The sequence below is a fragment of the Nocardioides aequoreus genome (assembly GCF_000720335.1).
In the GTDB taxonomy this organism is placed as follows: domain Bacteria; phylum Actinomycetota; class Actinomycetes; order Propionibacteriales; family Nocardioidaceae; genus Marmoricola; species Marmoricola aequoreus.
Window position 1 is genome coordinate 114,158 of sequence record NZ_JOJN01000005.1, and the last position, 55,222, is coordinate 169,379.

The following is a 55,222-nucleotide window of genomic DNA, read 5'->3' on the forward strand; positions in this document are numbered from 1 at the left end:
CGGTGGGGATCTCCACGCTGGGGTCCCAGAACTTCACGCCCATGATCGGCTCGACGGTCTCGAGGGAGACGTCGAGGTGCTCCAGCGTCTTGGCCTCGTGGGTGGCGCCCCAGATGTTGGCGTCGGTCGAGTAGGCCTTCTCCTGGCTGTCGCGGTAGGGCAGGTCGTGCTCGACGAGCCACTGGCTCATCTCCGCCCGGCCACCGAGCTCGGTGACGAAGTCGGCGTCGAGCCACGGCTTGTAGATCCGCAGCTCGGGGTTGGCCATGAGACCGTAGCGGTAGAACCGCTCGATGTCGTTGCCCTTGAAGGTCGAGCCGTCGCCCCAGATGTCGACGCCGTCCTCGTGCATCGCGCGCACCAGCATGGTGCCGGTGACGGCGCGGCCGAGCGGCGTGGTGTTGAAGTAGGCGCGACCACCGGAGCGGATGTGGAAGGCACCGCAGGCGATCGCGGCGAGCCCCTCCTCGACCAGCTGGGTGCGGCAGTCGACGGCGCGGGCGATCTCGGCGCCGTAGAGCAGCGCGCGGTCGGGCACGCCGCTGATGTCGGGCTCGTCGTACTGCCCGATGTCGGCGGTGTAGGTGCACGGGATGGCGCCGCGGTCGCGCATCCAGGCGACCGCGACGGAGGTGTCGAGGCCGCCGGAGAAGGCGATGCCGACCTTCTCGCCGACGGGCAGGGAGGTGAGGACCTTGCTCACGAGTGGTGCTCCTTGAGGTGCGTGGGGGAATTCAGTGGGGCAGGGGGCGGACCTGGCCGGAGGCGCCGGCGGCGGCGCCGTGGGCCAGGTCCACGAGTCGTCGTGCCACGCCCTCGCCACCGTCGGGGTCGCGGGCGATCACCAGCACGGTGTCGTCGCCCGCGATGCAGCCGAGCACCCCGGCCAGCTCGGCCTTGTCCATCGCGGAGGCGAGCAGCTGGGCGGCGCCCGGCGGCGTGCGCAGCACGACGAGGTTGCCGTTGGCCTCGGCCGAGACCAGCAGCTCCTCGCACCACCGGGCGAGCCGGTGCTCGCTGGCCGCCGTCTCGCGGGGCGGGGCCGGGGCACGGTCGCCGCCCTCGGCCGGGACGGCGTACACCAGCGCGCCGGAGGGGGCGCGCACCTTCACCGCGTCGAGCTCGACCAGGTCGCGCGAGAGCGTGGCCTGCGTGACCACGAAGCCGTTGTCGGCCAGCAGCTCGGCGAGCTCGGCCTGCGAGCGCACCTCCTGGGTCTCGAGCAGGTGCACCACCAGCTGCTGCCGGGCGCTCTTGGTGTGCGGGATCTGGGCCTGGCTCACGTGGGCTCCCCGAGCACGCCGGGGTCGAGCAGGGCGGCGAGCACGGCCTTCTGCACGTGCCGCCTGTTCTCCGCCTCGTCCCAGACCACGCTGCGCGGGCCGTCGAGCACCTCGGCGGTGATCTCCTTGCCGCGGTACGCCGGCAGGCAGTGCAGCACGAGGGCGTCGTCGGCGCCGCGCTCGAGCATCGCCTGGTCGAGTCGCCACGCGCCGAAGACCTCGGCCCGCGCCTCGGCCTCGGCCTCGCGGCCCATGGAGATCCAGGTGTCGGTGACGAGCACGTCGGCGCCCGCGGCGGCCTCGGCCGGGTCGTCGACGGAGATCGCCGACCCGCCCGTGGTGCCGGCGATCTCGACCGCTCGCGCGAGCATCGCCGGGTCGGGCCGGTAGCCCTCGGGGCCACTGACCCGCACGTGCATCCCGGCGGTCGCCCCGGCGAGCAGCAGGCTGTGGGCCATGTTGCTCGCGGCGTCGCCCAGGAAGGTGAGCGTCTGGCCCGGCAGGGGGCCGCGGTGCTCGCGCACGGTGAGCAGGTCGGCCAGCGCCTGGCAGGGGTGCAGCTCGTCGGTCAGCGCGTTGACCACCGGCACCCCGGCGTACGCCGCCATCTCCTCCAGGCTGCTCTGCGCGAAGGTGCGCCACACGATGGCCGCCGACTGGCGACCGAGCACGCGCGCGGTGTCGGCGACCGACTCCCGCACGCCGATGCCGGCGAGGGCGCCGTCGACGGTCATCGGGAAGCCGCCGAGCTCGGCGACCCCGGCGGCGAAGGAGGCCTGGGTGCGCAGCGTCGGCTTGTCGAAGACCAGCGCGACCACCTGCGGTCCGGCGAGCGAGGCCAGCGCGAAGGGCTCGGCCTTGAGCCGCAGCGCCAGGTCGAGCACGGCGGCCTGCTCCTGCGGGCTCAGGTCGTCGTCGCGCAGGAAGTGCCGCGCCGTCACGACGACGCCTCCGGCAGCTGCTCGGCGTACGCCGCGTCGAGGATGCCGGGCCACGCCGCGAGGAAGGCGTCGGCCTGCTCGCGGGTGAGCACCAGGGGCGGCGCGAGCCGGATCCGGTCGGGCGTGGGCGGGTTGACGATGAAGCCGGCGTCGAAGGCGTGCTGGTAGACCTGCGGTGCCCGGGGCTCGGTCAGGGTGAGCCCGACCAGCAGGCCGCTCCCCCGGACCTCGACGACCCGGTCGTCGGCGAGCAGCCCCTCGCGCAGGTGCGCGCCGAGCCCGGCCGCGTGCGCCAGCAGGCCGTCGCGCTCGATGGTCTCGATCACCGCGAGGGCGGCCCGCGCCGAGACCGGGTTGCCGCCGAAGGTGGTGCCGTGGTTACCGGGCCCGAAGGTGTCGGCGGCCTCGCCCAGGGCGATCAGCGCGCCGATCGGGATGCCCCCGGCCAGCCCCTTGGCGACGGTGACGAGGTCGGGCACGATGCCGCTCGAGGCGTGCGCGAACCACGCACCCGAGCGCCCCATCCCGGTCTGTACCTCGTCGAGCCACAGCAGCGCACCGTGCTCGGTGGTGACCTGCCGCACCGCGCGCAGGTAGTCGTCACCGGCGGGGTTGACCCCCGCCTCGCCCTGCAGCGGCTCGAGCACGACCGCGGCGGTGCGGTCGGTGACGGCTTCTCGCAGGGCGGCCTCGTCGCCGTACGGCACGAAGGTGACGTCGCCGGGCAGCGGCTCGAAGGGCTCGCGGTAGGCGGCCTTGCTGGTCAGCGCCAGCGCGCCCATGGTGCGGCCGTGGAAGCCCTCCTCCATCGCCACGACGTGGGTGCGCCCGGTCAGCCGGGTGAGCTTGAAGGCCGCCTCGTTGGCCTCGGCCCCGGAGTTGGCGAAGAACACCTTGCCGAAGGAGGAGGGGCGCGGGGTCTCGACAGGCTCGACCGAGGAGTGCAGCAGGTCGAGCAGCTTCTCCGCGAGCGCGACCTGCGGCTCGGTGGTGAAGAAGTTGGAGACGTGGCCCAGCGTGCGGAGCTGGTCGGTCACGGCGTCCACCAGCGCGGGGTGGGCGTGGCCGAGGGCGTTGACGGCGATGCCGCCGAGGAGGTCGACGTACGACGAGCCCTGGTCGTCCCAGACCACCGCGCCCTCGCCGCGCACCAGGGCCAGGCGCGGCGGGCCGAAGGTGTTCATCATCGACGCCGCGTAGCGCTCCTGCAGCTCGCTCATGCCGTGCCCTCCCCGTCCTCGTCGCCGTCGGTGTAGGCCTTGCGCAGCTTGGTCTCGACGCCGGGCAGGACCTGGGTGCCGACGCCCTCGGCGGTGAAGAGCTCGACGAGCACGGAGTGCGGCACCCGGCCGTCGACGACCGTGGCGCGCGGCACGCCGCCCGCGACCGCCTGGTGGCAGGCGGCCATCTTCGGCACCATCCCCGAGGCCAGCGAGGGCATCAGCTCCTCCAGCGCCTCGGGGCTGATCTCCTGGATCACGTCGTCGCTGTCCGGCCAGTCGCGGTAGAGCCCCTCGACGTCGGTGAGCACCAGCAGCTTCTGCGCCTGCAGCGCCACGGCGAGCGCGGCGGCCGCGGTGTCGGCGTTGACGTTGTGCACCACGCCCGACGCGTCGGGGGCGACCGAGGAGATCACCGGCACGCGGCCGGCCTCGATGAGGTCGAGCACGGCCTCGGGACGCACCTGCTCGACCTCGCCGACGAGACCGAGGTCGACCTCCTCGCCGTCGACGACCGTGCCGGTGGCCTTGGCGGTGAAGAGCCCGGCGTCCTCGCCGGAGAGCCCGACGGCGATGTGGCCGTGCTGGTTGATGAGCCCGACCAGCTCGCGCTGCACCTGGCCGACCAGCACCATCCGGACGACGTCCATCGCCTCGGGCGTGGTGACGCGCAGCCCGCCGCGGAACTCCGACTCGATGCCGAGCTTGTCGAGCATGCGGGAGATCTGCGGGCCGCCCCCGTGCACCACGACCGGCTTGAAGCCGGCGTACCGCAGGAAGGCGATGTCCTCGGCGAAGGCGGCCTTCAACGACTCGTCGGTCATGGCGTTGCCGCCGTACTTCACCACCACGACCTTGCCGTGGTAGTCCTTCAGCCACGGCAGGGCGCCGGCGAGGATGCGGGCCGGCCGGTGGGAGTACGGGCGCTTGTTGGTCACGTCGTCACCGCTCATGAGGAGTACGCGCTGTTCTCGTGCACGTAGGCGTGGGTCAGGTCGTTGGTCCAGATCGTCGCCTCGTGGGGACCGGACTTCAGGTCGACGGTGACCGTCACCTCGCGCCCGGTGAGGTCGACGAGGTCGCGGCTCTCCGCCGGCGTCGACGAGCGACAGACCCACACGTCGTTCATCGCCACGTCGAGGTCGAGCGGGTCGAAGGCGGCGGACGTGGTGCCGAGGCTGGCCAGCACCCGGCCCCAGTTGGGGTCCTTGCCGAAGATCGCGGTCTTGAAGAGCGCGCTGCGGGCGATGCTGCGCCCGGCCTCCAGTGCGTCGGCCTCGGAGGCCGCGCCCCGCACCGTGATGTGCACGTCGTGCTCGGCGCCCTCCGCGTCGCGCAGCAGCTGCAGGGCGAGGTCGACGCAGGCCTCGGTGAGCGCCTCGGCCAGGGCGTCGACGCCGGGCTCCACGCCGCTCGCCCCGCTCGCCTGCAGGGTGACGGTGTCGTTGGTCGACATGCAGCCGTCGGCGTCGAGCCGGTCGAAGCTCTGCGCGGTCGCCCGGCGCAGCGCCTCGTCGAGCTCGGCTGGGCTCGCGACCGCGTCGGTGGTCAGGAAGACGAGCATGGTGGCGAGCTGCGGCGCGAGCATGCCCGCGCCCTTGGCCATGCCGCCGATCGACCAGCCGTCGCGCTCGACCACGACCTGCTTGGCGACCGAGTCGGTGGTCATGATGGCGTGCGCCGCGTCGTCTCCCCCGTGCTCGCTGAGCTGCGGCACCAGGGCGTCGACGCCGTCGAGCAGCGTCTGGCGGTCGTTGAGCAGTCCGATCAGCCCGGTCGAGCACACCAGCACGTCGCCCGCGCCGATGCCGAGGCCCGAGGCGACCTGCTCGGCGGTGGCGTGCGTGACCTGGAAGCCCTCGCTGCCGGTGTAGCAGTTCGCGCCGCCGGAGTTGACGACCACCGCGCGCACGGTGCCGTCCTTGACGACCTCCTTGCTCCAGATCACCGGGTTGGCCAGGCAGCGGTTGGAGGTGAAGACGGCCGCCGCGGCGAAGCGGGGACCCTGGTTGACCAGGAGGGCCATGTCCTTGCGGTCCTCGCCCTTGATGCCGGCGGCCAGGCCGGCCGCGACGAAGCCTGCGGGGTGCGTGACGCTCATCGGCTGCCCTCCACGGGGGTGGCGACCTCGACGGTGTGCCCCGCGCCGGTCCAGGCGGCGGTGGCGGCCTCGGCCGACTCGCGCGCCACCAGGATCCAGTCGGTGTCGAAGGTCGAGATGGTGAAGACGGGGATGCCCGCCTCGGCCAGCGGTGCCAGGAGCGTGGCGAGCACGCCCACGAGCGCGTGGTCGAGCGGCCCGCGCACCTGGAAGGCCGTGAAGGGGCCGGCCTGCTTGGCCTTGGTCGGCACGCTGCGCTTGGCGCAGACCAGGCTGGTCTCGGTGGCCGTCGCGGTGATGCTGAAGAGCGACGACGACTCCGCCCACGACGGGATCTCGGCGCCCGGGCCCAGCCGCACCACGGCGACCTGCTCGGGGAAGACCTCGAGCGTGAAGGGCCCGCTCACGGGGCCACTCACTGGCCCACTCACGGGGCCAGCCCGACGCTGGTGAGACCGGTGGTCTCGGGGAGGCCGAGGGCGAGGTTCATGCACTGCACCGCGGCGCCGCCGGTGCCCTTGGCCAGGTTGTCGACCACGCCGACCGCGACCAGGCGGCGCACCGACTCGTCGAGGGTGACCTGCACGTGCACGCTGTTGGAGCCCAGCACGCTCTTGGTCGTCGGCCACTGGTCCTCGGGCAGCAGGTGCACGAAGGGCTCGTCGGCGTAGGCCGCGTCGTACGCCGCGCGCAGGTCGGCGGCGCTCACGCCCTCGCGCACGCTGGCGCTCGCGGTGGCCAGGATGCCGCGCGGCATCGGCACCAGCATCGGGGTGAAGCTGACGCGGACCTCCTCGTCGGTCAGCGTCGAGAGGTTCTGCACGATCTCGGGGGTGTGGCGGTGGCCGCCGCCCACGCCGTACGCCGAGGCGGTGCCCATCACCTCGCTCCCGAGCAGGTGCGGCTTGGGGGCCTTGCCGGCACCACTGGTGCCGGAGGCGGCGACGACCACCAGGTCGTCGGCCTCGACCAGGCCGGCCGCGACCGCCGGGGCGAGGGTGAGGGTGGAGACGGTCGGGTAGCAGCCGGGAACGGCCACCCGTCGGCTGCCGCGGAGCTGCTCGCGCTGGCCCGGCAGCTCGGGGAGCCCGTAGGGCCAGGACCCGGCGTGCTCGGAGCCGTAGAAGCGCTCCCAGGTCGCGGGGTCGGTGAGCCGGAAGTCGGCGCCGCAGTCGACCACGACGGTGTCCTCGCCCAGCTCGGCGGCGACCGGACCCGACTGCCCGTGCGGCAGGCCGAGGAAGACGACGTCGTGCCCGGCCAGCGTCTGAGGGGTCGTCTCCTCCAGCACCCGGTCGGCGAGCGGCACCAGGTGTGGCTGCAGCGCACCCAGGCGCTGACCGGCGTTGGACCCACCGGTCAGCGCCCCGATCTCGACCTCGGGATGGGCTAGGAGCAGGCGCAGGACCTCTCCCCCGGCATACCCGGATGCTCCGGCTACGGCGACCTTGACGCGTGACATGTGCATGACCATACAGGCTCATGCATATGTGCGCGCGGCGGACGTCGGGTCAGACCCGCATCTCGCCGAGGTCGTCCCAGTGGTCGCCCTCCATCAGCACGTTGCGCACCTTCGGGGTCGCCTGGAGGTACTGCGGCAGGTCGGCCTGGGCCTGCTTGAAGTGCTCGGAGGTCACGTGCGCCTCGGCGGCGTCGTCCTTGAAGGCCTCGATGAGGACGTACTCGTGCGGGTCCTCCACGCTGCGGGACCAGTCGAAGAAGAGGTTGCCGGGCTCGGCACGGGTGGCCTCGGTGAAGTCACGGCTGAGCTCGATCCAGTCCTCGGCGTGCTCCGGCTTCACCTTCCACTTCACGCAGATGAAGATCATGTCGCGCTCACTCCTTCGTGGTGCTGGTCGTGGGACGTGTGGTCCGACCCTGCCAGAGCGCCACGAGGGCCACCACGCGGGTTGTCGCGGGGTGAGAGAGCCAGGCTCGCCGCTACCGGCGCGACCACCCGGCTCCTACAGTGTGACCGTGGTCACCACCGTCTCCGAGCGCGGCAGCGGCGACGGCGTGGAGCACGGGTCGCGGCCGGGGTCGGTGCACCGGACCCTCGACATCCTCGAGGTCGTCGCGGCCAAGGGTGGCGCGTCGGCCAAGGAGATCGCCGACACCACCGGCCTGCCGCTGCCGACGGTCTACCGGCTCGCCCGCGAGCTGCTCGACAGCGACTACCTCGTGCACATCCGCGAGGAGCGACGCTTCGAGCTGGGCTGGAAGCTCCACCAGCTCGGGGTCTCGCTCCACCAGCAGATCGGGGTGTCGCGCGAGGTGCGTGCCGAGGTGACCGCGCTGCACGACCAGCTCGGGCTGGCGGCGTACTTCGCGGTGCACCGGGGTCACCAGATCGCGGTCGTCTTCACCGCCGACTCCCCCGACCACCCGCGGCTGCGGCCCCTGGAGTTCGGCTTCCACGAGGCGGCCCACGCCACCGCGCTCGGCAAGATCATGCTCGCCAACATGGACGCCGACCAGCGCGCGCTCCACCTCGACCCGGAGCCGATGCCGCGCTTCGGGCCGGGCACCCTGACCCGCCACGCCGACCTCGACGCCCAGCTCGAGGTCGTCGCCGACCGCGGGCTGGCCTGGGAGCACGGCGAGTTCCAGGCCGGCGCCACCTGCGTCGCCGCCGCGGTGCGCGGCGGCAACGGCGTGCTGCTGGGGTCGGTCGCCGTCTCCGGGCCGGACGGACGGATGGACTGCGGCGTGGCCGAGACCGAGGCCGCCCTGCGCACGACCGCGTCGCGGGTCAGCCGCTTCTACCGCTCCGGCCACACCCGCTGACGCTCCCGCACCACCCCGCCCTCACGCGGCCGTGCCGCGCCGCATCTCCCGCAGCGTGCCCACGAGGCCCACACCCTCCGGCCGCCGGACCACGTGCGCCACGAGGTCGCGCGCCGCGTCCGGCCAGGTCGGGTGCGCCAACTCGAAGCCGGCGTCCAGGAGACGTCCCGGACTGACGCGGCGGCTCTTGAGCAGCAGCTCGGGGTCGGTGCGCAGCGCCCAGGCACCGGCGGCGGCCATGCCGGCGGTGGCGGGCAGCCCGACCCGGCGTCCCCAGGCCTCGCGCAGCACCCGCATCAGCTCGGCCTGGGGCAGCGCGTGCGGGGCGGCCAGGTTGACCGGACCGGCGAGGTCGTCGCGGGCGAGCAGGAGGTCGACCGCGCGCACCATGTCTGCCTCGTGGATCCAGGAGACGTACTGCGTGCCACCGGCCACCGGACCGCCCGCACCGACGCGGGCGAGCGCCGAGAGCACGTCGAAGACACCACCTTGCTCGGGACCCATCACCATGGCCGTGCGCAGTGCCACCCGACGCGTGTGCGGGAGGTCGGCCTCCTGCTGGGCAGCCTCCCAGCGCCGGGCGATCCGCACGCTGTACTCCCAGTAGAGCGGGACGTGCGACTCCTCGCCGCCGAGCACCCCGGAGCGCTCGTCGTTGGCGGGGTTGCCGGGCTCGTCGGAGCGGTCGGCGTAGATGGTGGCCGTGCTCATCTGCAGCCACACGCGCGGCGGTCGCGACGCCGCCGCGACCGCCGCGCCGACGGCGCGGGTGGAGTCGACGCGGCTGCGCATCATCTGGCGCAGGTGGGCGTCGGTGTAGCGGCAGCTCACCGAGCGTCCGGCGAGGTTGACGACCGCGTCGGCACCGTCGACCTCGCGGCACCACGCCCCCGGACCGCGGCCGGTCCACCGCACCAGCCTGGCCCCCGGCTCCACCACGCCCTCGCGTCGGCTCAGCACGACGACCTCGTGCCCCTGCGCCGCCAGCGAGCGCTGCAGCACGCGACCGACCTGACCGGTGCCACCGGGCACGACCACCTTCATGGTCCGAGCCTACGCGGGTTCTTGAACGCGTTCAAAAGATCGTGCGCACCGGGCAGCGGCGAGGGTTCCTCGTCAGGTCACCCCGCGCACTTATCAGCCGACGAGAACGCCGGTTGGTGCACCCGCGACGCCGACCTAGCGTGACCGAGGTCACCACCGGCCAGACCTGGGAGGCCCACCGATGCCCGAGACCCCCGCCCTCGCCCCCGCGGTGCGCACCAACCTGGTGCGGCTGCTGCGGGCGGCCTACCCCCACCCGAGCTTTCCCGACGGTCCCTACGAGCGGACCGCCGACCACATCCTCGGCCAGCTCGACGAGTCGCTGTGGCACCGGATCGCGCTGACCTCCGGCCTGGAGTCGCTCGACGCCAGCGCCCAGCGCAGCCGCGGCACCGCCTTCGCCGACCTCGACGACGACGCCGCCCTGGCGCTGCTGCGCGGCATCGCCGACGCCGAGTTCTTCGCCTTCATCCGCGGCGTCACGGTGGTGACGCTCTACAACGACCACGAGGTCTGGGACCTGCTCGGCTACGAGGGCGAGTCGTACAGCAAGGGCGGCTACCTGCACCGCGGCTTCGACGACCTCGACTGGCTGCCCTCCCCCCGGGTCGAGGAGTACGACGGCCCCGAGCGGCTCGTCGAGGTCGCCCCGGACGACGTCCCCGCCACGACGAGCACGACCGGAGGTCGCTGACATGGCCGAGAGCATCCCCGAGCTGGGCAACCCGATCGCGCACGACGAGGAGGTCGTCGTCATCGTCGGCTCCGGCGCCGGTGGCGGCACCGTGGCCTACGAGCTCTCCCAGCGCGGCATCCCGTGCGTGGTGCTGGAGGCCGGACCCTGGCTGAAGCCCGAGGACTACGAGAACGACGAGTGGGCCGCCTTCAACCAGATGGCGTGGCTCGACAACCGCACCGCCTCCGGCCCCTACCGCGTCGCGACCGACTTCCCCAACCTGCCGGCCTGGATCGTCAAGGCCGTCGGCGGCTCCACGACCCACTGGTCGGGCGCGACGCCGCGCTTCCGCGACTACGAGTTCCGCACCCGCAGCCACTACGGCGTCGTCGAGGGCGCCAACCTGCTCGACTGGCCGATCACGCTGGCCGACCTGGCGCCGTACTACGACCGCGCCGAGAAGGCGATCGGGTCGACCCACCGCCACGGGCGCCCGGCGCTGCCGGCCAACAACAACTACAAGGTCTTCGCCAACGGGGCGGAGAAGGTCGGCTACAAGTTCTACGCGACGGGTCCGTACGGCACCAACGCCGAGCCGTACGACGGCCGGCCGGCGTCGATCCAGGACGGCTTCAACTTCCAGGGCGACAAGTCCACCGCGAAGTGGAGCACCGCCGTGCGCGAGGTGCCGCGCGCCATCGCCACCGGCCGGTGCGAGCTGCGTCCGTCGAGCCAGGCCGTGCAGGTCACGCACGACGCCCGGGGGCGCGCCGACGCCGTGCTCTACCTCGACGCCGAGGGCAACCTGCACCGTCAGGCGGCCAAGGTCGTGTGCGTGGCCGGCAACTCGATCGAGTCGCCGCGGCTGCTGCTGATGAGCGCCAGCTCGCTGCACCCCGACGGGCTGGCCAACTCCTCGGGGCAGGTGGGTCGCAACTACATGCGGCACACGACCGGGTCGGTCTACGCCCGCTTCGACCAGCCGGTGCGCATGTACCGCGGCGAGACCATGGCCGGCATCATCGCCGACGAGGCCCGCCTCGACACCTCGCGCGGCTTCGCCGGCGGCTACTACATGGAGACGCTCTCGCTCGGGCCCGCCTTCCTGGCGGCCTTCGTCGAGCCGGGCTCGTGGGGACCGGAGTTCACCGAGGTGATGGCGGCCTACGAGAGCACGGCCGGCCTGTGGATCGTCGGCGAGGACCTGCCCCAGGAGAGCAACCGGGTGACGCTGAACCCGGCGCTGCAGGACCAGTGGGGCCTGCCCGCGCCGGACGTGCACTTCGAGGACCACCCCAACGACGTGGCCATGCGTGAGCACGGCTACGGCCGGGCTGACATGCTCTACGAGGCCGTGGGCGCCTTGGGCACCCACCACACGCCGCCGTACCCCGCCACGCACAACCTGGGGACGTGCCGGATGAGCGAGCGACCCGAGGATGGAGTGGTGGACCAGTGGGGACAGGCGCACGACGTGCCGGGGCTGTACGTCAGCGACGGGTCGGTGATGACCACCGGGGCGGCGGCCAACCCGACGCTGACGATCGTCGCCCTGGCGATCCGGCAGGCCGAGCACATCGCGGAGCAGCTGGGCACGGGGGCCTGACCTCGCCGCTGGCCGAGCGGCTGGCCGCGGAGCTCGGTGAGGGGTGCGGCGTACCCCTCACCGGGAGGCCGCTCGACCTGCTGGCGCACGCCCACGACGCCTCGCACTACCTGCTGCACCCGCAGGCCCTGGCGACCCCGCGCGACCTGGCCGACGTCGCCGAGGTGATGCGTGCCTGCACCCGGCTCGGCGTGCCGCTGACCTTCCGCAGCGGCGGCACCTCGCTCTCCGGACAGGCGCTCAGCGACAGCGTCATGGTCGACACGCGCGCCGGCTTCACCGGCATCGAGGTGCTCGACGGCGGCCGGCGGGTGCGGGTGCAGCCCGGCGCCACCGTGCGTGCGGTCAACACCCGCCTCGCCCACCACGGCCGGGCCCTGGGTCCCGACCCCGCGAGCGAGGTCGCCTGCACGCTGGGCGGGGTCATCGCCAACAACTCCTCGGGCATGCAGTGCGGCACCGAGCGCAACACCTACCGGACGCTGGAGTCGATGGTCGTCGTGCTGCCCAGCGGCACCGTCGTCGACACCGGGGCGCCGGACGCCGACGAGGTGCTCCGGCTGCACGAGCCCGCGCTGCACGCCGGCCTGGCCCGCCTGCGCGAGCGCGTGCGCGGCTCCGCGGAGTCGGTGGCCACCCTCGAGCGGCTCTTCGCGCTGAAGAACACGATGGGCTACGGCCTCAACAGCCTGCTCGACCACGAGCGGCCGGTCGACGTCCTCACCCGGTTGATGGTCGGCAGCGAGGGCACGCTGGGCTTCGTGGCCTCCGCGGTCTTCAACACCGTCGAGGTGCGACCCCACGCCGCGACCGGCCTGCTCGTGACCGACGACCTCGCGACCGCCACGGGCGCCGTCCCCGCGCTGCTCGAGACGGGCGTCGTGACCGCCGAGATGCTCGACGCCGCCGCGCTGCGCGTCGCCCAGCAGGACCCGGGCTGCCCCGAGCAGATCAAGCGGCTGCAGGTCCGCGACCACGCCGCCCTGCTGGTCGAGCTCCAGGCCGGCTCCGCCGAGGAGCTCGAGGAGGCACGGCGGCAGGCGGAGCCCGGCCTCGCCGAGCTGCCGCTGACCGAGGCGGCCGACCTCACCACCGACCCCGCCGCCCGCGCGTCGCTGTGGCGTACCCGCAAGGGCCTCTACAGCGCGGTGGCCAGCGCGCGTCCCCAGGGCACCAACGCGCTGCTCGAGGACGTCGCCGTGCCCGTGGCTCAGCTGGCCGAGATGTGCCGGGGCCTCACCACGCTCTTCGGCGACCACTCCTACGAGGGGTCGGTGATCTTCGGGCACGCGCGCGACGGCAACCTGCACTTCCTGCTCAACGAGCGCTTCGACGACGAGGCCGCGCTGCGCCGCTACGAGGACTTCACCACCGACATGGTCGACCTGGTGCTCGGCCTCGGCGGCACGCTCAAGGCCGAGCACGGCACCGGCCGCATCATGGCGCCCTTCGTCGAGCGCCAGTACGGCGCCGAGCTCACCGCGGTGATGCGCGAGGTCAAGGACCTCTTCGACCCCGCCGGGGTGCTCAACCCCGGCTCGGTCCTCACCGACGACCCCGGGCTGTGGCTGCGCGACCTCAAGACCGCGCCACCGGTCGAGGAGGAGGTCGACCGCTGCGTCGAGTGCGGCTTCTGCGAGCCGGTCTGCCCCTCCCGGTCGCTGACGATGACGCCTCGCCAGCGCATCGTCGTACGCCGGGAGATCGCGGACGCCGAGGCGCGGGGCGACACCGTGCTGGCCGCGTCGCTGCGCGACGACTACGAGTACGACGGCGTCGACACCTGCGCCGCCGACGGCATCTGCGCCACCGCCTGCCCGGTGCTCATCAACACCGGCGACCTCGTGAAGCGGCTGCGGGCCGAGTCGTCGGGCCGGGTGGCCGAGAAGGCCTGGGAGGTCGCCGCCGACCACTGGGACGCCGCGACCCGCGCCGCCTCCGGCGGGCTGTCGCTGGCCGCCCGGGCACCCGGAGCGGCGGAGCGGGCGTCGTCGGTCGGACGTCGGGTGCTCGAGCTGCCCCAGTACGACGCCGGCCTGGGCGCCGGCGGCGCGCGGCGCGAGGTGCTCCACGACGAGGCCCCGGAGGCGGTGCTCTTCAGCGCCTGCGTCGGCACCATGTTCGGCAGCGAGGGCGGCCTGGGCGCCGACGGCGCCCTGCGCGCGCTGTGCGAGCGCGCCGGCGTCCGCCTGCGCACGCCCGCGGACCTGCCGTCGCTGTGCTGCGGCACCCCGTGGCGATCGAAGGGCCACACGGCCGGCTACGAGCGGATGGCCGACCGCGTCCGCGCCTCCCTCGCCCTGGCCACCGACGGCGGCCGCCTGCCCGTGGTGGTCGACGCGAGCTCGTGCACGGAGGGCCTCCGCGGCGTGCTTGTGGGGCCACAAGCACGCGACACGGCGGACGCCGAGGGTCCGTTGCCCGGAGAGGTGCTCGACGCGACCACCTTCGTGCGCACCGTGCTGCTGCCGCGGCTGACCGTCACCGCCCCCGTGCCGGCCGTCGTGGTGCACCCGACCTGCTCGTCCACGGCGCTGGGCGTCACCGACGACCTGGTGGCGCTGGCGCGGGCGTGCTCGGACGACGTCCGCGTGCCCGACGCGTGGGGGTGCTGCGCCTTCGCGGGCGACCGCGGCCTGCTGCACCCCGAGCTCACGGCCTCCGCCACCGAGCCCGAGTCGGCGGAGGTCGCGTCGATGGACCTGCCGGCCGGAGCGGCGTACGTCTCGGGCAACCGCACCTGCGAGATCGGGATGACGCGGGCGACCGGGGCGTCGTACCGGCACGTGCTGGAGGTGCTGGAGGAGGCCACCCGGCCGGCCTGATCCCTCAGGTCGCGGCGCCGCTGACCGATCCTCCGGGCATGTCCGTGTCCGTCCGCCCGGTGCCCGTACCGCCCCGGGAGCCCGTGGAGGCGATCGTCGACGACGCCCGCCGGCCCTCGTGGCTGCCCCGTGGCGGCGTGCTGGGCGAGGCCGACTTCCGCACCCGGCACGACGCGCTCAGCCTGGTGCTGGTCGCGCACCTCCCGCTGCTCGTGGCCTGCTGGGTGTGGTGGCCGCGGCTCGACGGCGCGTCGCCGACCGCCGGTCACGGCGTCCACGCGCTGCTGCTGGCGCTGGGCACCGTCGTCTTCACGGCGCTGCTCGGACGCGTCGCCGCCGGCCAGACCACGCGCTCGGTCTCGGTCAGCATCGGGCTGATCTCCACCTCGGTGGCCCTGGTGCACCTCTCCGGCGGGATGACCGACCTGCACCTGCACTTCTTCGTCGTGGTGGCGCTGATCGCGCTCTACCAGCGCTGGACGCCCTTCCTGATCTCGATCGCGATGGTGGCCGGTCACCACGCGGTGATGGGCCTGCTCGATCCCGCGATGGTCTTCTCCGACCCTCGGGCCCAGGCGCAGCCGGTGCTCGTCGCCGGGCTGCACGCGGCCCTGATCCTGGCCGAGTGCGCCGCGCTGGCCACCGCGTGGCGCTTCACCGAGCGCGCGGAGCTGGCCAGGGCGCGCGAGCACGAGCGCGCCGAGGCCGAGCGGGGCCGACAGGTGGCGGCGACCGAGGCGCTGGCGGCGCACCAGGCCGCGCTCGCCGAGCAGGCGCGTGCCGAGCTGCAGGCACGCACCCGTCGCAACGAGGAGGTCGAGCAGCGCCTCGCCGTGCTGGACGACGCCGGCGCCCTGCTGCGCGGGGCGGTGGCGAGGACGTCGGCCGCGATGACGAGCGTCAGCGAGGCGGCCACGCACATCGGCGATGCCGCCACGGACGCGACGCGCTCGACCCAGGCCGCCTCCCGCAGCGTCCAGGAGACCCACGAGGTGATGGGCCGGCTGCGCGAGGCCGTGGACCAGATCGGCACCATCGCCCGCACCATCACCGGGATCGCCGAGCAGACCAACCTGCTCGCCCTCAACGCCACCATCGAGGCCGCCCGGGCGGGCGACGCCGGACGCGGCTTCGCGGTCGTGGCGAGCGAGGTCAAGGAGCTGGCCAACGAGACCAGCCGCGCCACCGAGCTCATCGCGAGCGTCGTCGCCAAGGTCCACGGCGGCACGCGCGACGCACTCGTCAGCACCGAGGAGATCAGCCGCGTCGTCTCCGAGGTGGCGAGCGCGCAGGAGATCATCTACCACGCGGTCACCGCCCAGGCCGACGCCGCCGTCGTCGCCAACCACGCCATCGACGACGTCGAGACCACCACCCACCAGATCTCCGCCCAGGTCGCCGAGCTGCGCCCGGTCCCGCAGTCGGCCGCCTGACCGGTCGAGCCGGCCCACCGCGTGCCGACCCGGGCTGGCGAGGAGGGGGCGGCAACGACCTCCCCGACCTGGTCATCGGCAAGGTGCGGCCCTGGGGCGGGGAGGCGCCCGCTCCGGCCTCAGCCGGGGGTGATGGTGGTGGTGATGTTGGCTGCCTTCGCCGACTGCGACACGACGATGACCGGAGCGGGCACGGGGTTGCCGCTCCCCGCCGACACCCAGCCTTGGTAGGGCACGGTGCGCCCGGTGACGACCGACACCTGCAGCGCGCCACGGTCCTCACGGACGATGGCCTTGCGCCGGGCCGCCCTGACCTCGGCCCGCGCCTTGGTCACGGCTCGCTTGCGGGCCTTCGTCGCGACCGGCCGCGCCTTGGTCCGGACCGCGGCACGCAACGCCCGCTCGGCACGGGCGAGCCTGGTCTTCGCGCTCTCGAGCGCGGCCGCCGCCCGCGCCGACGCCCCGCGGCGGTCGCTCGTGGTGACCAGCTGGGCGGTGCTGCCGTTCGGCATCGTCAGCCGGACCTGGCTGCGGTAGGCGTCGATCCGTCTCACCGTGACCGCGGTGCCGGGCACGAGGTGCCAGAGCTGCTGGCGCGGCGTCGCCCTGGACTGGGCGGACGTCGTGTCGTTGACCGTCAGGGCTCCGGTGCCGCGCGTGTAGGAGACCGCCCGGCGCGCCACCGTCGACCCGCAGTGCGGGGTCTCGACGACGTAGCGGTCCTTGGTGGCCGTGCGGGCGCTGGACAGCAGTCGCGCGTGGGTGGAGCGGGCACAGGTGCTGGCGCCGATCTTCAGGACGTTCTTGGCCGAAGCGGTGCGGAACCAGAACCGGCGAGTGTCCGTGTAGCCGATGGAGCCGGGCTCGGTGATGACGGGTGAGCCGTTGGCGTAGAGGGTGACCGAGCCGTGGTCGGCGTGGCCGTGGATCTGGCGGCCCGGCCCGAAGCGCAGCGAGAAGTGCGACGGGTTGTCGGACGGCGACCACGAGGAACGACCGAAGGCCCAGCCGTTCTGCACCCACACGCCGCTCAGCGGTGTCCCCGGCCGCGGCACATCGCCCCGGTCGGTGGGATAGGTGTCCCCGATGGGAGTCAGGATGCCGTCGGGTCGCGTGGCGTGCGCGTTGAAGGCGTAGTTGGCCGCGAGCCGCTCGGCGAGCCCCGGCAGGGGCGGCAGCCCGCACCTCGACATCGTCGTCTGGGCCGCCAGCCAGCGGTGGTAGGTGTACTTCGAGTAGGCGGAGGACTGCTCGTTCGTGGCACCCTCGTCGTCGATCGAGACCGGCAGGATGGTCGAGAGCCGCCGGCGACCCAACTCGATCCAGTCGTCGCGGTCGAGGACGCACCCGGCGACCACGATCGCGTTGTCCTGGTCCAGCCCGTGGTTGTAGAGGCCGGCCCAGTGGACGCCCAGGAAGTCGACGGTGCCCTCCATCGCCTCGGCGATCCAGGGCCGGGGGTCGCGCTCGTAGAGGCAGGACAGGAAGTGCAACCGACGCGACGACTGCTGCAGCACCGGCAGGTCGGGCGTGGAGGCGTCCATCGGCTGGTCGTCGACGTAGTCGCGGGCGTAGGCCATGGCCAGCTCGAGGTCGGCCCGGTTGCCGGTGCGGTCGTAGCTCAGCAGCAGCGGGCCCGCCCACCCGAGGGTGTCGAGCCACATCCGCCACTGCAACGACTGGTAGGGGTCGAGCGTCCAGTCGACGTCCCCGTCGACCGCCACCTTGACGCGCTGGAACGGCGGACCCGTGTAGTAGCCGGCTCGGACGTCGTCGAGGGAGTTGTGCGGGACCAGCCCGCTGTAGGAGTGGTCGCAGAGCGACCCCGGCGGCGCCTGCGCGACGGCGGTCGTGACGGCCGGGCCGGCGGGGGTGACCGGGACGTCGTCGGCCGCGTCGGCACGAGGCGTCGCGACGGCGGGGACGAGCAGCGCCAGGGACAGGGCCAGGACGCTCACGACGTAGGACCTGCGCGATCTCGCAGACACTTCTACCCCCGGTGGTGGTACGCCGACGCCGAGGGTGAGCAGGTGACCCCGAGACGGACGGTGGAACGGTGCTCGGCCAGTGTTTGGCCAGGTCAGACCCCGGAAGCGTACTCACCCTCCCGGTCCGGTGTCGGATATTCCGGATATCTCATCTGTGTGCTGGAGAGGCCCGTGGGGCCGGAGGTGCCGGTGCCGACGGGACGACGGGGCCTGCTTGGCTGGTGCCATGAGCCACGCCGACCTGGTCATCTCCGACGTCCGACCGTGGGGCGGCGAGGCCCGCGACCTCGTGGTCAGCGGCACCGCGATCACCGGCGTGGTCCCCCCGGGCACCGCGCCCGGGGCCGACCGCACCGTCGACGGATGCGGCCTGCTGGCCCTGCCCGGCCTGGTCAACGCCCACGCCCACGTCGACAAGTCGTGGTGGGGACTGCCCTGGCAGCCGTACGACGGCGTCCCGGGCGTCGCCGGCCGGATCGCCCACGAGCGCGACCGGCGCGACGACCTGGGCATCCCCGGGGTCGAGCCCACCTCGCGCGTGCTGGCCGAGATGGTGCGCCACGGCACCACGGCCCTGCGCACGCACGTCGACGTCGACCTCGGCCTCGACCTGCGGGGCCTCGAGGTCGTCGCGGAGGCCGTGGCGGCGTACGACGGAGCGCTGAGCGTGGAGACCGTGGCCTTCCCGCAGGACGGCGTGCTCCGGCGCCCCGGCGTGCTCGACCTGCTCGACCGCGCCGCTGCGGCCGGTGCCGACCACGTCGGCGGGCTCGACCCCGCGACCATCGACCGCGACCCCGTGGGACAGCTCGACGCCGTGCTCGAGATCGCGGCACGCCACGGCTGCGGCGCCGACCTCCACCTCCACGACCCCGCCGAGCTCGGCGCCTTCACCATCGAGCTGCTGCTCGAGCGCATCGAGCGCCTCGGGCTGCAGGGCCGCGTCAACGTGGCGCACGGCTTCGCGCTGGCCGACCTCGACGACGTACGCCGCCGCGACCTGCTGCAGGCGATGGGCGAGCTCGGCGTCAGCCTGACCACGGTGGCCCCCGTCGGCCGACCCCAGCTGCCCGTCGCCGCGCTCGACGAGGCGGGTGTCGCGCTCGGGCTGGGCACCGACGGCATCCGCGACCTGTGGAGCCCCTACGGCACGGGCGACGTGCTGCACATCGGCTGGCAGCTGGCCCGCGCGAGCGGGCTCGTGCGCGACCCCGACCTCACCCGGGTGGTGGAGCTGGCGACGCGGGACGGTGCGCGCTTCGTCGCCGGCGCCCTCGGCGGCCTGCCTCTGGACCTGGTGCCGGGTGGTCGCGCCGACGTCGTCCTGCTCGACGCGGAGAACGTCATGGACGCCCTCGTGCGGATGCCGCGGCGCGAGCTCGTGGTCGGCGGCGGGCGGGTGCTCCACCAGGCCTGAGCGCGCGGCGTACGGGAGGAGCCGGGCGGCGGCCCGGGGCCGCCGCCGGCGGACCTCAGCGCTGCACGGCCCCGTGGCGCTGGGCGGCGAGGGCGACGGCGGCGTCGCGGGCCTCGCCGGTCTCGGCCTCGGTGAGGGTGCGGTCGGGGGCGCGGAAGCGCAGCGCGAAGGCGAGCGACTTCTTGCCCTCGGCCACCTGGGCGCCGGTGTAGACGTCGAAGAGCCGCACCTGCTCGCACAGCGGCCCGGCGCCCTCGCGCAGCGTTGCGGCCAGCTCGGCGGCGGGCAGGTCGGCGTCGACGACGAGCGCGACGTCCTCCTTGGCCACCGGGTAGGTCGAGAAGTCCGGCGCCCGCGGCGGCACCGACCGCGCGATCAGCGCGTCGAGGTCGAGCTCGGCCACGGCGGTGCGGGCGGGCACGCCCAGCTCGCGGCAGACCCGCGGGTGCAGCTCACCGGCGTGGCCGACGACCACCACGTCGCCCGCGCCGCTCGGCACCAGCAGCTCGGCGCAGCGGCCCGGGTGCCAGGGGGCGTACGTCGTGGCGCGCGTGGTCAGCTCGAGCCCGAGCGCGGCGGCGACGAGGCGGGCGGTCTCGATGACGTCGGCCCAGCTCGCGGGGCGGCCCTCGCCCCACCAGCCGGCGCGGTCGCGGTCGCCGGCCAGCGCGAAGGCGAGGTGCAGCGGCTGGTCGGGCACGGCCTTGACCAGGTCGTCCCACTCCCCCTCGGTCGGACGTCGGTCGACGCCGAGGATGGGCGCGCCCTGCCCCTCGTGCGGGAAGGTCACCGTGGCGGCCTCGAAGAGCGCCAGGTCGCTCGTGCCGCGGCTGACGTTGCGAGCCACGGTGCGCAGCAGCCCGGGCAGCAGCGTCGTGGTCATCAGCGGCTCCTCCGCCGAGAGCGGGTTGGCGAGCCGGAGCGTCTGGCGCCGCGGGTCGCCGGGCTCCACGCCGAGGCGGTCGAGGTCGCCGCTGCCGATGAAGGGGAAGCTGAGCACCTCGACGTAGCCCTCGCCCGCCATGGTCCGGCCCACGCGGCGTCGCAGGGCCTGGGCCGGGGTCAGCCCGCGGCCGGGCGGCGCCGAGGGGAGCACGCTCGGCACGTCCTCGTAGCCGACGACGCGCGCCACCTCCTCGACCAGGTCGAAGGGGTCGGCGAGGTCGGGACGCCAGCTCGGCACCACCGCGACGAGCTCGTCGGCGCCGAGGTCGACCTCGCAGCCGACGGCCTCGAGGTTGGCCACGGTGGTCTGGCTGTCGATGGGCATGCCGGTGACCCGCGCGGGCAGGTCGACGGGCATCGCGATCGTGGGCCGCTCCGGGGGCGCGCCGACGACGGTGACGCCCGGCTCGACGGTGCCGCCGCCGAGCTCCGCGAGCAGGGTCGCGACCCGGTCGGCCGCGGCCTCGCAGATGCGGGGGTCGACACCGCGCTCGTTGCGCCGCCCCGCCTCGGAGGTCAGCTTGTGGCGGCGTCCGGTGCGGAACATCGACACGGCGTCCCAGTGCGCCGACTCCACCACGATCCGGGTCGTCGTCCCGGACATCTCGGTGGTCTCGCCGCCCATGACGCCTCCGAGCCCGATCAGGCCCGAGTCGTCGACGACGACGAGGTCCTCCGGGTCGAGCGCGCGGTCCTGGCCGTCGAGGGTGGTCAGCCGCTCCCCCGGGCGCGCACGGCGTACGCCGATGGTGCCGGTGAGCTTGTCGGCGTCGTAGCCGTGGATGGGGCGGCCCAGCTCGAACATCACGTAGTTGGTGACGTCGACGGCCAGGCTGATGGAGCGCTGGCCGACGTGGAGCAGCCGGCGGACCATCCAGTCGGGCGTCGGAGCGGTGGGGTCGAAGCCGGAGACGGTGCGCGCCACGAAGACCGGGCAGCCCTCCGAATCGTCGATGCGCACCGGCCAGCCCGCGTCGTCGGCGGGCGGCACGTCGCGCTCGGCCGGGTCGGTGAAGGGCACGCCGTAGGCCATCGCCGCCTCGCGCGCCACCCCCCGCAGCGACAGCGCGTAGGCGCGGTCGGGGTTGATCTCCATCTCGATGACGTCCTCGCGGAGCCCGAGCAGCTCGATGGCGTCCTCGCCGGGGGCGCCGGCGTCGGGCGGGAGCACGAGGATGCCGCCGTGGTCCTCCCCGATGCCCAGCTCGCGGGTGGAGCAGATCATGCCGGCCGAGACGTGGCCGTAGGTCTTGCGCGCGGAGATCTCGAAGGGCCCGGGCAGCACGCCGCCCGGGAGGATCACCACGACGAGGTCGCCGGGCGCGAAGTTGTGGGCACCGCACACGATGCCCTGCGGCTCACCGGTGCCGTTGGCGTCGCCGACGTCGACGGTGCACCAGTTGATGGTCTTGCCGTTCTTCTGCGGCTCGGGCTCCATGGTGAGCACGCGGCCGACCACGAGCGGACCGCGCAGGTCGTGCCCGGGACGCTCGAGCGACTCGAGCTTGAGCCCGAGCGCGGTGAGCCGGTGCGCCAGGTCGTCGGCGGTGACGTCGTCCGGCAGGGCGGCGTACTCGCGGATCCAGGACAGCGGGGCCTTCATGCCGGGTCCTCGACGCGGCGCGAGCGAGGCGAGTGGCGTGCTGGGCTGCTCATCTACAGGTCAGCTCCGAACGGGGTGGAGAAGCGGACGTCGCCCTCGAACATGTCGCGCATGTCGGAGACGCCGTGGCGGAACATCAGCGTGCGGTCGATCCCCATGCCGAAGGCGAAGCCGGTGTAGCGGGCGGGGTCGACGCCGCAGGCGACGAGGACGCGGGGGTTGACCACGCCGCAGCCGCCCCACTCGATCCAGCCCTCGCCCTTGCAGGTGCGGCAGTCGTCGACCGCGGGGGCGAGGCCGCGGCAGACGAAGCAACGCAGGTCGACCTCGGCGGAGGGCTCGGTGAAGGGGAAGTACGACGGCCGGAAGCGCGTCGAGATGCCGTCGCCGAACATCGCGGCGGCGAAGTGGTCGAGCGTGCCCTTGAGGTGGGCCATGGTGATGCCCTCGTCGACGACCAGACCCTCCACCTGGTGGAACATCGGGCTGTGGGTGGCGTCGTACTCGTCGGTCCGGAAGACCCGACCCGGGCTGACGACGTAGATCGGCGGGGTGCGGGTGAGCATCGTGCGGGCCTGCACCGGGCTGGTCTGGGTGCGCAGCACGAGGTGGTGCTCGGCGGGCTCGGCCCAGAAGGTGTCCTGCATGGTGCGGGCGGGGTGGTCGGGGCCGAGGTTGAGGGCGTCGAAGTTGAGCCACTCGGCCTCGACCAGCGGGCCCTCCGCCACCTCCCAGCCCATCGCGACGAAGACGTCGGCGATGCGCTCGGCGAGCATCGTGATCGGGTGCCGGGCGCCGCGCGTGCGCCGGTCCCACGGCAGCGTGACGTCGACGGTCTCGTCGGCGAGCATCCGCGCCTCGGCCTCGACCTCGAGCTCGGCCTGGCGCGCCGCGAGGGCCTGGTTGACGGCCGCGCGCGCCTGGCCGACGCGTCGACCGGCGTCCTTGCGGGCCGCGGGGGGCAGCGCGCCGATCTCGCGGTTGGCGAGCGCGAGCGGGCTGCGGTCGCCGGCGTGCGCCGTACGCACCGCCTTGAGCTGCTCGAGGTCGGCCGCCGCCGCGATCGCGGCGAGCGCGTCGTCGCGCATCTGCTCGACGTGCTCCTCGTCGAGCGGGGTCACCTGCACCGGGTCGTACTCGGAGTTGGGGCCGGACATGGGTGCGGTGCCTTTCGGTCTGCGGGGCCCGGTCGCTCTCCCGGGCCGCGAGCCAGTCTAGGAAGCCGCGCCTCCGCTCCGCGAACGGGTTGCCCCGAGGCGCACTTCGCCACGAAGACTGCCACCTCGCCATGCGTACAACCGTGGCGAGGTGGCGAAGTCACTGGTTCATTTGTGACTTCGCCGGCGCGTACGGCGGCGCGAGCGGACCTCAGCGCCGGTCGTCGCTCGGCCAGCGGATCTCGATGCGGGCGCCGCCGGAGGGCGCGTCGTCGATCTCGATGTCGCCGCCGTGCGCGCGGACGAGGCCGCCGACGATGTACATGCCCAGGCCGGTGCCGCCGCGCACGCCGTGCTTCCAGAACTTGGTGAAGACCCGGGTCCGGATGGCCTCCTCGATGCCCTCCCCCTCGTCGTCGACGCGCAGCAGCGCCCCGGCGTACGGCGTGGCGAGGGCGGCGAGCCGGATGCTCACCTCGCCGTCGCCGTGGCGGATGGCGTTGTCGACCACGTTGGCGACGACCTGGGTGAGCTTGTCGGGGTCGGCGTGCACCGAGGGGACGTCGTCGTCGACCACGAGCGTCAGCGTGCGGGTGGTGCCCGTGCGGGCGGCCTCGACGACGCGCTCCACGATCACCCGGGCGTCGACCTCGCGCGGGTAGAGCGGCAGCCGACCGGTGTCGATGCGGGCGACGTCGAGCAGCTCGGTGATCAGCCGGGTGAGGCGCTCGGCGTCGACGTGGACCGTGGTGAGCATCAGCCGCTTCTGGTCGTCGTTGAGGCTCTCCCAGCGGCGCAGCAGCGTGCCGACGAAGCCCTTGACGCCGGTGAGCGGCGAGCGCAGCTCGTGGGCGACGGTGGCCACCAGGTCGGAGCGGTCGCGGTCGAGCCGCTCGCGGCCGCGCCCGGAGCGGACGACGACGGCGACGCTGGTGACCGGCCCGCCGCGGCGCTCGCGGTTGATGCGGGCGGTCGTGAGCACCTCGGTGCCGTCGGCGGTGAGCCACGACTGCTCGGGCACGCCCGTGACGCTGGGCAGCGTGGCGTAGGGGTGGTTGGTGGGGTGCCACTCCGCGCCGTCGGTGTCCTGCAGCGCGAGCACGTCGCCGAGCGTGCGGCCCACCTCGGCGGTCTCGCCGAGGAGCCGGCGCGCCGCCGCGTTGACCGCGGTGACCGTGCCGGTGCCGTCGGCCACGACGACGCCGTCGGGCAGCTGGTCGACCAGGGAGGGGGGCTCCACGCCCGCGACCCTAGGTCATCGCGGGACGCTCCGCCGGGATCACCGCTCGAAGGGGTCGGCGGCGGGGCACTCCACTCCCTCCCAGGTGGTGGGGAGGTCGTCGCGCAGCGCGTCGGCGCGCGCCCGTCCGAGGTTCCACGCCGCCCAGGCACGTTCGGAGCTGTCCGGCGAGAAGAAGCTGTAGGGCAGGGCGCAGCGCTGCACCTCCTCGGGCTGCTCGGCGACCACCGGCACGGCGTCGTCGCTGAGGTCGGTGAGGTAGGCCCAGTCGACGAGCTCCGCGGGGCGGTCGAGATTGGTCCGCGCGATCATCGCGTCGGGGTTGGCGAGCCCGAGACCCAGCACCATCGTCGCGCCGAGCAGCACCGCCGCCCGCGGGAGCCACCGGCCCCGCAGCGCGACACCGGCGACGAGCACGCCCACGACGACGAGACCGAGCCAGGTCTCGAAGACCGCGACGGTCAGCCGCAGCCGCGTCAGGCCGTAGGCGTCGGTGTAGAGCCACATCCGCTCCAGCGCCGAGGCCACGACCGCCAGGGTGAGCACGCACAGCAGGCCGGTCGAGCCACGGAGCCAGGCGCGGTCGGCGCGCGTCTCCACCCCGGCCTTGCGGGCGGCGATCGCCACCACGGCGAGGGTCAGCACGGTCGCGACGGTGAGCTGGCCGAAGCCCTGGTGCACGTACTCCGCGTAGGTCAGGCCGGTGGTGCGCTGCACGAAGTCGTGCCCGCCGAAGAAGGCGGCGGCCTGCGCAGCGAGGAAGACCAGCAGCACCGCGTCGACGAGGAGCACCGGGGCGAGCCACTCGTAGCGCTCCCGCGTCGGGCGGCGTACGGGCTCCCGCTGGTCCAGCTGCGGCGGCGACATCGCGAGGTACGCCGCCGCCAGCACGACGCCCGCGACCGCGACCCCCACGAAGATGCGCAGCACCAGGCTGCTGCCGAGGTCGGGCACGACCGCGTCGAACCAGCGCCCGAAGACGGCGTCCGCGCTCGCCAGCAGCAGTCCGAGCAGCAGGGCCGCGCCCAGCCCGAGCACCGCCGTGCGCACGAGCGCCACCGCTCCCCCGCGGCCGGTGGCGGCCCGCACGCACCGTCCGAGCCACGGGATCCCGCGCAGCCCCGAGAGCGGCCAGGCGAGCCCCGCCGCGAGCATCCCCGGGACCGACCGGGCGCCGGCGAGCGCCACCGGCACCAGGACCAGCGCGGCGAGGAGCCCGAGGGTCCCGACCCAGAGGGCGTCGCGCAGCGTCAGCACCAGTGCCAGCCCGACGCAGACGACCGCGCTGGCCACCACGAAGGGCTCGCGGCGCCGCGGGCTGAGCCAGAGGACCACCCCGCCGGCCGCGAGCAGCACCGTCGTGGCGCCCACGTGGGGCGTGGCGAAGGGCAGCGCCACGGCGCCGAGCAGGCCCACCGCGAGGCAGGCGAGCAGGGCGGCGGGACGCGCCGCGGCACGGTCGGGCCAGTAGGGGCCGAAGAGGTCGTCGGCGAGGTTCGACGCGGGTGGCGTCGGGGCAGGCGCGGGGGCGGCGGGGACGGACGTGGACACGGAGGGCCTCCTCGGGGCCGGCGGGACGGGCAGGGTGCGGTCGCGGGCGGGCAGGTCGACGCGGACGTGCGCGCCGGGGGCGCGGTCGGCGTGCGCGGGCGGGTCGAGGACCTCGATGCGCCCGCCGTGCAGGTCGGTGACCCAACGGGCGATCGCGAGGCCGAGGCCGGTCCCGCCACCGCCGGCGGTGCCGAAGCGCTCGAAGACGCGCTCGCGGTCCGCCTCGTCGATGCCGGCACCCTCGTCGCTGACGACGAGGCGGAGGCCGCCCTCGTGGGCCGTGGCCGCGAGGCGCACGGTGCCGCCCGGAGGTGAGTGGCGGCAGGCGTTGTCGACCAGGTTGGCCACCACCTGGCGCAGCCGGTCGGGGTCGGCGTACGTCGTGAGCCCGGGTGGCGACACGGTCGACTCCAGCCGCACCTCGCGGGAGGCGGCCAGCGGGCCCGCCTCCGCGACGGCGCGGGCCAGCAGCGGTGCGACCGCGACGTCGTCGCGCCGAAGTGGCGCCAGGCCGGCGTCGACGCGCGACAGGTCGAGCAGGTCGCCGACCAGGCCACTGAGGTGCTCGGCCTGGTCGAGGGCCGTGCGCAGGGTGCGGGGGTCGGCCGGGGTGACGCCGTCCGCGACGTTCTCCAGCAGGGCGACCAGGCCGGTCAGCGGCGTGCGCAGCTCGTGGGAGACGTTGGCGACCAGCTCGCGACGCTGCCGGTCGACCGCGGCGAGGTCGGCGGCCATGGTGTTGAAGGCCCGGGCCAGCTGCCCGACCTCGTCCGACCCGGAGTCGGTGACGCGCACGGCGTAGTCGCCGCCCGCCATGCGTCGGGCGGCGCCGGTCATCTCCCGCAGCGGGGAGGTCATGCCGGTGGCGAGCAGCTGGGTGACGGCCAGGGCCAGCAGCACCGTCACGGGGATGGAGAGCCACGCGGGCACCGACCGGGCACCGAGCGTCGCCAGCCACGCGGCCACCACGACGCTCGCCGCGACCAGCAGGCCGAGCTTCAGCTTGAGCGAGGTGACCCGCCGCAGCGGCTCCTCCAGGCGGCTCACCGCTCCTCCAGCGCGTAGCCGACCCCGTGGGCGGTGCGGACGCGCTCGGCGCCGATCTTGGCGCGCAGCGAGCGCACGTGACTGTCGACCGTGCGGGTGGCGCCCTCGCCGCCCTCCCAGCCCCAGACCTCGGCCAGCAGCCGCTCGCGGCGCAGCACCTGGCCCGGCCGCTGGGCCAGGGCCGCCGCCAGGTCGAACTCCGTCGGCGTCAGGTGCACCTCGTCCTCGCCCACCCAGGCGCGCCGTGCCGCCGGGTCCAGGCGCAGCGCGCCGACGCTCATGGCCGTGCTCGGCTCCCGCACCAGCTCGCGGGCACGCTCGACACGTCGGAGCAGCGCCGCCACCCGCGCGACGAGCTCGCGCATCCGGAAGGGCTTGGTCAGGTAGTCGTCGGCGCCGACGCCGAGGCCCACCAGCACGTCGCTCTCGTCGTCGCGGGCGGTGAGCATCAGCACCGGCGTCGGGCGCGCGGCCTGGATCCTCCGGCACACCTCGAGCCCGTCGAAGCCGGGCAGCATCACGTCGAGCACCACCAGGTCGGGGTCGTGCTGCCCGTGCGCGGCGACCGCGCCCGGGCCGTCGTACGCCGAGACGACGTGGTGTCCCTCCGCGCGCAGCCGGTCGGCGACCGCCTCGTGGATCAGCGGCTCGTCCTCGACGACGAGGATGGTCGGCTGCTCCGGGCTCATGGCTCGAGGCTAGGAGCGCCCGGCGCCGGACGGCGTGATCACCGCGTGAAGGTTCCGTGCAGGTCGCCGACCCGGCTAGCGTGGAGCGATGAGCCGGGCGGCGAGCGCAGCCGACGTGCACCGGGTCGCGGCCGCCATGCCGCACGTGACGGTGACGGCCGACGGGCGCGTCTACCAGGTCGGCGGGAGGTCCTTCGTCTTCTTCCGCACGCCCCGGGGCGACGCGGTCGACCCGGTGGCGGGTGAGCGCTACGACGACGTGGTCGTGCTCTGGGTCGCCGGCGAGGACGACAAGCAGGCGCTGGTGCGCGACGAGACCTCGCCGTACTTCACCACGCCGCACTTCGACGGCCACCCGTCGGTGCTGGTGCGCTGCAGCCGACTCCACGAGGTCGACGTCGAGGAGGTCACCGAGCTGGTGCAGGAGGCCTGGCTGTCGCAGGCCTCGGCGCGACGGGCACGGGCCTGGTCGGCGCAGCAGGGCCGCGGCTGACCTCAGCGGCGTCGGGCGGTGGCGTAGAGGCAGACGGCGGCGGCGGTGGCGAGGTTGAGGCTCTCGGCGCGGCCTCGGATCGGGATGGCGACGCGGTGGTCGGCCAGGGCGGCGAGGTCGTCGGGCAGGCCCCAGGCCTCGTTGCCCAGCAGCCACGCGTGCGGCTGGTCGAGCAGCGCGTCGGCGGCGAAGAGGTCGGTCTCCCCCGCGCCGTCGGCCGCCAGCACCAGGCGGCCCGAGGCCCGGACCCGGCGCACCGCCTCGGCCGGGTCGTCGACGAGCGCGAGCGGCAGGTGCCACAGGCTGCCGACGGTGGCACGGACGGCCTTGTCGTTGTAGGGGTCGACGCTGTGACCGGCCAGCACCACCCCGGCCGCGCCGGCGGCGTCGGCGGTGCGGACGACCGTGCCGGCGTTGCCCGGGTCGCGCACGTCGGCGCACAGCACCAGGTCGCCGGTGCCGGCCAGCACGTCGTCGAGCGGTACGTCGAGCGTCCGGCAGACCGCCACGAGGCCCTGGGGCGTCACCGCGCCGGCCAGCGAGGCGACCGCCTCGGGCTCGCACAGGTGCCAGGGGACGTCGGGGGTGCGGAGGCCGGCGTGGGCCTCGGCCGCGTCGGGGGCGGCGTACACCTCGACGACGTTGCCCGGCACGGTGAGGGCCTCGGCGAGCGCCTTGGCGCCCTCGGCGAGGAAGAGTCCCTCGGTGGTGCGGTGACGACGACGGGCGAGCCTCCGCGCCTGCTTGAGGCGGCCGCTGCGCGTGGTCAGCAGCGGCGGGAGGCTCGCCACGTCGGGAGACGTCAGGCCGAGGCCTCGACCGGGGCGTTCACGTCGTCGGGCAGCGCGGCCTTGGCCGAGGCGACCAGCGCGGAGAAGGCGGCGGGGTCGTTGACGGCCAGGTCGGCCAGGATCTTGCGGTCGACCTCCACGCCCGCGGCCTTGAGGCCCTGGACGAAGCGGTTGTAGGTCATGCCCTCGGCGCGCGCCGCGGCGTTGATCCGCTGGATCCAGAGACGACGGAAGTCGCCCTTCTTCTTGCGGCGGTCGTTGTAGCTGTAGACCAGGGAGTGGGTGACCTGCTCCTTGGCCTTGCGGTACAGGCGCGAGCGCTGTCCGCGGTAGCCCGAGGCCCGCTCGAGGGTGACGCGACGCTTCTTCTGGGCGTTGACCGCCCGCTTCACGCGTGCCATGTGGTGGTGCTCCTTGTCAGTTCGGGTGCACCGTCTCGTCGTACGGCGCTGGCCGGGCCCGGTGGGGCCGCAGCCGGAGGGATCGTGGGGGCTGGAGGGTCAGAGACCGAGCAGCTTCTTGGCCCGCTTGACGTCGCTCTTGGCGACCTCGGTGGTGCCGGAGAGACGACGCGTCACGTTGGACGCCTTCTTCTCCAGGTTGTGGCGCATGCCCGCCTTCTGGCGGCGGATCTTGCCCGAACCGGTGACGCGGAAGCGCTTGGAGGCACCGGAGTGCGTCTTGTTCTTCGGCATGTCTGTTTCCTTCTCTCGTGCGTCAGCCACCCGCCGGTGGGCGGACGGCAGCAGGTCTGGGTGGTGCGGTCAGGCCTCGATCTCGGGGTCGAGATTCTCGGAGCGGCGACGCTCCTTCTTGGGGCCCGGGGTGGCACGGCCGGCGCTGCGCTCGGCGTGCTCCTCCTCGCGCTCGAGCTTGAGGGCCGCGGCGCGGACCTCCTTCTCGGCCTTCACCTCGGCCTTGGCCTCGGCCTTCTTCTTGTGCGGGCCGATAACCATGGTCATGTTGCGGCCGTCCTGCTTGGGGTTGCTCTCCACGAAGCCCAGCTCCGTGACGTCCTCGGCGAGCTTCTGCAGCAGCCGGTAGCCCAGCTCGGGACGGTGCTGCTCGCGGCCGCGGAACATGATGGTGATCTTGACCTTGTCGCCCTGGCGCAGGAAGCGCACGACGTGACCCTTCTTGGTCTCGTAGTCGTGCGAGTCGATCTTGGGCCGGAGCTTCATCTCCTTGATCACGGTGTTGCTCTGGTTGCGTCGGGCCTCGCGGGCCTTCTGCGCGTTCTCGTACTTGAACTTGCCGTAGTCCATGAGCTTGCAGACCGGGGGCTTGCCCATGGGCGCGATCTCGACGAGGTCGAGGTCGGCCTCCTGGGCCAGCCGCAGGGCGTCGCTCGTGGAGACGATCCCGACGGTCTCGCCGTTGGGTCCGACGAGCCGGACCTCGGGGACGCGGATCCGGTCGTTGATGCGGAGCTCGGTGCTGATGGGTCCTCCTGGATGGTCTGTCTACGTGACCCCGGGGGAACGCCCGCGACCCGAGATTTGTGCCCTGGTACGACGAGAGGCCCCCGCGCGACGCACGGGAGCCTCGTAGCACGAGCGGCACACGCCTGCACGTGCGCTGCTCGGACCGGACCCGACGACCTGGCGCCCGGATGCTGCTCGGGCTGGCGGTCGGTGCGGGTGGGAGGAGGCCTCCGCTTGTCGGACCTTACCCCTGGGTGGTGCGTGGGGTGCGGTCGGTCCGCCGAACAGATTAGCGCCCACGCGCGCGGATTGCACATCGCCGCGGGCGACGACGGTGCCTCAGCCCGTGGCCCAGCCCCAGCCGCCGTCGGCGAGCCGCAGCAGGCGCATCCCCTCGGCGAGCGGCCGCAGCTGCTCGGCCTCGAGCACGAAGGTGACGGGACCGGCCACGTCGAGCACGAGGGCGTCGGCGGAGTTCTGCTGCGCCGAGCGGGCGGCGTCGGGCAGCGACACCGGCACCGGGCGCGCCTGCGGGTCCCAGGCGTGCAGCCGCTCCAGGCCGCTGAAGGCGAGCAGCGCCTGCCGTCCACCGCGCCCCCGCAGCAGCACCGCCGCCATGTCGGTGGTCTTCTCCTGGGTCAGGCCGGCGGCGTTGGTCTCCGTCTCACCGGCCACGGCGACCACCGGCACCAGCACGCGCGAGTCCTGCAGCGCCGCCAGCACGGCCAGGCCACGACCGCGGTCGCGCGGGTCGACGTCGTACGCCGAGAGCGCGGCCACGACCGCCGCGTCGGGGCGGCCGTCGTCGCCGGAGAAGCCGGGGTCGGGGATGCTGCGCACGCCGACATCCTCGCAGCGTCGGCACGCTCGGCGTGCCGGCCCCGCCGTACCCTGGCGGCATGGACGGCAGCTTCGACGACACGACCCTCACGGCGCTGGCGATCACGCTCACGGTGGTGGCCGCCGCGTGGGCGTTCCTGACCTGGCGGCGCAACGGCCTGGCCTCGGGGGTCAGGGGGCTGGCGTGGACGCTGGTGCCGATGGCCGCCCTGCTGACCGGCACGCTGCGCCTCGCCGTCGGCATCGTCGACGACGTCGCCGGCTGGGCGGCGCGACTCGTCCTCTCCCCCGTCGTCTGGTCCGGGCTGGCGCTCGCCGGCGTCGCGGTGGTGCTCTACGTCGTCGCCGGCATGATGACCGCGCGCGGCATCGGCGTGCGCGGCAAGGCGGCCGAGCGGGCCGTGCGCAAGGGCGAGCGGGTGCGCGGGCGTCTCGGCGGCGGCGCACCCGCGGCGAAGGAGCCCGGTGCGAAGTCCGCCCCCTCGGCGGCGGCGCCATCCGGGAAGCAGCGGCCCGGGAAGCAGCAGCCCGCCGGCTCCGGCGACGACGACATGGACGAGATCGAGGCGATCCTGCGGAAGCACGGGATCTGATGGCCCGTCCTCCGGCCGCGCGCGAGGTCGCGCGGCGGGGCCTTGCCCGCCGTCTCGGCGTCGCGGTGGCCGGCCTGGAGGACCAGCGTCAGCCGCTCGTCGCGCTCGACCTCGCCGCCCTCGACGCCAACGCCGTCGACCTGACCCGCCGCGCCGGCGGCACGCCCGTCCGGGTGGCGTCGAAGAGCATCCGGGTGCCGGAGGTGCTGCGGCGGGTGCTCGCGCGACCCGGGTACGCCGGCGTGCTGGCCTACACGCTCCGCGAGGCGCTGTGGCTGGTCGAGCACGGCGTCACCGACGACGCCATGCTCGGCTATCCCAGCGTCGACCGCGGCGCGCTGGCGAGGCTGTGCGGCTCCGAGGCCGCCCGGGCAGGCGTCACCCTGATGGTCGACGACGTCGCGCAGCTCGACCTGGTGCCCGACCCCCGGGGCGTGCGCGTCGCGATCGACGTCGACGCCGGCTGGCGCCACGACCGGGTCGGCGCGCTCGCGGTGGGTCCCCGGCGCTCGCCGCTGCGGTCGGCCGGTGACGTGGTGTCCCTGGCCCGCGGGGTGGTCGGCCGCGGCTTCCACCTGCGCGGGGTGATGACCTACGAGGGACAGGTGGCCGGCGTGCCCGACGCCGTGCCCGGGGCGCGGGTGCGCTCGGCCGTCGTACGCCGCCTCAAGGCCGCGTCGCTGGAGCAGCTGGCCGAGCGCCGGGCCGCGATCGCGGAGGCACTCGCGGAGGTCACCGACCTGGAGCTGTGGAACGCCGGCGGCTCCGGCGACGTCGCCGAGGCCGCGTCGGACCCCGTGGTCACCGAGGTGGCCGCCGGCTCCGGTCTCCTCGTGCCCGCCCTCTTCGACCACTACCGCTCCTTCGAGCCCCGTCCCGCGGTCTTCTTCGGCGTGCCCGTCGTACGCCGCCCCGGCCCGGGCGTGGTCACGGTCGCGGGCGGCGGCTTCGTGGCCAGTGGCGCGGCCGGGCCCGACCGGCTGCCTCTCCCCTGGGCCCCACCGGGCCTGTCGCTGACCAGGCTGGAGGGGGCGGGCGAGGTGCAGACGCCGCTCACCGGCCGCGCGGCGGACGCGCTGTCGATCGGCGACCTGGTGTGGTTCCGCCACGCCAAGTCGGGCGAGCTGATGGAGCACACCGACGTGGTGCACCTGGTCGACGGCGACCGGGTCGCGGCGAGCGTGCCGACCTACCGCGGTCTCGGGCTCGCGTGGTGAGGTCGCCCGCGCACCCGGGCTCTTCGGCGAAGGGGTCGTCGGGGCCCGGCGCGCCGCAGCCTCTTGGTGCCACAAGCAGCCCCGGCCGGGCCCGACCATGACCTCCGCCGCGGAGCAGGTCGTGGCCGAGCTGGCCGCCCGCGAGCCGACGCTGGGCAGCGGGCGGCTGCTCTGCGTCGACGGGCCGGCCGGGTCGGGCAAGACGACCCTGGCGGCCGCGGTCGCCGCGCTGGTGGAGGGGTCCGTCGTGGTGCACATGGACGACCTCTTCCAGGGCTGGGACGGACTGCCGTGGGCCGACCAGCAGCACCAGCGGCTGCTCCGGCCCCTCGCGGAGGGTCGCGCCGGCCACTGGACCAGGTGGGACTGGCGCCTCGACCGCTGGGCCGAGACGCACCGCGTCGAGCCGGTGCCGCTGCTCGTGCTCGAGGGCGTCGGGGCCGGGGCGTCGTCGTACGCCGACCTGCACACGCTGCTGGTGTGGGTGGAGGCCCCGCGCGAGCTGCGCCTGGAGCGTGGTCTCGCCCGCGACGGCGACGCCTTCGCCCCCCACTGGCACCGGTGGGCCGCCGACGAGGAGCGGCTCTTCGCCCACGAGGTCACCCGCGAGCGCGCCGACCTCCTCGTCGACGGGCGCAGCGGCACCATCGTGGTGCGCTGACCCGCGTCGGCCCTGGCCGGCGTCAGCCGGCGGACTCGAAGTTGGTCCAGCGTCGGATGACGCGGAAGCCCGCCTGCTCGTAGACCGAGTTGGCACCCGAGGGGTTCTCGGAGTCGACGTCGAGCGAGGCGGCGACGTAGCCCTCCTGCTGGTAGCGGTGCATCGCGTGTCGCAGCAGCAGGCCGGCCAGTCCTTGCCTGCGGTGGCCCGGCACGGTGCCGACCTTGCCGACGAAGGCCTCGCGCCGGCCGGTCGCGGCCTGCGCGGCGGCGTACTCCAGGGTCTGGACGTAGCTGGCGATGGCGCCGTCGGCGTCGCGCAGCAGCAGGCTCATCGCCGGTCGGTCGTTGCGGGAGCCGGTGACCCACTGCTGCCACATCGCGGCGTCCCAGGGGGCGAAGCCGGGGTGGTCGACGAAGGCGACGTTGTGCGTGGCCCGGATCTCCTCGGGGTCGAGCCCCTCCCAGGTGTGCAGCGTCATCCCGTCGGGCACAGGCGGTGCCGGGGGAAGGGCCCCGGTGAGGTCGGCCTCCATCACGAAGGTCCAGCGATGGGCGTGCAGCCCGCTGGCCTCGAGCACCTCGGCGGCGTGGGGCACGTCGTCGGGCGCGGTGGCGCTGAGCAGGGGGCGTACGCCGCGGGCGGCGGCGTAGTCGCGGGCGCGGCCGACGGCCCACGGCACCAGCTCGGAGGCGATGCCGCGGCCACGGTGCTCGGGGTGCACCACGCCGCCGACGTGGATCCGCTGCACGCCGTCGGCGGCGGCCCGGGGGGCCAGGTGGGCGAAGCCGACCAGCCGCCCGTCGCTCTCGGCGAGCAGCCAGTCGGTCGCCGGGTCGACCTGCGGGTCGGCCAGCTCCTCGCGCAGGTCGTCGGCGTCGTAGTGCTCCTCGGTGCGGTCGACCGCCTCCGCGGCCTGCAGCAGCCCGACCAGGGCGTCGACGTCGGCGTCGGTCATCGCGCGGTGGGTCACCTCGGACATGCCGGCAGCGTAGGGAGCGGCGCGCCGTCGCGCACCCGGGTTTCAGCCGGGCGAGTGCGCGGCGACGGTGGCCCGCAGCTGCCGTACGGCGCGGCGGGCGCGGGCGCCGTCGCTGCCCTGGATCCCGATCATCGACAGCGTGGTGCCGTCGGAGAGGTCGAGGGTGCCCCACGGGGCGCCCCGCCCGAGGGAGACCGAGACCACCTGCGACCACTCCAGGCGGTGGCTGCGCCAGCCGTTGACCACGACGAGACCCGCCTCGGTGGCGACCACCCGCGAGCGCACCAGCGCGTGGTAGCAGCCGAGGAAGAGCAGCATGAGCACGATCAGGGTGCCGCGCTGGAAGAGCGTGAACTGCGCGCGGTAGTCGGGCTCCAGGCCGTACCAGACGAAGGCGCACAGCACCACGAGCATGGTGCCGAAGACGACCACCGCGAGCAGCGCCCCCCACGGCCGCCAGGTGTGCGGGAGGGGCGGTGGCGGCTCAGAGGCGGCAGGCATGGATGTCCGTGAGCAGGATCGCGCGGGCGCCCAGGGCGTAGAGGTCGTCCATCAGGCGCTGGGCCCCCTCGCGGGGCACCATGGCGCGCACGGCGACCCAGCCCTCACGGCGCAGCGGCGAGATGGTGGGCCCCTCGAGACCCGGGGTCAGCGCGACCGCGGCGTCGAGGTGCTCCTGGGCGATGTCGTAGTCCATCATCAGGTAGCTGCGGGCCACGAGCACGCCGTCGATGCGGCGGGTGAAGATCTCCAGGCCGCGCGGCTCCACACCGGCCCGGGTCACCAGCACCGCCTCGGACTCCAGGATCACGTCGCCCGCGATCTCCAGGCCGGCGGCCTTGAGCGTGCTGCCGGTCTCGACCACGTCGGCGATGACGTCGGCCACGCCGAGCTGGATGCTGGTCTCCACCGCTCCGTCGAGGCGCACCACCTCGGCCTGGAGGCCGTGCTCCTCGAGGTGGCGTCGCACGACGCCGACGTAGGAGGTCGCGATGCGCTTGCCGGCCAGGTCGCCCATCGACTCCAGCGTGCCGGGCCGCGCGGCGAAGCGGAAGCGGCTGCGGCCGAAACCGAGGCGGCGTACCTCCTCGGCCTTCGCGCCCGAGTCGAGCAGCAGGTCGCGCCCGGTGATGCCGACGTCGAGGGTGCCCTCGCCGACGTAGAGGGCGATGTCGCGGGGACGCAGGTAGAAGAACTCGACGCCGTTGTCGTCGTCGAGCACGGTGAGCTGCTTGCTGTCGGTGCGCTGGCGGTAGCCGGCCTCGCGCAGCATCTCGGAGGCGGCCAGCGACAGCGACCCCTTGTTGGGGACCGCGACGCGGAGGTGGCTGGACACGGGGCTCCTACAGGTGTGTCTAGAGGTGGGCCTAGAGGTGGTTGTAGACGTCGTCGAGGCTGATGCCGCTCGCGAGCATCAGCACCTGCGCGTGGTAGAGCAGCTGGCTGATCTCCTCGGCCGCGCGCTCGGGGCCCTCGTGCTCGGCCGCCATCCACGACTCCGCGGCCTCCTCGACCAGCTTCTTGCCGATCGCGTGGACGCCCGCGTCGAGCGCGGCGACCGTGCCGGACCCCTCGGGTCGCGTCTGGGCCTTCTCGCCGAGCTCGCTCCAGAGCTCCTCGAACGTCTTCATCGCTGCCTGTTCTCGCTGCCGTGCTGCGCCGGCTGTCGTCGTACGTCGCTGCGGCCACCGGGGGTGTCGGCGCCGACCTCCAGACTACGAGGTCGACGGCCTCACCAGTCGGCCCGGGTCGCCCGCAGCAGACCGGCCGGGGCGGTGCGCGTGACGTACGTCGCCCCGGGGCGGGCGGCGTACTCCACCGTGACGGCCGTGCCGCGGTGGGTGTCGTTGTACCAGCCGGTCAGCGTCGGCGAGACCCGTCCGGAGCCGGTGCCCACCGAGAGGTGCCGCACCGGCAGGTCGAGCTCGCGGGCGAGCCGGCGCACGAAGCGGCGGTCCTTGTCGTCGCGTCCGATGGCACGCAGCGGCTGGTGCACCGAGGCGACGTACGCCGGCCGCACGGCACGCAGGAAGCGCATCATCACGCGGGTCTCGGGCTCCGACGCCGGCCGCGGACCGCGGTAGCTGCGCGAGCCCGGACGACGGTCGGCGTCGCGCCAACCGCTGGTGGGCCAGTTGCGGTTGAGGTCGACGCCCCGGGCGTTGGTGCGGGTGCCGCGGGCGGCGCCGTCGGGGTTCATCGTCGGGACCAGCCACAGGTCGGTGTCGCTGTCGACGCGGAGCCGGTCGAGCACCGCGCGCACGGTGCGCGGGCCGGCCGGCTCGTCGCCGTGCATCTGGCCCAGCAGCACCACGTGGTGCCTCGCCTCGGGGTTGCCCTTGCGGTAGGCCACGATCGGCCGCCCGCGCACCGAGCGGCCGAGCACCACCTCGTCGATGACCGCGCGGGCGCGCTCCGCGTCGTAGGCGTGCGACCGGTCGGGCACCGGGTCGGTGACCAGCACCGCCGCCGACGACGGCGTCGCGAGCGGGACCAGCAGGGCGAGCGCGACCGCCGCCACGGCCGCACGACGCGTGCGACGGACCTCGGTCACGGTGCCTCCCCGGCTCAGCGGCCGACGCCGGCCGGCCTCACCGTAGGTCACGCAGGGTGCGCGCGGTGGCCAGCGCGGCCGCGGTGGCCTCGTAGCCCTTGTCCTCCGCGCTCCCGGTCAGCCCGGCCCGGTCGAGGGCCTGCTGCTCGGTGTCGCAGGTGAGCAGGCCGAAGCCCACCGGCACCCCGGCGTCGAGCGACACCCGGTTGAGCCCGTCGGTCGCCGCGGAGCAGACGTAGTCGAAGTGCGGCGTGCCCCCGCGGATCACGACGCCCAGGGCCACGACGGCGTCGTGGTCGCGGGCCAGGGCCTGCGCCGCGACGGGCAGCTCGAAGGAGCCGGGCACCCGGACCACCTTCGCGTCGGTGACGGCGTACGCCGCCAGCGCCCGCTCGGCGCCCGCGACGAGCCCTCCCATCACCTGCTCGTGCCAGCTGGCCGCGACCACGGCGACGCTCAGGTCGCTGCAGTCGACCGGGGTCTCGGTGGGGGCTCCGTGTCCGCTCATCGCTGGTCTCCTTCGGCAGGGGTGTCATCGGGGAGGTCGACCGGCTCGTGGCCGTCGGGGGCGCCGAGGCCCGCGTCGAGCTGGTGGCCCATCCGGTCGCGCTTGGTCATCAGGTAGGCGAGGTTGTGGTCGTTGGGGTGGGGGGTCAGCGGGACCCGCTCCTCGACGCCGATGCCGTAGGCCTCGAGGCCGGCGACCTTGTCGGGGTTGTTGGTCAGCAGCCGCACCCGGCTCACGCCGAGGTCGCGCAGCACCTGCGTGGCCGCGCCGTAGTGCCGCGCGTCGGCGGGCAGGCCGAGGTCCAGGTTGGCGTCGACGGTGTCGCGGCCGCCGTCCTGCAGCTGGTAGGCCTGCAGCTTCGCCAGCAGCCCGATGCCCCGGCCCTCGTGGCCGCGGAGGTAGACCACGACGCCGCGGCCCTCCTTGACGATCAGGTCCATCGCCTCGGAGAGCTGCGGACCGCAGTCGCAGCGCTGGGAGCCGAAGACGTCGCCGGTCAGGCACTCGCTGTGCACCCGCGTCAGCACCGGCTCGCCGTCGCTCAGCGAGGCGGGGTCGCCGTGCACGAGCGCGACGTGCTCGCTGCCGTCGACGGTGATCCGGTAGCCGAAGGCCGTGAAGTCGCCGTGCACCGTCGGCAGCCGGGTCTCGGCGACGCGGACCACGTGGGACTCGTGGCGACGCCGGTGGTGCACCAGCTGGTCGATCGAGATCATCCGCAGCCCGTGCTCGTCGGCGAAGGCGCGCAGCTCGGGTCCCCGCTTCATGGTGCCGTCGTCGTTGACGACCTCGACGAGGACGCCGGCGGGCGTGAGCCCGGCCAGCCGCGCCAGGTCGACGGCAGCCTCGGTGTGCCCGCGACGCACCAGCACCCCGCCCTCGCGGTAGCGCAGCGGGAAGACGTGGCCGGGCCGGGTGATCTCCCACGGCTCGGTGGCGGAGTCCGCCAGCACCCGCGCGGTGTGGGCGCGGTCGGCGGCCGAGATCCCGGTGTCGACACCGTCGCGGGCATCGACGGAGATGGTGTAGGCCGTGCGCATCTTGTCGCGGTTGTGCGGCGTCATCAGCGGGATCTCGAGGCGGTCGAGCATCTCCGCGGGCATCGGCACGCAGATCACGCCGCTGGAGTGGCGGATCGTGAAGGCCATCAGCTCGGGCGTGGCCTTGGACGCCGCGAAGATCAGGTCGCCCTCGTTCTCCCGGTCGGCGTCGTCGACCACGATGACCGCGCGGCCCGCCGCGACGTCGGCGATCGCGTCCGCGACGTCGTCCAGCCTGATCTGCTCGCTCATCGCCGCACCATCCTCTCCACGTACTTGGCGATCACGTCGACCTCGAGGTTGACCGTGGCGCCCTCGGGCTTGTCCCCCAGCACGGTGCGCGCCAGGGTCTCGGGGATCAGGCTCACCGTGAAGGAGTCGGCGAGCACCTCGACGACCGTGAGGCTGACGCCGTCGACGGTGATCGAGCCCTGCGGCACCAGGTAGCGCTCGAGCTGCTCCGGGAGGGAGACCTCCACGACCTCCCAGTGGTCGCTCGGCGTACGCCGCCGCACCGTGCCGGTGCCGTCGACGTGGCCCTGCACGAGGTGGCCGCCGAGCCGCGTCGTCGGCGTCACCGCGCGCTCGAGGTTGACCCGCGAGCCCACCTTCAGCGAGCCCAGGGAGGTCATCTCGAGCGTCTGGTGCATCACGTCGGCGGTGAAGCGGTCCTGCTCCCGGGCGGCGACGGTCAGGCAGCAGCCGTTGACGGAGATCGAGTCGCCCAGGGCGGCGTCCGAGGTCACCTCGGCCGCCTCCACGGTGAGCCGGATCGCGTCGGTCTGGTCGGTGATCTCGACGACGGTGCCGAGCTCCTCGACGATGCCGGTGAACATCAGGGGGTCTCCTTCGCTGGGGTGCCCGGGGCGGGCAGGGGACGCATGGTGAGGCGGACGTTGGTCTCGGCGCCGGAGCCGAGCACCGTGACGTCGTCGACGTGCAGCCGCACCGCGTCGGCCATCGTGGTCACGCCGAGGTCGCCGACCGCCGCGAGCCCGGCGCCGAGCAGCTGGGGGGCGACGTACGCGACCACCTCGTCGACCACGCCGGCCCCGAGGAACGCCGCTGCGAGCGTGGGCCCGCCCTCGAGGAAGACGTGGCGTCGCCCGCGCTCGTGCAGCGCGCGCAGCGCCTCGTGCGGGTCGCGGGTGCGGAGCAGCACGGTCTCGGCGTCGTCCCCGAGCACCTGCCGGTCGGGGGCCAGCTCTCGCATCCCGACCACCGCGCGCAGCGGCTGGTGCGGCAGCGGCGCGTCGACCTCGTCGCGCACCGTCAGGCGGGGGTCGTCGACCTCGACGGTGCCGGTGCCGACCATCATCACGTCGCACTCGCCGCGCAGCCGGTGGGTGTCGAGGCGCGCGGGGCGCGAGGAGATCCAGCGGCTGGTGCCGTCGGCCGCGGCGCTGCGCCCGTCGAGGGTGGTGGCGAGCTTCCAGGTCACGAAGGGGCGGTGGTGCTCGAGCGCGAAGGTCCAGGCGCGGTTGAGCCGGCGCGCCTCGCGCTCCAGCAGGCCGAAGGCCACCTCGACGCCGGCCTCGCGCAGCCGCCGCTCGCCACCCGCCGCCACCGGGTTGGGGTCGGGCTGGGCGAAGACGACGCGGCGTACGCCGGCGGCGAGCAGCGCGTCGACGCAGGGCCCGGTGCGGCCGGTGTGGTTGCACGGCTCGAGCGTCACGACCGCGGTCGCGCCCGCCGCGGCCTCGCCCGCCTCGCGCAGGGCCGCGACCTCGGCGTGGGGCGTGCCGGCGCCCCGGTGGAGCCCCTCGGCCACCACCGCGCCCGACCCGTCGAGCAGCACGCACCCGACCCGCGGGTTGGGTCCGAGCGGCACGCCGGGGGTGGCGGCCAGGCGCAGGGCGCGCTGCATCGCGCGGCGCTCGGCGTCGGAGAAGTCCACGGTCGGTCCCTGCTGGTCGGACGGCGCCCACGACCCAGGGGTGGCTCGGCGGAGCGGCGCGACGCCGTCCACCGCGTGCTGCTTCTCATCCGGACTTTGACCGTCGGTCCAGGAGTTCCACCTGGTCAACCGGCCGCTGGCAGCGGCCGGGTCGCGGACTGTCACCGCCGGTGCGGATTTTCACCGCCCCCAGAGCACGCGAGCGAAATTGCTCGGTACCAGCCTGCCACAGCGCTCCACCGACCGCGCCACGAGCCCGCCGAGGAGTCACTCCCTGACCGCCGAGGCGTTACTGACTGACCCCCAGGCGTCACTCCCTGACCGCCCAGAGGTCACTCCCTGACCGCCCAGGAGTCACTGCCTGACCGCCCAGGAGTCACTGGCTGACACTCACCGTCCGGGAGTGACATATCGGCGGTCAGGCAGTGACCTCTCGGCGGTCCGGGAGTGACCTCTCACGTGCACGGGAGTGACCTCTCGGCGGGCGTGTCACATCCGGCCCCCGGGCGGGGTCCACCTCGGTGAGAGAACCCGATCGCAGGAGGACCGATGAGCCCCACGAGCCGCACTCCCGGCAGCACCAGCACTCCCAGCACCACCAGCACGACCACCAGCACGCCCACCAGTGCTGCCGATGGCGCGGCTCGCAGCACCGGCGCGTCCCGCTCGCGGGTGCCGCTCACGCACCGCGGCCCGACCGCACGGCTGCTCGACTGGTACGCCCGGCGCACCTACGGCCAGGAGCTGGAGTCGATGCAGGCCCTGATGCACCACCGCCCCGTGATGTGGAGCATCGCGCGCTTCGAGGGCCGCGTCGCACGGTGGGGGCGGCTCGACCCCGACCTCAAGGAGCTCGCCTCCCTCGCGGTGGCCGCGCAGATCGGGTGCAGCTGGTGCCTCGACTTCGGCTGGTACCTCTCGCACACTCGCGGCATGTCCCAGGACAAGCTCGAGCAGGTCATGCGCTGGCGCGGCAGCACGGTCTACTCGCCGCTGGAGCGCGCCGTGCTGGAGTACGCCGAGGCGATGACCGCCACGCCGCCCGTCGTCACCGACGCCATGGTCGCGCGGCTGCGCGAGGACCTCGACGTCGCGCAGCTCGTCGAGCTGACCGAGATGGTGTCGGTGGAGAACCTCCGCTCGCGCACCAACGCCGCGCTCGGACTGCGCAGCCAGGACTTCTCCGACGCGTGCCCGGTGAGGCCCCCGGCGTGAGCGACCCGACTGCCGTCTTCGCGGAGCTGCGGCCCACGCTCATGGGGGCGGCGTACCGGATCCTCTCCAGCCGCACCGACGCCGAGGACGTGGTGCAGGACGCCTGGCTGCGCTGGCGCGACGTCGACCACGACGAGGTGGTCGAGCCCCGCGCCTACCTGCTCACGATCACCTCGCGACTGGCGCTCAACCGGCTGCGCACCCTTGCGCGGCTCAGGGAGGCCTACGTCGGGCCGTGGCTCCCGGAGCCGGTGGCGGATGCCTCCGCCGACGGCGCCGCCGTGGCCGAGCTGGCCGACGACGTCTCGATGGCGATGCTGGTGGTCCTCGAGTCGCTCGGACCGCTCGAGCGCGCCGCCTTCGTGCTCACCGAGGTCTTCGCCATGCCCGCCGCCGACGTGGGCGCGGCGCTCGACCGCTCACCCGCCGCCGTGCGCCAGCTCGTGCACCGGGCGCGGGAGCACGTCGCGGCCCGCCGGCCGCGGCAGCAGGTCGACCGCGAGGGCCATCGCGTCGTCGTCGAGCGCTTCCTCGCCGCCGCCCGGGGCGGCGACCTCGACGCCCTAGTCGGGCTCCTCGCCCCCGACGTGGTGCTCGTCAGCGACGGCGGCGGGGTGCGCTCCGCGGCACGTCACCCGATCCACGGCGCGAGCAAGGTGCTGCGCTTCCTCACCGGACTGATGGCGACCCCGACCGGGCGCGAGGCGACGATGCGCGCGGAGCGCGTCAACGGCGAGACCGCGCTGGTGGTGCGCTCCCCCGACGGCCTGGAGGGCGTGTGGTTCGCGGCGGTCGACGGCGGCCGCATCACCGCGGTGTACGGCGTCCGCAACCCGGAGAAGCTGGGTGCCGTCTGATCCTGGCACGCTGGGGGCATGCGCGTCGGTGTGGTGGTGCTCCCCGACCAGCCGTGGACCGAGGCCGCGCCGCGCTGGCGCGCGGTCGAGCAGCTCGGCTTCGACCACGCCTGGACCTACGACCACCTCGTCTGGGGCGGGCTGCCCGACTCCCCCTGGTACGCCGCGATGCCGACGCTCGCGGCCGCGGCCACCGTGACGGAGCGGGTCTCCCTCGGCACCTTCGTGGCCTCCCCCAACTTCCGCCACCCCGTCGCCCTGTGGCGCGAGGTGCAGGCGCTCGACGACCTCTCGGGTGGACGCTTCCTGCTCGGCCTCGGCACCGGCGGCGACCGCGACGCCGAGATCCTCGGCGGCCCGCCGCTGGCGGTGGGCGAGCGGGTCGAGCGCTTCCAGGAGTTCACCGACCTGCTGGTCCGGCTGCGCGCCGAGGACCACGTCGACGCCACCGGCCGCTGGTACGCCGCCCGCGACGCCCGCACCCTGCCCGCCGTCCGCTCGGTGCCGCTGCTGGTGGCCGGCAACGGTCCCCGCTCGGTGCGGTACGCCGCCCGCACCGGCGACGGGTGGGTCACCGCCCCCGGCGGCGACACCGACGCCGCGTGGGTCGAGGGGCTGCGACGGTCCCGCGACGTGCTCGAGGCCACGCTGGAGGCGTCCGGCCGCGACGCCGCGGCCTTCCCGCGCTACCTGAGCGTCGACACCGCGCCCGGCTTCGCGCTCGACAGCGTCGACCGCTTCGAGGAGCTCCTCGGGGTGGCCGACGGGCTCGGCTTCACCGACGTCGTCACGCACTGGCCGCGCGCCGAGGCGCCGTACGCCGGGAGCGAGCGGGTGCTCGAGCAGGTCGCCGAGCGGCTGCGGGGCCGCTGACGCGCGGGGGGCCCGGCACCTCTCCCAAGAGCAGGTGCCGGGCCCCGTCGCGGGTCCCGCCGGGTCAGCCCGCGGTGAGCGCCTCCACGGCGGCCACCACGTCGACCAGGCCGGTGCCCTTGTCGAAGCTGCTGCCGCCCTCGTAGGGCGCACCGTCGGCGTACTGGTGGGCGGTCGACTTCAGCGCCTCCTCGACCTGCGCCGGGGTGGCGTCGGGCCGGGCCTGGAAGAGCTGCGCCACGATGCCGGCGATGTGGGGCGCGGCCATCGAGGTGCCGCTGATGGTGTTGTAGGTGCCGACGTCGAGGGCCCCCGGACCATTCTTGAAGTCCAGGCCGGTCGAGCAGATCGGCAGGTAGGGCCGGCAGGCCGAGGTGATGTCCTCGCCCGGGGCCGACAGGTCGGGCCAGGTCGAGGTGTCGGAGGCCAGGCCGCGCGAGGAGTAGTCGGAGACCGCGCCGTCGCGGGTGCCGGTGCCCTGGTCGAAGTACGACGCCACGGAGATCACGCCCGGGGTCGGGTCCTGGCCGGGCGGGTTGGTCAGCGACTCGGAGCCGTCGCCGCCGTCGTTGCCGGCGGCCCACACCGTGAGCACGCCCTCGGCCGCGAGCGCGCGCTGCAGCTTGACCGTCACCGACTCGGGGTCGAAGGCGCCGCCACCCGACGGGCCGTAGGAGTTGTTGGTGACCTTGATCGGCGGGCACTCCGCCGCGCTCACGCCCTCGCCGCAGGGGGCCTCGTGGTTCTCCAGCACCCAGTTGAGCGCGCTGTCGGCGCCGATGATGACCAGGGCGGCGCCCGTGGAGATCGACACGACCTTGGCGCCCGTGGCGGCTCCCTGCACCTTCTCGCCCGAGGTCAGCGTGACCGGACGGCCGGCGGCGATGCCGCTCACGTGGGTGCCGTGGCCGCCGAGGGCGGTGGTGTCGGTGTCGAGCACCTTCGGGACCTCGAGCACCTGGCAGGCGAGCTCGAACGGGTCGCAGAGCGCCTTGAGGTTGTTGACGACCGCGGTGCCGCCGTCGGCCTCCTGGAAGGCCGGGTGGTTGGGGTCGATGCCGGAGTCGATGATGCCGACCGAGACGCCCTTGCCGGTGAGCGCGGTGCCGTCGGCGCCGGTGAGGGTGTGCTGCGCCTCGAGGCCGCGGGTGGCGGTGTGCGAGGTCTCGGTGGTCAGCTCGATCGGCTTCAGCGCGCCCTCGACGTACGTCACGCCGGGCTGGGTGCGCACCGACTCGATCTGGGCCTTGGTGCCCTTCGCCGCGACGACGCCGATCTTGGCGAACTCGGTGCGCGTGGCCAGCCCCGAGCTGCGCACCGCCTCACGGGCGGCGGTCAGGTCGGTGCCGTGCACGTAGACGGTGGTGGTGCCGGTCAGCGACGGCAGCTGCCCGGCCAGGAAGGCGGAGACGTCGGCCGGGTCGGGGGCCGCCGTGGCCGAGGGGACGGACAGGCCGAGGGCGAGCACGGCCGCGGCGGTGGCCGCGACCCCGGTGGTGGCTCGAGAGATGCGTCGCAAGGGACTCTCTTCCGCGTGGGCCGCTCCCGGAGATGCGGGCTCTCGTCGGTCGGAGCCTCCGCGCGGCGCACCTGCCTCAACGAGGCGACGTGCGCCAGGTCACGCGTGGAGTCTGGTGAGGCGTCTCAGGCCGACTTCTCGGCCAGCCGGCGCAGCTCGCCGACGACCGCGTCCGGGTCGTCGGCGGAGTAGACGGCCGAGCCCGCGACGAAGACGTCGGCCCCGGCCTCCGCGCAGCGCTCCACGGTCTCGGCCGAGATCCCCCCGTCGACCTGGAGCCACAGCTCGAGCCCCTGCGCCGAGACCAGCTCGCGCGCGCGGCGGATCTTGGGCAGGCACAGGTCGAGGAACTTCTGCCCCCCGAAGCCCGGCTCGACCGTCATCACCAGCAGCATGTCGAGCTCGCCGAGCACGTGTGCCGCCGCCTCGACCGGTGTGGCGGGCCGCAGCGCCATGCTCGCCCGGGCCCCCTGCGCCCGCAGGTCGCGGGCCAGCTTGACCGGCGCTGCGGCGGCCTCGAGGTGGAAGGTCACCGACCCGGCACCGGCCTCGGCGTACGCCGGCGCCCAGCGGTCGGGGTCCTCGATCATCAGGTGGCAGTCGAGCGGCAGCTCGCTGTGGCGGGCGAGCGCCTCGACCACGGGCAGCCCGAGGGTCAGGTTGGGCACGAAGTGCCCGTCCATCACGTCGACGTGCACCCAGTCGGCGCTGGGGATGCGGGCCACCTCGTCGGCCAGCCGCGACAGGTCGGCGTTGAGGACGCTCGGCGTGATCTGGATGCCCATGGTGCGCCCAGCGTACGGCGCCCCCACCGTCGTACCGCGGGGGGACGAAGCGGTCACCGGCGCGACGATCCTGGCACTGGAGCGACGATGTCTCGGCCCGCCAGTGGCAGATTCACCGGCCGGCCGGTGAATCCGCCGCCGGCAGCCGCCGCAGCACCGCGACGAACATCGCGTCGGTGCCGTGACGGTGCGGCCAGAGCTGGACGGCGCCCGGGAGGTGGGCGGAGGAGGCGTCGGTGACCTCGGGCAGCAGCGTGGGGGTGTCGAGGAGCACGACGTCGTCGCGGGAGCCGAGCAGCGCCGTGACGACGTCGGCGGTCTCGGCGACGACCGGCGAGCAGGTGGCGTAGGCCACCACACCACCGGGCCGGACGGCGTCCAGCGCGGCGGCGAGCAGCTCGCGCTGGAGCGGGACGAGGGCGTCGAGGTCCTCCGGACGGCGGCGCCAGCGGCTCTCCGGACGGCGGCGGAGCGCGCCCAGGCCCGAGCAGGGCGCGTCGACCAGCGCCCGGTCGAAACCGCCGGTCGGCCACGCCGGTCTCGTGCCGTCACCGGTGACCACCCCGATCACCGAGCCGGGGCGCGCGGTGCGCAGCGCCTGGCGCACCAGCACGGCGCGGTGGTGCTGGCGCTCGTGCGCGAGCAGCGCGGCACCGCGCTCCCCCGCCAGCGCGGCCAGCAGCGCCGCCTTGCCGCCGGGGCCGGCGCAGACGTCGAGCCAGCGGACGTCGCTGCCCTCCACCGCGGCGCGGGCCAGCGCGAGGGCCACCAGCTGCGAGCCGGCGTCCTGCACCCCGGCGCGACCCTCGCGCACGGCCGGGACGTCGGCAGGGTCGCCGCCGGCCAGCGCCCGGCCCAGGGGCGAGACCGTCGGCTCGCCCGGCAGCTCGCCGACCTCGCTGAGACCGGGTCGGGCCACCAGCGTCACGAGCGGGCGCTGGTTGTCGGCGGCCAGCAGGGCCTCGAGCTCCTCGGGGCGGTCGAGTGCGGTGGCGAGCTCGTCGACGACCCACTGCGGGTGCGAGCTGCGCACCGCCGGGGAGGCCCCGACGACGTCCATCCACTCGTCAAGGGTGCGCTCGCCGACATGGCGCAGCAGCGCGTTGACGAAGCCCGCCGGGCGGTGACCGATCCGCGTGCGCACCAGCTCGACGGTCGCGCTGACCGCGGCGTGCGACGGCACCCGGGTGGCGAGCAGCTGGTGGCAGCCGAGGCGCAGCGCGTCGCGCACCGCGGGGTCGGGTGGCCGCGAGGCAAGGTGGTCGAGCACGGCGTCGTACGCCGCCAGCCCGCGCAGCGTGCCGCCGACCAGCTCGGTGGCGAAGGCCGCGTCGCGGCCCCCCAGCCCGTGCTCGCGGAGCAGCCGGGGCAGCAGCAGGTTGGCGTAGGCGTCCTCCTCGCGCACCGCGACGAGCACGTCGTAGGCCACGAGTCGCGGCGCGTCGACCCGCTTCAGCGGCCCAGCCTGACGTCGTCGGGCAGCCGGGCCCCGCGCGCCCACGAGGCGGCGTCCATCTCCTTGCGGCCGTGCGGGCGCACCAGGCCGAGCTGCACGGGACCCGTGCCGGTGCCGACGTAGACCGCGCTCTTCGCGACCTCCAGCTCCCCCGGCTCCAGTCGCGCCCGCCCCACGGGCCGCACCGGGCCGAGCTTGAGCCGCTCCCCGCCCAGCGTGGTCCAGGCGCCGGGGGCGGGGGTGCACGCGCGGATCCGCCGATCGACGGCGACCGCCGGCTGACGCCAGTCGACCTCGGCGTCGGCCACCGTGATCTTGGGGGCCAGGGTGACGCCCTCGGAGGGCTGCTCGCGCGCCTCCAGCGAGCCGTCGTCGATGCCGTCGAGCGTGCGCACGAGCAGCTCCGCGCCGCCCACGGCCAGTCGCTCCAGCAGCCGGCCGGCGGTCTCGTCGGGCGCGACCTGCTGGGTCATCACGCCGTAGGTCGGCCCGGCGTCGAGCTCCTCGACGATCCGGAAGGTGGTGGCGCCGGTGACCTCGTCGCCCGCCCACAGCGCGTGCTGCACCGGGGCGGCGCCGCGCCAGGCCGGCAGCAGCGAGAAGTGCAGGTTGACCCAGCCGTGCGGGGGCACCGCGAGGAGCGTGGCGGGGAGCAGCGCGCCGTACGCCACGACGGGGCAGCAGTCGGGCGCCAGGGCCGTCAGCTCCTCGAGCAGCCCGGGGTCGCGGGCGCTCACCGGCTTGAGCACCGGCACGCCGAGCTCCTCGGCCCGCACGGCCACCGGGGAGGGCGTCAGCCGGCGACCACGACCGACCGGCGCGTCGGGCCGGGTCACCACCCCGACCAGCTCGTGCCGGCTTGAGGCGACCGCCTCGAGGGAGGGCAGCGCGACGTCCGGCGTCCCCGCGAAGACGAGGCGCATCAGAAGCCCAGGCCCCCGGTCGCGTGGGGCGAGACCTTCACCTGGGTGTCGGGACCGAACCAGTCGGCCTCGCGGATGTGGCGCATCGCCTCGCGGCGGCGCTCCTTGTCGAGACGGTCGACGAAGAGGATGCCGTCGAGGTGGTCGGTCTCGTGCTGGATCGCCCGCGCCAGGAAGTCGGTGCCCTCGACCAGCAGCGGCTCGCCGTGCATGTCGAAGCCGTGGGCCACGACCGACTGCGCCCGCACGCAGTCGATGCTGAAGCCCGGGATCGACAGGCAGCCCTCGCTGCCGTCCTGCGTCTCCTCGCCCAGCGTGAGGGTCGGGTTGACCAGGTGCCCGAGCTCGCCCTCGACGTGCCAGGTGAAGACGCGCAGTCCCACCCCGATCTGCGGCGCGGCCAGGCCCGAGCCGGGGGCCTCCAGCATGGTGTCGGTCAGGTCGCCGACCAGCGTGCGCAGCTCCTTGTCGAAGTCGACGACCGGGGTGGCCGCGGTGCGCAGCACCGGGTCGCCGAAGAGCCGGATCGGGCGGACGGACACGCAGGCACCTCTCGTGGAGCGGGGTCGCGACGAGCACGACCTGGACGGCTCGGACAGTCTAGGGAGGGCCGTGACGGTCCTCGGCCCGCGCACCGGTAGTTGGCCACAAGCAGGCGACAGCGGCTCCACGACCTCTTACGCTGTTCGACGTGCCCAGCCTGGAGGCCGCCGAGGAGCGCTGGCGGCTGACCATCGACAACGCCCCCGTGGGGATCGCCCTGGTGGCGCTCGACGGCGGCTTCAACCGCGTCAACGACGCGCTGTGCGCGATCCTCGGCTACCGCCCCGAGCAGCTGATCCGGCTGACCTTCCAGGACATCACCCACCCCGACGACCTCGACACCGACCTCAAGCACCTCGACCAGCTCGTCCGCGGCGAGATCCCGAGCTACCGGCTGCGCAAGCGCTACCTGCACGCCGACGGCCACGAGGTGTGGGCCGACCTCTCCGTGGCCCTCGTGCGCAACGCCCACGGCGAGCCGATGCACCTGGTCTCGCACGTGGCCGACCTGACCGAGGAGATGACCGCGGCGACGCGGATCGAGCAGATGAATGCCGAGCTCTCCGAGAAGACGGCGCGGCTCGAGCAGTCCAACGCCGACCTCGAGGCGTTCGCGATGCTGGTGAGCCACGACCTGCAGGCACCCCTGTCGACCGTGCTGGGCTACCTGCAGCTGCTCGAGAGCGAGTACGCCGAGGTGCTCGGCCGGCAGGGCAACGACTGGATCGAGCGGGCGACCTCGGCCGCGGGACGGATGTCGCAGCTCGTCGAGTCGCTGCTGACCATGTCGCGCTCCGACCGGGCGATGCAGCGGGTGCCCCTGTCGCTCTCCGAGCTCGTCGTCGACGTGTGCGCCGACCTCGACCCGCTCATCCAGCAGCACAGCGCCATGGTCGAGGTCGAGGAGGGCGCGCTCGTGGTCTGGGCCGACCCGGAGCGCCTGCGCCAGGTGGTGCAGAACCTGGTGCAGAACGCCTTGAAGTACCGCCAGGCGCACCGCCCCCCGGTCGTCTCCATCACGGTCGAGGTCGACGGCGTCGACGAGCGCGGCTGGCTGGTGACGGTCGACGACAACGCCGTGACGATCCCCCCGGAGCGACGCGAGCAGGTCTTCGGGCTCTTCGAGCGCCTCAGCGTCGGCGGGGCCGAGGCCGGAGCCGAGGGCGGTCACGGCATCGGGCTCGCGGCCTGCCGCCGCATCGTGCAGCGCCACGGCGGACGCATCTGGATCGAGGACAACCCGACGGGCGAGGGCAACCGCTTCCGCTTCACGCTGCGCCGCTGAGCGGGCTAGTTTCGGCTGCATGGACCGTCCCGAGCCGCTGGAGCCGCTGCGCGAGGACTGGGAGCGCGCGCTCTGCGTCGTCGCCCACCCCGACGACATGGAGTTCGGCGCGGCCGCGGCGGTCGCCCGCTGGACCGGCCAGGGCAAGTGGGTGGGCTACACCCTGGTCACCAGCGGCGAGGCCGGCATCGACGCGATGCACCCCGACGCCTGCCGCGAGGTGCGCGAGGCCGAGCAGGTCGAGTCGTGCCGCCTGGTGGGGGTCACCGACGTCGACTTCCTGCGCCAGCCCGACGGCGTCCTGGAGTACGGCGTGCCGCTGCGCCGGCTGCTCGCCGAGCAGGTGCGTCGTCACCGGCCCGACGTCGTCGTGACCGGCAACTTCCGCGAGACCTGGGGCGGGCGCAACCTCAACCAGGCCGACCACATCGCGGTCGGGCGCGCGGTCGTCGACGCCGTCCGCGACGCGGGCAACCGCTGGGTCTTCACCGAGCAGCTGACCGAGGGCGGCGGCGACCTGGAGCCCTGGGGCGGCGTCCGCGAGGTCTGGGCCTTCGGCTCCCCCGCGTCGACCCACGCCGTCGACACCACCGACAGCTTCGACGCCGGGGTGGCCTCGCTCGAGGCGCACGCGGCGTACATCGACGGCCTGGGCTGGCAGGACTGGGACGCCCGCGAGTTCCTCGAGGGCATGGCCCGCCAGACCGGGCAGCGCCTCGGCACCGGCCTCGCCGCCCCCTTCGAGGTCTTCCCCATGGGCTGGGGCGAGTAGCCCCACACAGGGCCCCCAAGACGCCGAAGGGCCCGACCTCGACGGTCGGACCCTTCGCGGTGGCTCCCCCGGTTGGACTCGAACCAACAACCCTCCGGTTAACAGCCGAATGCTCTGCCAGTTGAGCTACAGGGGATCGCGCCCGCAGACTCTAGCAACGCCCGGACGGGGTCACGAAATCGACGGCAGGTCGTCGGCCGGCGTGTCGGCCAGCTCGCCCAGCTCGGCCCGGACCCGCGCGAGCAGGGCCTCGGCGGCGGCCCGGACCTCGGGGTCGTCGGGCTCCACGCCGGGCTCGAAGGTGGCGGTCCAGTGCAGCGGGCCACCGGTCGGGTTGCGGCGGCACGCCACCACCACGCCGCGCTTGCCGCGCACGGCCACCTGGCGCTGCACCACGATGCTGGCGGTGACGCGCTCGCGCAGCAGCTCGAGGAAGGCCCGTGGCTCCTGCTCGGTGACCGTGGGCGTCCACTCGCGCCGCGGGGCGCCGAACTCCCCCGCCTCGCGCACCTGGAGCCGCGAGGTCTCCTGGTCCCAGCCGGCGTCCTCGACCTGCTCCCACGGCAGCCGGACCACCTCGCCGGCCGCATCGAGCAGCACCAGCCGCGACCGGGTGCCGAGCAGCCAGCTGCCGTCGGAGCCGGCGGCCGAGGCGAGCACCCGCTCGCCGCGCGGCAGCGCCGCCGCCTGCAGCACGGCTGCGGGCGGCGTACGACGTCGCGACCTCACGGGCTCGCCAGCGCCTTCTCGCGCAGCTCGCGCCGGTGCTGCTCCAGCGCGATCAGCTCGCCGAACATGCGGTTGTAGTCGGCGGCGTGCTCGACGGGGTTGGTGCGCTGCAGCTTGCTCTTGAGGTCGTCGATGCGACGCAGCGCGGTGAGCTCGCGCAGCCGGTGGACGTGCTGGCCGACGTACGCCGCCCCCGGGTCGCCGGTGAGGCGCAGCGGCTCCACGGCCAGCTGGGCGACCAGCGACTTCAGCCGCTCGTCGTCGACCTGGTCGCGCAGGCGCGTGGCCCACCCGGCGTCGGCGGCGCGCACCCCGCCCGCGGCGGCGACCGCCTCCCACACCGCCCGGTAGGCGCCGTGGGTGAAGTCGTCGGGACCGAGCGGGTCGGCGATGCGGCCCACGGCGCCGGGGTGCTGCACCGCCAGCTTGAGCGTGGCCCGCTCGAGCGCCAGCCGGGGGTCACGCGGGTCGGGCAGCTCGGTGGCCGGGTCGGGCCGCGTGGGTCGCCCGGCCGTGGCGGGCTGCGTGGCGGGCTGCGTCGCCGGGCCGCTCGCCCGGGCGGCGGCCTGTCGCACCGCCCGCTGCACGTCGGCGGGCTCGATGCCGATCATCCCCGCCAGCTCGCGCGAGAAGGCGTCGACCTTGGAGCGGTCGCGGATCGCTGTGACCAGCTTGGCCGCCTCGCGCATCGCGTCGACCCGCCCGTCGGCGCGGTCGAGGTCGTGGCGCTGCACGACGTTGGCCAGCACGAAGCGGTAGAGCGGCGTACGGCGCGCCACGAGCTCGCGCACCGACGCGTCGCCCTGCTGCAGGCGCAGGTCGCACGGGTCGAGGCCGCTCGGCTCGACCGCGACGTAGGTCTGGCCCGCGAAGACCTGGTCGCCCTCGAAGGCCCGCAGCGCGGCCTTCTGCCCCGCCGCGTCGCCGTCGAAGGTGAAGATCACCTCGCCGCGGAAGTCGTCGTGGTCGTGCAGGAGGCGGCGCACGACCCGGGCGTGGTCGTCGCCGAAGGCGGTGCCGCAGGTGGCGACCGCCGTGGGCACGCCGGCGAGGTGGCAGGCCATGACGTCGGTGTAGCCCTCGACAATGACGGCCTGGCTGGCCCGGGCGATCTCGCGTCGCGCGAGGTCGATGCCGTAGAGCACCTGGCTCTTCTTGTAGATCGGGCTCTCGGGGGTGTTGAGGTACTTGGCCTCGATGCGGTCGTCGTCGAAGATGCGCCGGGCCCCGAAGCCGATGGTGTCGCCGCTGCTGTCGCGGATCGGCCACATCAGCCGCCCCCGGAAGCGGTCGTAGTGACCCCTGCCCTGCCCGACGAGACCGGAGGAGACCAGCTCGGTGTCGGTGTAGCCGCGCCCGCGCAGGTGGCGGTAGAGGTCCTCGCCGCCGCGCGGGGAGAAGCCCACGCCGAAGCGCTCGGCGGCGTCCTGGTCGAAGCCGCGCTGGTCGAGGAAGGTGCGTGCCTGCAGCGCCGCCGGGGTGCCCAGCAGCTCGCGGTAGTAGGTCTCGGCGTCGCGGTGGGCGGCGACCAGGCGCGGCCGCTGCGACCCTCCCCCGGAGGGACGCGGGCCGTCGCCCTCCTCGTAGCGCAGCTGCACGCCGAACCTGTCGGCGAGCCGCTCGACGGTCTCGGTGAAGCCGAGGCCGTCCATCTCCATGACGAACTTGATGACGTCGCCGCCGGCCTGGCACCCGAAGCAGAAGTAGAGCCCCCGGCTCGGGGTCACCTGGAACGACGGCGTCTTCTCGTCGTGGAAGGGGCACAGGCCCTTCTGCGAGCCTCCCCCGGCGTTGCGCAGCGTGAGGTAGGACGACACGACGTCGTCGATCCGGGCTCGCTCGCGGACCTCCGCGATGTCGTCCTCCCGGATCCGGCCTGCCACGGCCCGGAGTCTACGGCCCGGCCCCGACGCCGACTCCCCCGCCGACCCCGCGCCCACCCGCGACGACGTCACGTTTGCGGCAGCTGAATCGGGCAACAGGGGGGTCATGAGTGATCCTGCTCCCCGGACGTCCGCCGTCCCCAGCACGCAGACCGACCCCACCCTCGGCGCCCTGGTCAACGACCTGACCCAGCAGGTGCCCGACCTGATCCGCTCCGAGCTGCGGCTCGCCCAGGCCGAGCTCGCCCAGAAGGGCAAGCGCGTCGGCACGGGCATCGGCATGTTCGGTGCCGCCGGCGTCGTCGCGCTCTACGGCGTCGGCGCCCTGGTCGCCACCGCGATCCTCGCCCTGGCACTGGTCGTCGATGCCTGGCTGGCCGCCCTGATCGTGGGCCTCGTCCTCCTCGCCGTCGCCGGCGTGCTGGCGGTGACCGGCAAGGGACAGGTAGACAAGGGCACGCCGTTGAAGCCCGAGCGCGCCCAGGAGGGCGTCAAGCAGGACATCGCCACCGTGAAGGGATCGCGCTGATGAGTCAGACCCCGCAGGAGATCCAGGCCGACATCGAGCGGCAGCGCGAGGCCCTCGCGGCCACCGTCGACCAGCTCACCGAGCGTCTCGACGTCAAGAGCCGTGCCACCGCGAAGGCGCAGGAGCTCAAGGACCGCGCCACCACCGACGACGGCACGCCCCGGCCCGAGGTGCTCGGTGCCGCCGCCGGCGTCGTGGTGGCGCTCGTGGTGCTCGTGTGGTGGCGCCGGCGGTGAGCGACGCCAAGGCCGGCGAGCGCACCGACAGCCGCGACGACGCCGAGGACTCCGCGCGCCCCGACCCCGAGGCGCAGGGCAAGCCCGACTCCCCCCAGGACCTCGACGCACGGTCCTGGAAGTACGTCGCGGTCAAGACCCTGCACGAGTTCAACCGCGACCAGTGCACCGACAAGGCTGCGGCGCTCACCTACTACTCCGTGCTGGCGGTCTTCCCGGCCCTGGTCGCGCTGATCTCCGTGCTCGGCCTGGTGGCCGACCCGAACCGTGCCATCCAGACGGTCCTCGACGTCCTCAGGCCGCTCGTCTCCGACGCCGTGATCGAGCCGATCGTGCCGGTCCTGGAGCAGATCGCCACCTCCGACGCCGCCGGCCTGGGCCTCGCGCTCGGTCTCGCGACCGCCCTGTGGTCGGCCTCGGGCTACGTCGGTGCCTTCGGGCGCGCGATGAACGACATCTACGAGATCGAGGAGGGGCGACCGGTCTGGAAGCTCCGTCCTGTGATGCTCGGCCTGACGCTGGTCGGCGTGGTCCTCGTGGCCGCCGCGGTGCTGCTGCTCATCGTCTCCGGGCCGCTGCTCAGCTCGATCGGCTCGGTCCTGGGCATCGGCGACACCGCCGTCACCGTCTTCGCGATCGCGAAGTGGCCGCTGCTGCTCGCCATCGTCATCGGGCTGGTGGGGCTGCTCTACTACGTCACCCCCAACATCGAGCAGCCGAAGTTCCGTTGGATCTCGGTGGGCGCTGCGGTGGCCATCGGGGTCTGGATCCTCGCCTCGGTCCTCTTCGCCTTCTACGTGGCCAACTTCTCCAACTACAACGCCACCTACGGCTCGTTGGCGGCGGTGCCGATCGCCCTGCTCTTCGTCTGGATCACCAACCTGGCGCTGCTCTTCGGCGCCGAGCTCGACTCCGAGCTCGAGCGGGGTCGGCAGCTGCAGGCCGGCATCGCCGCCGAGCAGCAGCTGCAGCTGCCCGCCCGCGACACCACGCAGATCAAGAAGGCACGAACCCAGCGCGACAAGGACGTCGCACTGGGACGACGCATCCGTCGCTCCGCCGCC

Annotated in this window: 55 protein-coding genes, 1 tRNA gene and 1 riboswitch (2 of these 57 cut by a window edge); of the genes, 18 read left to right on the forward strand and 38 right to left on the reverse strand. The window is 74.2% G+C overall.

Annotation, left to right across the window (positions count from 1 at the left end; genetic code table 11):
* The 9 genes in view from argG to IG63_RS0111750 are tightly spaced (at most 43 nt apart) and all read right to left on the reverse strand, a layout consistent with a single transcriptional unit that may run on beyond the window.
* Positions 1–703, reverse strand: the beginning of a protein-coding gene (argG, locus tag IG63_RS0111710) for an argininosuccinate synthase (protein ID WP_030484550.1). It extends 731 nt beyond the left edge of the window; 703 of the gene's 1,434 nt are visible here — the first part of the coding sequence; its start codon is at positions 701–703; its stop codon lies off the left edge, out of view.
* A 31-nt stretch (positions 704–734) separates the two neighbouring features.
* Positions 735–1,283: an arginine repressor gene (locus tag IG63_RS0111715; protein WP_030484551.1), complete on the reverse strand. Its 549-nt coding sequence runs from the start codon at positions 1,281–1,283 to the stop codon at positions 735–737.
* The gene (gene argF, locus IG63_RS0111720; protein WP_030484552.1) at positions 1,280–2,224 is read right to left on the reverse strand and encodes an ornithine carbamoyltransferase; all 945 of its coding nucleotides are present in this window, start codon (positions 2,222–2,224) and stop codon (positions 1,280–1,282) included. The genes IG63_RS0111715 and argF overlap by 4 nt, the downstream gene beginning before the upstream one ends.
* Positions 2,221–3,444: an acetylornithine transaminase gene (locus tag IG63_RS0111725; RefSeq protein WP_030484553.1), complete on the reverse strand. Its 1,224-nt coding sequence runs from the start codon at positions 3,442–3,444 to the stop codon at positions 2,221–2,223. The genes argF and IG63_RS0111725 overlap by 4 nt, the downstream gene beginning before the upstream one ends.
* Positions 3,441–4,397: an acetylglutamate kinase gene (gene argB / locus IG63_RS0111730; protein ID WP_051706648.1), complete on the reverse strand. Its 957-nt coding sequence runs from the start codon at positions 4,395–4,397 to the stop codon at positions 3,441–3,443. The genes IG63_RS0111725 and argB overlap by 4 nt, the downstream gene beginning before the upstream one ends.
* On the reverse strand, positions 4,394–5,545 hold the full coding sequence (argJ, locus tag IG63_RS0111735; RefSeq protein ID WP_030484555.1) for a bifunctional glutamate N-acetyltransferase/amino-acid acetyltransferase ArgJ: 1,152 nt from the start codon (positions 5,543–5,545) through the stop codon (positions 4,394–4,396). Before argJ ends, argB begins: the two co-directional genes overlap by 4 nt.
* Positions 5,542–5,952 carry an ACT domain-containing protein gene (locus IG63_RS0111740; RefSeq protein ID WP_036195279.1) on the reverse strand — a complete coding sequence of 137 codons (411 nt, stop codon included), beginning with the start codon at positions 5,950–5,952 and terminating at the stop codon, positions 5,542–5,544. Before IG63_RS0111740 ends, argJ begins: the two co-directional genes overlap by 4 nt.
* Positions 5,953–5,972: 20 nt before the next feature.
* Positions 5,973–7,013, reverse strand: a complete 1,041-nt coding sequence (gene argC, locus IG63_RS0111745) for an N-acetyl-gamma-glutamyl-phosphate reductase (protein WP_157210143.1) — start codon at positions 7,011–7,013, stop codon at positions 5,973–5,975.
* A gap of 43 nt (positions 7,014–7,056) precedes the next feature.
* Complete coding sequence (locus IG63_RS0111750; RefSeq protein WP_030484558.1) at positions 7,057–7,374, reverse strand: putative quinol monooxygenase; 318 nt, start codon at positions 7,372–7,374, stop codon at positions 7,057–7,059.
* A 148-nt stretch (positions 7,375–7,522) separates the two neighbouring features.
* Between IG63_RS0111750 and IG63_RS0111755 the strand changes: the two genes are divergently transcribed.
* Entirely contained in the window at positions 7,523–8,332 is an 810-nt protein-coding gene (locus IG63_RS0111755; RefSeq protein WP_169741791.1) for an IclR family transcriptional regulator, read from the forward strand.
* A 21-nt stretch (positions 8,333–8,353) separates the two neighbouring features.
* Here IG63_RS0111755 and IG63_RS0111760 read toward each other — a convergent pair whose 3' ends face one another.
* Entirely contained in the window at positions 8,354–9,376 is a 1,023-nt protein-coding gene (locus tag IG63_RS0111760) for an epimerase (protein ID WP_030484560.1), read from the reverse strand.
* Positions 9,377–9,557: 181 nt separating this feature from the next.
* Between IG63_RS0111760 and IG63_RS0111765 the strand changes: the two genes are divergently transcribed.
* From IG63_RS0111765 to IG63_RS23850, 4 genes are all read left to right on the forward strand, one after another.
* Positions 9,558–10,070 carry a hypothetical protein gene (locus IG63_RS0111765; RefSeq protein ID WP_036195282.1) on the forward strand — a complete coding sequence of 171 codons (513 nt, stop codon included), beginning with the start codon at positions 9,558–9,560 and terminating at the stop codon, positions 10,068–10,070.
* Position 10,071: 1 nt separating this feature from the next.
* Entirely contained in the window at positions 10,072–11,658 is a 1,587-nt protein-coding gene (locus tag IG63_RS0111770; protein ID WP_030484562.1) for a GMC family oxidoreductase, read from the forward strand.
* Between the two features lie 167 nt (positions 11,659–11,825).
* Complete coding sequence (locus tag IG63_RS0111775) at positions 11,826–14,483, forward strand: FAD-binding and (Fe-S)-binding domain-containing protein (RefSeq protein ID WP_245604413.1); 2,658 nt, start codon at positions 11,826–11,828, stop codon at positions 14,481–14,483.
* Positions 14,484–14,521: 38 nt separating this feature from the next.
* Positions 14,522–15,916 carry a methyl-accepting chemotaxis protein gene (locus IG63_RS23850; protein ID WP_036195285.1) on the forward strand — a complete coding sequence of 465 codons (1,395 nt, stop codon included), beginning with the start codon at positions 14,522–14,524 and terminating at the stop codon, positions 15,914–15,916.
* A 119-nt stretch (positions 15,917–16,035) separates the two neighbouring features.
* Here IG63_RS23850 and IG63_RS0111785 read toward each other — a convergent pair whose 3' ends face one another.
* On the reverse strand, positions 16,036–17,874 hold the full coding sequence (locus IG63_RS0111785) for a heparinase II/III domain-containing protein (RefSeq protein WP_030484564.1): 1,839 nt from the start codon (positions 17,872–17,874) through the stop codon (positions 16,036–16,038).
* A gap of 256 nt (positions 17,875–18,130) precedes the next feature.
* Between IG63_RS0111785 and IG63_RS0111790 the strand changes: the two genes are divergently transcribed.
* Positions 18,131–19,321, forward strand: a complete 1,191-nt coding sequence (locus IG63_RS0111790) for an amidohydrolase family protein (protein ID WP_030484565.1) — start codon at positions 18,131–18,133, stop codon at positions 19,319–19,321.
* Between the two features lie 55 nt (positions 19,322–19,376).
* On the opposite strand, the gene pheT is transcribed toward IG63_RS0111790, so the two are convergent.
* The 5 genes from pheT to IG63_RS0111815 form a co-directional block, all read right to left on the reverse strand.
* Entirely contained in the window at positions 19,377–21,869 is a 2,493-nt protein-coding gene (gene pheT, locus IG63_RS0111795; protein ID WP_030484566.1) for a phenylalanine--tRNA ligase subunit beta, read from the reverse strand.
* A gap of 53 nt (positions 21,870–21,922) precedes the next feature.
* Positions 21,923–23,026 carry a phenylalanine--tRNA ligase subunit alpha gene (gene pheS / locus IG63_RS0111800; RefSeq protein ID WP_030484567.1) on the reverse strand — a complete coding sequence of 368 codons (1,104 nt, stop codon included), beginning with the start codon at positions 23,024–23,026 and terminating at the stop codon, positions 21,923–21,925.
* Between the two features lie 211 nt (positions 23,027–23,237).
* On the reverse strand, positions 23,238–24,266 hold the full coding sequence (locus tag IG63_RS0111805; RefSeq protein ID WP_030484568.1) for a sensor histidine kinase: 1,029 nt from the start codon (positions 24,264–24,266) through the stop codon (positions 23,238–23,240).
* Positions 24,267–24,305: 39 nt separating this feature from the next.
* Entirely contained in the window at positions 24,306–26,864 is a 2,559-nt protein-coding gene (locus IG63_RS0111810) for a DUF4153 domain-containing protein (protein WP_245604414.1), read from the reverse strand.
* Complete coding sequence (locus IG63_RS0111815) at positions 26,861–27,553, reverse strand: response regulator transcription factor (protein ID WP_030484570.1); 693 nt, start codon at positions 27,551–27,553, stop codon at positions 26,861–26,863. The genes IG63_RS0111810 and IG63_RS0111815 overlap by 4 nt, the downstream gene beginning before the upstream one ends.
* 88 nt (positions 27,554–27,641) lie before the next feature.
* Between IG63_RS0111815 and IG63_RS0111820 the strand changes: the two genes are divergently transcribed.
* The gene (locus tag IG63_RS0111820) at positions 27,642–28,046 is read left to right on the forward strand and encodes an MmcQ/YjbR family DNA-binding protein (RefSeq protein WP_030484571.1); all 405 of its coding nucleotides are present in this window, start codon (positions 27,642–27,644) and stop codon (positions 28,044–28,046) included.
* Positions 28,047–28,048: 2 nt separating this feature from the next.
* Here the strand turns inward: IG63_RS0111820 and IG63_RS0111825 are convergent, their stop codons facing one another.
* From IG63_RS0111825 to IG63_RS0111845, 5 genes are all read right to left on the reverse strand, one after another.
* Positions 28,049–28,837, reverse strand: a complete 789-nt coding sequence (locus IG63_RS0111825; RefSeq protein WP_030484572.1) for a TrmH family RNA methyltransferase — start codon at positions 28,835–28,837, stop codon at positions 28,049–28,051.
* 11 nt (positions 28,838–28,848) lie between these two features.
* Positions 28,849–29,238 (reverse strand): 50S ribosomal protein L20, encoded by a 390-nt coding sequence (rplT, locus tag IG63_RS0111830; RefSeq protein ID WP_030484573.1) that lies wholly within the window; start codon positions 29,236–29,238, stop codon positions 28,849–28,851.
* Positions 29,239–29,337: 99 nt separating this feature from the next.
* Entirely contained in the window at positions 29,338–29,532 is a 195-nt protein-coding gene (rpmI, locus tag IG63_RS0111835) for a 50S ribosomal protein L35 (protein WP_030484574.1), read from the reverse strand.
* A gap of 69 nt (positions 29,533–29,601) precedes the next feature.
* Positions 29,602–30,279: a translation initiation factor IF-3 gene (gene infC / locus IG63_RS0111840; RefSeq protein WP_051706651.1), complete on the reverse strand. Its 678-nt coding sequence runs from the start codon at positions 30,277–30,279 to the stop codon at positions 29,602–29,604.
* A gap of 321 nt (positions 30,280–30,600) precedes the next feature.
* Positions 30,601–31,101, reverse strand: a complete 501-nt coding sequence (locus IG63_RS0111845; protein WP_030484576.1) for an SseB family protein — start codon at positions 31,099–31,101, stop codon at positions 30,601–30,603.
* 59 nt (positions 31,102–31,160) lie between these two features.
* On the opposite strand from IG63_RS0111845, the gene IG63_RS0111850 reads away from it, so the two are divergent.
* The 3 genes from IG63_RS0111850 (at position 31,161) to IG63_RS0111860 (ending at position 33,572) form a co-directional block, all read left to right on the forward strand.
* Positions 31,161–31,694: a hypothetical protein gene (locus tag IG63_RS0111850; RefSeq protein ID WP_051706653.1), complete on the forward strand. Its 534-nt coding sequence runs from the start codon at positions 31,161–31,163 to the stop codon at positions 31,692–31,694.
* Positions 31,694–32,911, forward strand: coding sequence for a type III PLP-dependent enzyme domain-containing protein (locus IG63_RS0111855; protein WP_245604415.1), 1,218 nt, complete (start codon positions 31,694–31,696; stop codon positions 32,909–32,911). Before IG63_RS0111850 ends, IG63_RS0111855 begins: the two co-directional genes overlap by 1 nt.
* Positions 32,912–33,008: 97 nt before the next feature.
* Complete coding sequence (locus IG63_RS0111860; protein ID WP_030484579.1) at positions 33,009–33,572, forward strand: nucleoside/nucleotide kinase family protein; 564 nt, start codon at positions 33,009–33,011, stop codon at positions 33,570–33,572.
* A gap of 22 nt (positions 33,573–33,594) precedes the next feature.
* On the opposite strand, the gene IG63_RS0111865 is transcribed toward IG63_RS0111860, so the two are convergent.
* The 9 genes from IG63_RS0111865 to ribD form a co-directional block, all read right to left on the reverse strand.
* Positions 33,595–34,554 carry a GNAT family N-acetyltransferase gene (locus tag IG63_RS0111865; RefSeq protein WP_030484580.1) on the reverse strand — a complete coding sequence of 320 codons (960 nt, stop codon included), beginning with the start codon at positions 34,552–34,554 and terminating at the stop codon, positions 33,595–33,597.
* 42 nt (positions 34,555–34,596) lie between these two features.
* Complete coding sequence (locus tag IG63_RS0111870) at positions 34,597–35,055, reverse strand: PH domain-containing protein (RefSeq protein WP_030484581.1); 459 nt, start codon at positions 35,053–35,055, stop codon at positions 34,597–34,599.
* Positions 35,039–35,890: an ATP phosphoribosyltransferase gene (hisG, locus tag IG63_RS0111875; RefSeq protein WP_030484582.1), complete on the reverse strand. Its 852-nt coding sequence runs from the start codon at positions 35,888–35,890 to the stop codon at positions 35,039–35,041. Before hisG ends, IG63_RS0111870 begins: the two co-directional genes overlap by 17 nt.
* A 31-nt stretch (positions 35,891–35,921) precedes the next feature.
* Positions 35,922–36,185 (reverse strand): phosphoribosyl-ATP diphosphatase, encoded by a 264-nt coding sequence (locus IG63_RS0111880; protein WP_030484583.1) that lies wholly within the window; start codon positions 36,183–36,185, stop codon positions 35,922–35,924.
* Positions 36,186–36,286: 101 nt separating this feature from the next.
* Entirely contained in the window at positions 36,287–37,108 is an 822-nt protein-coding gene (locus IG63_RS0111885; RefSeq protein ID WP_030484584.1) for a M14 family zinc carboxypeptidase, read from the reverse strand.
* 37 nt (positions 37,109–37,145) lie between these two features.
* Positions 37,146–37,616, reverse strand: a complete 471-nt coding sequence (ribH, locus tag IG63_RS0111890) for a 6,7-dimethyl-8-ribityllumazine synthase (protein ID WP_030484585.1) — start codon at positions 37,614–37,616, stop codon at positions 37,146–37,148.
* Positions 37,613–38,908: a bifunctional 3,4-dihydroxy-2-butanone-4-phosphate synthase/GTP cyclohydrolase II gene (locus IG63_RS0111895; RefSeq protein ID WP_051706654.1), complete on the reverse strand. Its 1,296-nt coding sequence runs from the start codon at positions 38,906–38,908 to the stop codon at positions 37,613–37,615. The genes ribH and IG63_RS0111895 overlap by 4 nt, the downstream gene beginning before the upstream one ends.
* Positions 38,905–39,492, reverse strand: a complete 588-nt coding sequence (locus IG63_RS0111900; RefSeq protein ID WP_030484587.1) for a riboflavin synthase — start codon at positions 39,490–39,492, stop codon at positions 38,905–38,907. Before IG63_RS0111900 ends, IG63_RS0111895 begins: the two co-directional genes overlap by 4 nt.
* Positions 39,492–40,523, reverse strand: a complete 1,032-nt coding sequence (ribD, locus tag IG63_RS0111905; RefSeq protein ID WP_030484588.1) for a bifunctional diaminohydroxyphosphoribosylaminopyrimidine deaminase/5-amino-6-(5-phosphoribosylamino)uracil reductase RibD — start codon at positions 40,521–40,523, stop codon at positions 39,492–39,494. The genes IG63_RS0111900 and ribD overlap by 1 nt, the downstream gene beginning before the upstream one ends.
* A gap of 101 nt (positions 40,524–40,624) precedes the next feature.
* Positions 40,625–40,755, reverse strand: a riboswitch (FMN riboswitch).
* Positions 40,756–41,102: 347 nt separating this feature from the next.
* Between ribD and IG63_RS0111910 the strand changes: the two genes are divergently transcribed.
* The 3 genes from IG63_RS0111910 to IG63_RS0111920 are packed head-to-tail and all read left to right on the forward strand — an operon-like array spanning position 41,103 to position 43,498.
* Complete coding sequence (locus tag IG63_RS0111910; RefSeq protein WP_084597037.1) at positions 41,103–41,768, forward strand: carboxymuconolactone decarboxylase family protein; 666 nt, start codon at positions 41,103–41,105, stop codon at positions 41,766–41,768.
* On the forward strand, positions 41,765–42,625 hold the full coding sequence (sigJ, locus tag IG63_RS0111915; RefSeq protein WP_030484590.1) for an RNA polymerase sigma factor SigJ: 861 nt from the start codon (positions 41,765–41,767) through the stop codon (positions 42,623–42,625). Before IG63_RS0111910 ends, sigJ begins: the two co-directional genes overlap by 4 nt.
* Positions 42,626–42,643: 18 nt before the next feature.
* The gene (locus IG63_RS0111920; RefSeq protein WP_030484591.1) at positions 42,644–43,498 is read left to right on the forward strand and encodes an LLM class flavin-dependent oxidoreductase; all 855 of its coding nucleotides are present in this window, start codon (positions 42,644–42,646) and stop codon (positions 43,496–43,498) included.
* Between the two features lie 64 nt (positions 43,499–43,562).
* Here the strand turns inward: IG63_RS0111920 and IG63_RS0111925 are convergent, their stop codons facing one another.
* The 5 genes from IG63_RS0111925 to def all read right to left on the reverse strand — a co-directional run bounded on the left by IG63_RS0111925 (position 43,563) and on the right by def (position 48,723).
* The gene (locus IG63_RS0111925) at positions 43,563–45,017 is read right to left on the reverse strand and encodes a S8 family peptidase (protein ID WP_211249302.1); all 1,455 of its coding nucleotides are present in this window, start codon (positions 45,015–45,017) and stop codon (positions 43,563–43,565) included.
* 125 nt (positions 45,018–45,142) lie between these two features.
* Positions 45,143–45,802: a ribulose-phosphate 3-epimerase gene (gene rpe / locus IG63_RS0111930; RefSeq protein ID WP_030484593.1), complete on the reverse strand. Its 660-nt coding sequence runs from the start codon at positions 45,800–45,802 to the stop codon at positions 45,143–45,145.
* A 112-nt stretch (positions 45,803–45,914) separates the two neighbouring features.
* Positions 45,915–47,231, reverse strand: a complete 1,317-nt coding sequence (locus IG63_RS0111935) for an RsmB/NOP family class I SAM-dependent RNA methyltransferase (protein ID WP_342665956.1) — start codon at positions 47,229–47,231, stop codon at positions 45,915–45,917.
* A gap of 23 nt (positions 47,232–47,254) precedes the next feature.
* Entirely contained in the window at positions 47,255–48,181 is a 927-nt protein-coding gene (gene fmt, locus IG63_RS0111940) for a methionyl-tRNA formyltransferase (RefSeq protein ID WP_030484595.1), read from the reverse strand.
* The gene (gene def, locus IG63_RS0111945) at positions 48,181–48,723 is read right to left on the reverse strand and encodes a peptide deformylase (protein ID WP_030484596.1); all 543 of its coding nucleotides are present in this window, start codon (positions 48,721–48,723) and stop codon (positions 48,181–48,183) included. Before def ends, fmt begins: the two co-directional genes overlap by 1 nt.
* Before the next feature lie 149 nt (positions 48,724–48,872).
* On the opposite strand from def, the gene IG63_RS0111950 reads away from it, so the two are divergent.
* Both IG63_RS0111950 and IG63_RS0111955 read left to right on the forward strand, forming a co-directional pair.
* A complete protein-coding gene (locus tag IG63_RS0111950; RefSeq protein WP_030484597.1) occupies positions 48,873–50,009 on the forward strand; it encodes a sensor histidine kinase in 1,137 nt (378 codons plus the stop codon).
* A gap of 19 nt (positions 50,010–50,028) precedes the next feature.
* The gene (locus tag IG63_RS0111955; RefSeq protein ID WP_030484598.1) at positions 50,029–50,781 is read left to right on the forward strand and encodes a PIG-L deacetylase family protein; all 753 of its coding nucleotides are present in this window, start codon (positions 50,029–50,031) and stop codon (positions 50,779–50,781) included.
* 60 nt (positions 50,782–50,841) lie between these two features.
* On the opposite strand, the gene IG63_RS0111960 is transcribed toward IG63_RS0111955, so the two are convergent.
* From IG63_RS0111960 to dnaG, 3 genes are all read right to left on the reverse strand, one after another.
* Positions 50,842–50,917, reverse strand: a tRNA-Asn gene (locus IG63_RS0111960).
* A gap of 35 nt (positions 50,918–50,952) precedes the next feature.
* The gene (locus IG63_RS0111965) at positions 50,953–51,510 is read right to left on the reverse strand and encodes a hypothetical protein (RefSeq protein WP_157210144.1); all 558 of its coding nucleotides are present in this window, start codon (positions 51,508–51,510) and stop codon (positions 50,953–50,955) included.
* On the reverse strand, positions 51,507–53,393 hold the full coding sequence (gene dnaG, locus IG63_RS0111970) for a DNA primase (RefSeq protein WP_030484600.1): 1,887 nt from the start codon (positions 53,391–53,393) through the stop codon (positions 51,507–51,509). The genes IG63_RS0111965 and dnaG overlap by 4 nt, the downstream gene beginning before the upstream one ends.
* A 106-nt stretch (positions 53,394–53,499) precedes the next feature.
* On the opposite strand from dnaG, the gene IG63_RS0111975 reads away from it, so the two are divergent.
* The 3 genes in view from IG63_RS0111975 to IG63_RS0111985 are tightly spaced (each overlapping or abutting the next) and all read left to right on the forward strand, a layout consistent with a single transcriptional unit that may run on beyond the window.
* On the forward strand, positions 53,500–53,922 hold the full coding sequence (locus IG63_RS0111975; RefSeq protein WP_030484601.1) for a phage holin family protein: 423 nt from the start codon (positions 53,500–53,502) through the stop codon (positions 53,920–53,922).
* Positions 53,922–54,158: a DUF3618 domain-containing protein gene (locus IG63_RS0111980; RefSeq protein ID WP_030484602.1), complete on the forward strand. Its 237-nt coding sequence runs from the start codon at positions 53,922–53,924 to the stop codon at positions 54,156–54,158. Before IG63_RS0111975 ends, IG63_RS0111980 begins: the two co-directional genes overlap by 1 nt.
* Positions 54,155–55,222 carry the 5' portion of a YihY/virulence factor BrkB family protein gene (locus IG63_RS0111985; RefSeq protein WP_030484603.1) on the forward strand. The gene runs 33 nt beyond the window's last position, so only the first 1,068 of its 1,101 coding nucleotides appear in the window; its start codon is at positions 54,155–54,157; the stop codon falls past the right edge of the window. Before IG63_RS0111980 ends, IG63_RS0111985 begins: the two co-directional genes overlap by 4 nt.

Coding starts and splice junctions, on each gene's coding strand:
- IG63_RS0111725 (WP_030484553.1), bottom strand. CDS start 3,444: ATGAGCGAGCTGCAGGAGCGCTACGCGGCGTCGATGATGAACACCTTC.
- argB (WP_051706648.1), bottom strand. CDS start 4,397: ATGAGCGGTGACGACGTGACCAACAAGCGCCCGTACTCCCACCGGCCG.
- argJ (WP_030484555.1), bottom strand. CDS start 5,545: ATGAGCGTCACGCACCCCGCAGGCTTCGTCGCGGCCGGCCTGGCCGCC.
- argC (WP_157210143.1), bottom strand. CDS start 7,013: ATGCACATGTCACGCGTCAAGGTCGCCGTAGCCGGAGCATCCGGGTAT.
- IG63_RS0111750 (WP_030484558.1), bottom strand. CDS start 7,374: ATGATCTTCATCTGCGTGAAGTGGAAGGTGAAGCCGGAGCACGCCGAG.
- IG63_RS0111760 (WP_030484560.1), bottom strand. CDS start 9,376: ATGAAGGTGGTCGTGCCCGGTGGCACCGGTCAGGTCGGTCGCGTGCTG.
- IG63_RS0111765 (WP_036195282.1), top strand. CDS start 9,558: ATGCCCGAGACCCCCGCCCTCGCCCCCGCGGTGCGCACCAACCTGGTG.
- IG63_RS0111770 (WP_030484562.1), top strand. CDS start 10,072: ATGGCCGAGAGCATCCCCGAGCTGGGCAACCCGATCGCGCACGACGAG.
- IG63_RS0111775 (WP_245604413.1), top strand. CDS start 11,826: ATGCGTGCCTGCACCCGGCTCGGCGTGCCGCTGACCTTCCGCAGCGGC.
- IG63_RS23850 (WP_036195285.1), top strand. CDS start 14,522: ATGTCCGTGTCCGTCCGCCCGGTGCCCGTACCGCCCCGGGAGCCCGTG.
- IG63_RS0111790 (WP_030484565.1), top strand. CDS start 18,131: ATGAGCCACGCCGACCTGGTCATCTCCGACGTCCGACCGTGGGGCGGC.
- pheT (WP_030484566.1), bottom strand. CDS start 21,869: ATGAAGGCCCCGCTGTCCTGGATCCGCGAGTACGCCGCCCTGCCGGAC.
- pheS (WP_030484567.1), bottom strand. CDS start 23,026: ATGTCCGGCCCCAACTCCGAGTACGACCCGGTGCAGGTGACCCCGCTC.
- IG63_RS0111815 (WP_030484570.1), bottom strand. CDS start 27,553: ATGAGCCCGGAGCAGCCGACCATCCTCGTCGTCGAGGACGAGCCGCTG.
- IG63_RS0111820 (WP_030484571.1), top strand. CDS start 27,642: ATGAGCCGGGCGGCGAGCGCAGCCGACGTGCACCGGGTCGCGGCCGCC.
- rplT (WP_030484573.1), bottom strand. CDS start 29,238: ATGGCACGCGTGAAGCGGGCGGTCAACGCCCAGAAGAAGCGTCGCGTC.
- rpmI (WP_030484574.1), bottom strand. CDS start 29,532: ATGCCGAAGAACAAGACGCACTCCGGTGCCTCCAAGCGCTTCCGCGTC.
- IG63_RS0111850 (WP_051706653.1), top strand. CDS start 31,161: ATGGACGGCAGCTTCGACGACACGACCCTCACGGCGCTGGCGATCACG.
- IG63_RS0111855 (WP_245604415.1), top strand. CDS start 31,694: ATGGCCCGTCCTCCGGCCGCGCGCGAGGTCGCGCGGCGGGGCCTTGCC.
- IG63_RS0111860 (WP_030484579.1), top strand. CDS start 33,009: ATGACCTCCGCCGCGGAGCAGGTCGTGGCCGAGCTGGCCGCCCGCGAG.
- IG63_RS0111865 (WP_030484580.1), bottom strand. CDS start 34,554: ATGTCCGAGGTGACCCACCGCGCGATGACCGACGCCGACGTCGACGCC.
- IG63_RS0111870 (WP_030484581.1), bottom strand. CDS start 35,055: ATGCCTGCCGCCTCTGAGCCGCCACCGCCCCTCCCGCACACCTGGCGG.
- IG63_RS0111880 (WP_030484583.1), bottom strand. CDS start 36,185: ATGAAGACGTTCGAGGAGCTCTGGAGCGAGCTCGGCGAGAAGGCCCAG.
- ribH (WP_030484585.1), bottom strand. CDS start 37,616: ATGAGCGGACACGGAGCCCCCACCGAGACCCCGGTCGACTGCAGCGAC.
- IG63_RS0111895 (WP_051706654.1), bottom strand. CDS start 38,908: ATGAGCGAGCAGATCAGGCTGGACGACGTCGCGGACGCGATCGCCGAC.
- IG63_RS0111900 (WP_030484587.1), bottom strand. CDS start 39,492: ATGTTCACCGGCATCGTCGAGGAGCTCGGCACCGTCGTCGAGATCACC.
- ribD (WP_030484588.1), bottom strand. CDS start 40,523: ATGCAGCGCGCCCTGCGCCTGGCCGCCACCCCCGGCGTGCCGCTCGGA.
- IG63_RS0111910 (WP_084597037.1), top strand. CDS start 41,103: ATGAGCCCCACGAGCCGCACTCCCGGCAGCACCAGCACTCCCAGCACC.
- IG63_RS0111920 (WP_030484591.1), top strand. CDS start 42,644: ATGCGCGTCGGTGTGGTGGTGCTCCCCGACCAGCCGTGGACCGAGGCC.
- rpe (WP_030484593.1), bottom strand. CDS start 45,802: ATGGGCATCCAGATCACGCCGAGCGTCCTCAACGCCGACCTGTCGCGG.
- fmt (WP_030484595.1), bottom strand. CDS start 48,181: ATGCGCCTCGTCTTCGCGGGGACGCCGGACGTCGCGCTGCCCTCCCTC.
- IG63_RS0111955 (WP_030484598.1), top strand. CDS start 50,029: ATGGACCGTCCCGAGCCGCTGGAGCCGCTGCGCGAGGACTGGGAGCGC.
- IG63_RS0111975 (WP_030484601.1), top strand. CDS start 53,500: ATGAGTGATCCTGCTCCCCGGACGTCCGCCGTCCCCAGCACGCAGACC.
- IG63_RS0111980 (WP_030484602.1), top strand. CDS start 53,922: ATGAGTCAGACCCCGCAGGAGATCCAGGCCGACATCGAGCGGCAGCGC.